Below are 55903 nucleotides of genomic sequence, written 5' to 3'. Positions count from 1 at the left end.
AGCGGTTCAACCGACAGGAAGCGAATCGATGCTTTAACGCTCCGCAGATAGTCGATTCGCGGCAGCCCATATTCGCGATCCTCCACAGAGACGCCAAGCCAGGCGTTTCTTGGCACCTTGCGTGTCTTGAAGAAGGACGCCATCCGCGCAGCCCGCTTTGTCAGAATCTGGTAAGTGTGGTGCGGTGTCTTGGTGACCACCTCGAACACCCCCTCGATATACTCGTCTGGCACAGCTTCGTGGAAAAGATCCGACATCGAATTGACGAAGTAAACGGTCGGTTTCTTGCGATTGATCGGGTCTTCCAGCCGCTCCGGAAGCAGGGTGAGCGCAAACTCGTTCTCATAGCCCGGCGTCCCCATGGCCTTGAGTCGTCGCGCCATCGTCTCCGCGTAACAATGCTTGCAACCTGGCGATATCTTTGTGCAACCGACCGTTGGGTTCCACGTCCGCTCAGTCCATTCAATACGGCTGATAGTGGTCATATCCTCTCTCCTCGCACTCGGGCATCCACCCGCCCACCGCTCGATCGATAGCGCCGAATGATGCCCCTTACGACGCCGATGATGCTCAAGTCCGACTCCGGCCGGATGGGCTCATAGCATTCATTGTGTGGTACGAGCACCGGCCTGTTCTGCTCGTACCGCAACTCCTTCATGGTGTATTGGCCGTCCACCAAGGCGATAACAAAATCCCCTGGGTTCGCCATCGGCGTCAGCTCCACGACTGCCGTGTCACCGTCGAGCACACCTGCGTCGCACATAGAGTCACCCCGAATCGGGACTAAAAACGTCCGTGATGGGACATCAACGAGCAGGCGGTCGATCTCCTTGAACTCGACACCGCCGGAGAATTCCGCTGGGTCTCCTGGACCTGCAGGTACGCGAGCATCGATGCAAGGCAGTTCGAAGAATCGAGGCCCCGGCACTAAACGCCCGCCAGGGCCGGACTCCAAATAGTTCGCGCTCATCAGCCGGCCCGCCAGCTTAAAGGCAGCATTCTTGGCTCGGAATCCCAACACTTTGCTCAGCTCTGCATAGGAAGGCAACGCCCGATTCTGCGCGAAGTAGTCACGCAAGCACCCCAAGTACTCAGCATCTTTGTTCGGCCGCCCCATGCCATCATTTTGGTGGACGATCGTACAATTTGCAACCCAGGAGAGAGTCGTGGATGCTGACGCCCCTGCGAGGACGCCTTCTTAAAAGCCGAGAGCGAGATTTGGGCCCCTGGCAATGTCGCCCCAAATCTTGTCAGGAAACGCGTGCCGGCTAAAGAACACGAGTCGGTACAGCGCGCGACCTTGTCCGTCTGTGACGAGCGGCATTTCATGGCTGACGGAAAAACCAAGCTCCGAGATGCGCTGATGCCACTCCTGAAAGAACCAAGGAGCGAGGCCCTTCTTGGAGATTGTGCCGGACACGCGATCACGCCATCCCGGCAACGCCTCACTAAAGCGATCACGCGCCGGATCGAGTTCCATATCGACATTGCGCGTCAAATCCATCAGGCTAAAATGGACGGCAAAATCGATATGCGGGAGCCGTGCCAACCTCTTGATAATCGAGAACGACAAGTACTCGAGGTTGTATGGATCGATGTATGCGAGGCAGAGGGCGCCGCGGGGTACCGCTTCGGCCATGCGGGGCGCCGTTTCTGCGGCGGGGCCATCGAACCGTTGCACCGGCGCCCCAATCGCTGCCAATCGGGCGTCACAGGCAACAGCCCGCGCCATATCGAGATCGCCGACCATCACGCTGGTAAATGGACAGTCCGAGCTCACCGATTGCCGCCACGCGACCATTGCGCCGCCATCGCGCGTGAAGCTCTCACCACGTACCTGAATGCGACCCGGACCACAGAAGGGGTCGATCAACACTCGCTTGGGAAACTTCGCCTGAGCCTTGCGGGTGGCGCCGATGTACTTGGCTAGGCAAGTGTGCTTGACTTGTGGCACCCACCACCCCACACCCTGTCCTGACGGCCCGCGTTCGACGGGCAAATAGGGACAAGGATCCGGATGGATGGCTAGCTCGAAGGTTCGGCGTGATTTCATGTCGCAATTATGCCAAAGTTCTTATTGCCAAATAACCTAGTTCGCCGAACACCGCTACTTCGCGTGTAGCCATGGCCTCGCAGCGCTTCGCGCCGGACCCGCTTTCTGCAAGTAGCTCCAGCTGACATGCGTGGCCGAAGATCCGCTCTTGCAACCTATCGGTCACTCGATGCAGAAAATCGCAGGCCGTATGCGCCCAGTGCCCCCGTCTTGACCGAGTTGTTTAGCAGAGGCCGAGCGGCGTTCAGTGATGTGGGGCAGATGCTCGCCGATCTGGCTGCATGGCTGGGCAGGCAAGCGAGCACGCCCTTCAGATAGGCAAATGGGTCGTCACCGGTAGGTCGTGCGGACTGAATCAAGCTCATGATGCTGGCGGCTAGTGCGGTGCGTCCGCTAGGTGGCGACATTTGCGGTAGAGCGCATACACTGACTACAGGCGCAAGGCGCGAGAAAGACGCCTACGAGAGACGATTCAGAGCCATCTCGGCGTGTTGTTGTTCATTACAGCAGCATGAGATAGTTGTTACACTGCGCGCAAAACTCTTTCGATGCGCGATAATCAAATGAACAAGAACGAACTGGCATTCGAGCAGGCAAAACTGGCAGCACGGAAGTTTGAGCTGAGCATTGGTTTTGCCAGTCACCTTGCCATCATTTTCGGGATATTAGGTTGCGTGTGGTTGGTTTTTGAGGGGCTTCGCCCGTTGGTACAAGGGCAATCAGCCGAGTCGATCACCGCACTGGCAAGCGTTGTTCAGGCGTTGGAGCTTGGCTCTGTTGCCGGCTATGCATGGGGAGCTGTCGCAACGGGCGCATGGTGGCTGGAACGCAAGGGGAAGTTGCGCGCGATATCGCAGAAGAGCAGATATCAAAAGGAAGTCGAGGCAAGCGATCCAGATCGCACGTCGAGCGGACTTACCGAAACCGGCGCTACGCCGAGGGGAGTGAGAACATGAGCCAGGTAACCCTGCTTGGAATTGGACTGCTGCTGTTGCTGGCAACGTGGAAGTTCATGCTGCGACCGTCCATGCTAGACGCGACCCGTGATCGTCTGTTCGATTTGCGCGAGTCCGTGCGCACACACTTCATCGAGAGCGGCCGGGGGCTCACCGATCCGGCGTACCGCGCGGTGCGCGACCTTCTGAACAGTCACCTGCGTTACACCGAAGAGATCACCTTTTTCGGGGTGATGTATCAGATGACCTGGTTCAAGTTCAACGAAGAGTCAGCAAAACATATGCGTAAGGTTTTGGACAGCCATATGGCCGCGCACGATCCGCGCCTTGATGACTTCATCAAAGAGGTGCGCGTGAAGTCTGCCGTGGTTGTGCTCGACTATGCGGTGAAGTCATCCCTTGTCGGCCTGCTGCTAGCCCTGGCTGGGTTTGTGGTGATTTATGCGCAGAAGGTGATCGTGGCTATTCACCAAGCTATGAAAGCTACTGGACGTGCGCCTGCAACGGCGTTTGTACAGGCCGCTGCTTGGTCTGGCGCCCTGCTCGCGCTGTCGGCCCAGGTCGGTGGTGTGGGCCGTGACCAAGCCTTGGCCGCAATGGAAGAAGGCGCGCTTCATGCATCGGAACCCTGCCACACTTAGTCATGCTGGAGCCAATCCATACCTGCATCGCGAGAAGCTCACAGCACCTCCCATCTCATGAATTTTACCTACCATGTACATCTGCGCTGAGAACGCAGCCAGACACAGAATTCATACTTGGATGTAAATCTAAAGATTTACACCGACCTTAGTGAGAGCGCTTTTCAAGGCAGCCTCACACGGCATTTCCTCAGTCTTGGCAGGAAGATGCCTGAAGGTTTCGGCAGGCCCAGGACACTTTCGGAGAAGCTTTCCAACGACGCCCTTGACCCCTCGAACCTCAGTCAACAGAAAGTCCGCCCACGCGTCGATGTTCACATGGTTCGTTACCTCAAACACTAGCCCTTGAAACGACTCTTCGGCCTCCTGAGTATTACCCTGGCTATCCTTCCTCTTTTGGGGTCTACGCTGAATCTCCATGATGTGGATCTGCCTCCCGTCTATCGTCATTCTTGCCACTAGAACGCCCCGGACGTCCGGCGATGAGCCCAGACGTATGTATGGCCAGTTACGAACATCGGGTTTCACGTCGTCTTTCTCGGCGAACGGTGCAAAGGGAATCAGCGTAGGTTCAGGCGTTTCCTTGTAGCCGTCGTTGACAGTGAAAAAGGCTACAGAAGTAACTCGTTTGGGGTAAGCCCTTTTCATGAAAAGCATCGCATTCCACATATCCCGCAGCATACCCTCCGACTCCATGACCGGACGTGCGTGAATGGATGCGTATCCAACCCCTTGGCCTCTGCCGTACGGTTCCCCGCTGGAGAACTGCGACGCATCGGTTCCTTTCACCTTCTGACCTGAAGAGCTATGAGCTCGGTTTTTCTTCATTTCGACAACAACACGCGGCTGGCCTAAAACCTCGAACTCCGGGTCTTCAATCTCCATCGAAATAGCGGACGGATCGGGCTCCACTTCATCGGTTAGATCAACGATTTCAGGGAGCTTGGCGAGCACTCGAGTTGGCATTCCAGCCCATGCTGACCCAGGCTCGTCATTCTCGGTGCGCTCCTTGGCATTGTTCGAGTTTTCCCTACCACGCAAAATAGGCACACCACTTGGGTCACTGCAGCCGACAACCTGCAAAGCGAGAAAGGATTTGCCGTCATCAAACCAAATACCTTTCGCCTTGATACTTGCAGGACCGCGAAACCAGGGGGCAACCTTTATGAACGCAGGTTTCGGGCTGGCCGATTCATAGTGGGCTTCGATTTGCGCGTAGATCGCCTTAACAGCCCTCTCGGTGTAGAGCTCGTACTTCGCGTGAGCGAGAAGGACGACATCACCGTTGACAAGCCGCTTTCTCAATTTAACCTTCCACCTATCGGGCTCTTCCGGCTCATCTAGAGGAGCGTAAAGGCGTTTCTCCTTGCACTCGCTCCAAGGATAGGTCGCGAGCACACGCCTCAGTTCTGCCGAGCGCCCGTAGCACCTAGTGAAAAACTCGAGGCAAGGGACAATCAACCGGCCGCCGGTAGCGAGCGCGAACTCAAGGAGCCAGTTCTGGTCCTTCTGATACTTAAGCGGATAGATGCCATGTGGAAACGGCGGTAGTTCGCCGTTTTCAGCCGCCAGCCAGAACGACGTTAGTTTCCACTCACCCTTCGTAAAATCGACGGCGAATTCTTTGGTATCCAGTATCACTTCCGCTTGGCATAGCCCCTCCTTCCAGACAGTGCCTACTCTGACTTGACCAAGTGCCGTGAGCGGCACCCGCCGATGGTACACGTCATCCGACAAATGCCCGGAACTCAACAATTCACGGAAGGCCACCAGCGCGCTCGGCTGGGATTCTGCTTGGTGGTTCTTGTTGATGCCGCAGTACCACCAGACCACCCACTGGCGGCCGGCGTCGGGCAAGCCGCTTGCGAGCCGGATCACCTTGCGAATCTTCTTGAGCCCTTGTATTAGCTGTATCGCCATCGTTATCTCAAAAGAAAACGCCACCCCTGACCGAAGCAGGGGTGGCGTTCTGAGTGTTTGATCCACTGTTTGTCGCAGCTTATTCTATACTGTCGCAGGAATTTCCATATTTGACAGCCTCCGCCCACCAGTGCCGCAGCCGATGCCGAGTGGTGCGGAGCGCGAAAGGTGCGCCGCCCCCAGTTGGCGGCGTCGAACCGGCCGGTGAGTGAATGCACGGCTGCACTCTCGAGTGCCTCGGCTTCGGTCAGTGGCGGCATCAACCCGGGCAGGCGCTGTGCCAGCATCGACTTGCCGGTGCCGGGCGAACCATACATGAGCAGCGAATGCCCACCAGCCGCAGCGACTTCCAGCACCCTGCGAGCCTGGAACTGCCCCCTGACATCGGCCAGATCGGGCGCAAGGGCGAAACCGTCGCCCACGGCAGGGGGCGGATGCGCAGGCAAGGACTCGAGCCCGTTCAGATGCGCGCACACGGCAAGCAGGGAGTTGGCAGGCAGCACGCTGACACCGCGCGCCAGCGCCGCCTCGTCGGCATTCTCGCGCGGCAGCACCAGCGCACGCTGGTGGCGTCCTGCAGCCAGCGCGGCGGCAAGCGCCCCGCGAATCCCGCGCAGGCTTCCATCGAGTGATAGCTCGCCACAGAACTCGTGCGCGTCCAGCCCGGCGCCCCTGACCTGCCCCGACGCCACCAGGATGCCGAGCGCGATCGGCAGGTCGAAACGTCCGCCCTCCTTGGGAAGGTCAGCCGGCGCGAGGTTTACTGTGATCCGTCGCTGTGGGAACTCGAACTGGGAGGTGATGATGGCCGCACGCACCCTGTCGCGGGCCTCGCGCACTTCAGTGTCGGCCAGGCCGACCAGCGTGAACGCGGGCAATCCATTCGAAAGGTGCACCTCGACCGTGACTTCGGGTGCATTGAGCCCGTCAACGGCGCGGGTGCGCACAAGCGCGATCGACATCCGGACCTCCAAAACTGACCGGGCGTCAGTCTAGCGGAGATCCGGATAATGACAATAGAATTTATTGAGCAGGTTCCGTTTCCGGAAATCAGTCTGCGGCGCTGTCACGCTCGACTGCGTCCGCCTCGAGCACGGCAACCCGTGCCTCGAGTTCTGCCAGACGCTGGCGCGCGTGGGCAAGCATTTCGCGCTGGACCTCGAACTCCTCACGCGTCACGAGATCAAGTTTGCCGAATGCACCGGAGAGCACCGCCTTCAGGTTCTTCTCGATATCGCGCGCCGGACTGTTTGCCGCGAGTTCGGAGAGTTTGGACCCAATTTCGTCGAGGATGCGTGGAGTTGTCATGGAGATCATCGCCTTGAATACGAACAGACTGTCAGTCTAGCACGCACGTCGGACGGTGCTTTTACAGCCAATGCGCGAATGTAGGGCACGAATATTTGCCACAATGCACCACCTTGGTGCATAAAGTGATTCCATGCCTCATTTGTGCCCATCCATCCACTAAGTCGTGAAGGATGCAATCTGTAAAAACAATCCAAAGCCCAACAGCAGAAAGGGATTCAGCAAACTGGCACGGTGTGTGCATTGGTTGGCTCACCAAAACACAACCCTACTCCTTCAGGAGCGAACCATGCGCAAGAGCCTCATCGCAACCGCCGTTCTGGCTTCCCTCACCTTCGTCGGTGCGGTGCACGCCGAAGAAGAAAGCCCGTTCAGCGGCAACATCTCGCTGACGACGGACTACGTCTTCCGCGGTATCAGTCAAACCCAGGGCAACCCGGCCCTGCAGGGCGGTTTCGACTACGCGCACTCCAGTGGCTTCTATGTCGGCACCTGGGCGTCGAACGTCGGTTGGGTCGACGATGTCGCCAAGTCGCAGAACAGCATGGAATGGGACCTGTATTTCGGTTTCGCCAATGAAGTCGGCCAGCTCTCCTACGACGTAGGTGCTGTGCGCTACTTCTACCCCGGCAGCGGGATCAGCGGCGTGTCCTCGCCGGACACGACCGAAGTCTATCTGTCACTGGGCTGGAATATCCTTGAGCTCAAGTACTCGCACGGCGTATCGAAGACGCTGTTCGGCTGGAATGGCACCAACACCACCAGCACCCGCAACAGCAACTACCTCGAGCTGAACGCAGAGTACGAATTCGCCGAAGGCTGGGCCGCATCGGCTCACGTCGGTCGCCAGATCATCAAGAACAACGGCGCCGCCTCCTACATGGACTGGGGCGTCGGTGTAAGCAAGAACGTTGGCTTCGGCACGTTCGCGGTTAACTACGCCGGTTCCGACGCGGATGGCAGCTGCTCCAAGGGCGAGGCCTACTGTTTCGGTTCGAACGGCAAGAACGCAGCGGGTGACCGTTTCTACGCATCGTTCAGCAAGGAATTCTGAGCGCGATTCGGGTGTTCGGGCCCCAAGAGACCGGGGCCCGGATGAATAAGATCTCAGCAATAAAGGTGGAGAAATCATGAAATTCATCAGTGCCATCATCAAGCCGTTCAAGCTCGACGAAGTGCGTGAAGCACTGTCGGCGATCGGCGTTCAGGGCATCACGGTCACCGAAGTCAAAGGCTTCGGTCGTCAGAAGGGCCACACCGAGCTTTACCGTGGCGCGGAATACGTCGTCGACTTTCTGCCCAAGGTAAAGATCGAAGCGGCCATCCGTGCTGACATCCTTGATCAGGCCATCGAGGCCATCGAGAAGTCTGCGTCCACCGGCAAGATCGGTGACGGCAAGATCTTCGTCTTCGAACTTGAACAGGCTATCCGCATTCGCACCGGTGAAACCGGATCCGATGCCCTGTAAGGGAGGTTGAGAAATGAAAAAACTATTTGCGATCCTGCTGGCGGCTGTCACCGTCGGCTTTGCTGGCGGCGTTTACGCCCAGGAATCGACGGCACCTGTCGTTGAAGCAGTTGTTGAAGCAGCCGCAGCTGTGGCTGAAGCACCAGCCGAAATGGCTGCAGAACCCACGGTCAACAAGGGCGATGTGGCCTGGATCATGACCGCCACCCTGCTTGTTCTGTTCATGGCCCTGCCCGGCCTGGCGCTGTTCTACGGCGGCCTCGTCCGCTCCAAGAACATGCTGTCGGTGCTGATGCAGGTGATGGTGGTGTTCTCGCTGATCTCCGTGCTGTGGGCCTTCTACGGCTACAGCCTGGCGTTCACCGAGGCCAGCCCCTTCATCGGCTCGCTCGACAAGCTGTTCCTGTCCGGCGTGAGCATCGATACCCTCGCAGACACCTTCACCGACGAAGCCAAGCTGCCTGAATACGCGTTCATCGCCTTCCAGGCCACCTTCGCCGGCATCACCTGCGCACTCATCGTCGGCGCCTTCGCCGAGCGCATGAAGTTCTCCGCAGTACTGCTGTTCTCGGTGATCTGGTTCACCTTCTGCTACCTGCCGATCTGCCACATGGTCTGGGGCCCGGGCGGCTACCTGCTGGGCGACGGCGCACTCGACTTCGCCGGCGGTACCGTTGTGCACATCAACGCCGGTGTGGCCGGTCTGGTTGGTGCCTACATGGTTGGCAAGCGTATCGGCTACGGCCGTGAATCCATGGCTCCGCACTCGCTGACGCTGACCATGGTCGGTGCCTCGATGCTGTGGGTGGGCTGGTTCGGCTTCAACGCCGGCTCCAACCTGGAAGCCACTTCGGGTGCCGCGCTGGCCTTCATCAACACCCTGTTCGCAACTGCCGCTGCAGTGCTGGCCTGGTGCATCGGTGAAGCCATGTTCAAGGGCAAGCCCTCCATGCTGGGCGCTGCATCCGGTGCGGTTGCCGGTCTCGTGGCCATCACCCCGGCTTGCGGCTCGGTTGGCCCGATGGGCGCCATCGTCATCGGCCTGCTCGCCGGCTTCATCTGCCTGTGGGGCGTGAATGGCCTCAAGCGCATGCTCGGTGCTGACGACTCGCTCGACGTGTTCGGCGTGCATGGTCTGGGCGGCATCATCGGTGCCATCCTGACCGGTGTATTCACCGCTCCGTCGCTGGGCGGCACGGGCGGCGAGGACTTCTCGATCGCCAGCCAGGTGTGGATCCAGACCTACTCGGTGATCATCACCATCGTATGGTCGGCAGTGGTTGCTTTCGTCGCCTTCAAGATCGCCGACATGTTCGTCGGTCTGCGGGTCCCGGAAGAAGAAGAGCGCGAAGGCCTGGACATCACGTCCCACGGCGAAACCGCTTACCACTACTAAGCATCAAAAAGGTCGAACCGCCCTCCTCCGGTTCTTCCTATCCTGGGCGCCCTGCGGGGCGCCCTTTTTTGTCCACGCGCAGACGACGGACATTAAAAAGGCGCCCCGAAAGGCGCCTTGATCACGGCAGCACCGCGGCTTTCCGGCCTAGCGGAACACCACCGTCTTGTTTCCATGCACCAGCACCCGGTCTTCAAGGTGGTAACGCAGGCCACGCGCCAGCACGGTTTTCTCGATGTCCTTGCCGTAACGCACCATGTCTTCGGCGGCATCGGAGTGATCGATACGAATCACGTCCTGCTCGATGATCGGGCCCTGATCCAGGTCGGCGGTCACGTAGTGGCAGGTCGCGCCGATCAGCTTCACGCCCTTGGCGTAAGCCTGGTGATAGGGACGCGCACCGACGAAACTGGGCAGGAAGCTGTGGTGGATGTTGATGATGCGCCCCGGGTAGGTGGCGCACAGCGTCGGTGACAGGATCTGCATGTAGCGTGCGAGCACCATGGTGTCGCCGCGCACTTCCTCGAACAGACGTCCCACCTCGGCATATGCACCCGATTTGTTGTCGGGCGTCACCGGCACGTGGTGGAAGGGGATGCCGTGCCATTCGACGAAGCCCCGCAGCGTATCGTGATTGGAGATCACGCACGGGATCTCGATGTCGAGTTCCTTCGACTTCCATCGCGCCAGCAGGTCGTACAGGCAGTGCTCCTGCTTGCTCACCAGCATCACGACCCGCTTCTTCACTGCGGAATCGGAGATCTTCCACTCCATCTCCAGCTCTTCGGCCAGCGGCCGGAAGCGCTCGCGCAACTCGCTCAGGTGAAACGGCAGCGAGTCGGCACGGATCTCGATGCGCATGAAATAGCGCCCGATGTCCTCGCCATCACGCGGCGGCTCCGCATGCAGCGAGGTTTCGAGAATCCATCCCTTGTGCTCGGCGATGAAGCCCGAGACACGGGCGACGATGCCAACACGGTCGGGGCAGGAGGCTGACAGGGTGAAAAAGCGTTCGCGATGCATGGCGGCTCGAGTCAGGGGGTTCAGGCGGTACGGGCAAAGGCCTTGTCGATTTCGGCACGCAGGCCGGCGTAATCGCGCACAACCGGATATTGCGGGAATTCGCGGATGACGTTTTCCGGCGGGTGGAACAGGATGCCGCCGTGGGCCTCGCCCAGCATGGCGGTGTCGTTGTACGAGTCGCCCGCGGCCACCACCTTGAAGTTGAGCTCCTTGAAACGCTGCACCGCCTCGCGCTTCTGGTCGGGCATGCGCAGATGGTAGTTGACCAGAATGCCTTCAGCATTGGCTTCGAGACTGTGGCAGAACAGCGTCGGCAGACCGAGTTGCTGCATCAGCGGCTTGGCGAACTCGTAGAAGGTGTCGGACAGGATGATGACCTGATAGGTCTCGCGCAGTTCGTCCAGGAACTCACGCGCCCCGGCCATCGGCCCCATGCTGGCGATCACCGCCTGAATATCGGGCAGACCGAGATTGTGCCTGGCCAGGATGTCCAGGCGGTACTTCATCAGGGTGTCGTAATTCGGCTCGTCGCGCGTCGTGCGGCGCAACTCGGGGATGCCGGTACGCTCGGCGAATTCGATCCAGATTTCCGGAACCAGCACACCTTCTAGGTCGAGACAGACGATTCGCACCGGGCGCTCCTGTAAGCAGAATTTGACGGAAGGCGGATTCTATCATCGACACGTTCCCGACTTCTCTGGACCGCGACGAGGAGAAATGCGCACCGGCGCGATTATTCCACTGGAAGCGAACGAGTGCTCGGGACATACTATGCGGAAAAGTTCATATGCCAGCCCAATGATCAAACTCATCCCGGTCGAAAAGCTCCAACCCGGCATGTTCATCCACGACCTCAACTGCGGCTGGATGGAACATAACTTCGTACGCAACCGCTTCGCGGTCGATGACGAGAAGACGGTGGAGAAGGTGCTGGCACTGGGCACGCACGAAATCTATATCGATACCGGCCGCGGGCTGGATGTCATCGATGCCCCCACGCTGGAAGAAGCTGCACACAAGGTTGATGAGCAGATCGAGGCCATCGCCACCAGCACCGCGAAGCCCATCGAACCGGTCTCGCTTGCCGACGAAGTGCAGCGCGCGAAGACGCTTCATCGCGAAGCCAACGTCATCGTGCGCAACATGATGGGCGACATCCGCCTGGGCAAGCAGATCGAACTCGAAAAGATCGAACCCCTGGTGAGTCAGATCGTGGACTCGATCTTCCGCCAGCAGGACGCCCTGCTGCCGCTGTCCCTGCTCAAGAATCACGACGAATACACCTTCCAGCACTCGGTATCGGTGTGCACCCTGATGACATCCTTCGCCCGCGCGCTCGAACTGCCGCGCGAGATCATCCACGAGATCGCGATCGGCGCCCTCCTGCATGACGTGGGCAAGGCCAAGGTGCCGGATGAAATTCTCAACAAACCTGCCAAGCTGACCGACGCCGAGTTCGACAAGATGAAGTCCCACGTGGTGCAGAGCAAGCTCATCCTCATGGGCACGCCCGGCATCAGCGACATCGCCCTCGATGTCGCGGCCCAGCACCATGAGCGCTTCGACGGCACCGGCTATCCGAACAAGCTCAAGGGCGACAAGATCAGCCTTTACGGCCAGATGGGCGCGATCGTCGACGTCTATGACGCACTGACCTCCAACCGCTGCTACCACAAGGGCAGACCGCCAACCGAGGCCCTGCGCAAGCTGCTTGAATGGAGCAAGTTCCACTTCAAACCCGAGCTCGTGCAGGCCTTCATCCGCACCATCGGCATTTACCCCTCGGGCTCGCTGGTAAGGCTCGAGAGCGGTCGCCTCGCGGTGGTACAGGAACAGCACACCGACAAGCTGATGCAGCCGTCAGTGAAGGTGATGTTCCATACCAAGGGCCACTACCTGACACCGGAACTCGTCGACCTGCGCCACTCCCAGGATCGCATCGTCGCACACGAGTCCTTCGAAGACTGGAAGATCGACCCCGCACAATGGCAGCCTGCCTGAGGGCACAGTCACGAATGGAAACGCGCCAACGAGGATAAAGGCGCTATCCTACGCATCCCGTCACGCGACCCCGTTCTCGCATGCCCATCAGCCAGACTTTCCGCATTGCCGCCAGCACCCTGCTGCTGTGCCTCCTCACCCCGCTTGCCCAGGCAGCCGACCCAGCCGCGGCAGAGGCAGACGCCGAGCGCGCCAGCCGCCTGAAGGACGAGGCAGCACAACTGCGCGACCAGGCCGAAGCCACCTACCAGGCCACCGAGCCGCAGTGTTATGAGCGCTTCCTGGTCAATCGCTGCATCGACGCAGCCAAGCAGGCACGGCTCGATGACATCCGCCGCGCCCGGGCGCTCGAATCCGAAGCACGCAAGCTGGAGCTTGCCGCACGTCAGCGCGCAGCCGACGAAGCCATGCGCAACAATCCTGGCGCACCGCAGCAGGCACCGGCCACCTCGCCCGCGGTCGAACCGACGATCCGTGCAACGCCCGAAGCCGAACGCGTGCGCAGCGAACGCAACAAGGCGGCAACTGAGGCTGAGCGCGAAGCACTGAAGGCGCGTGCGGCACAGGACGCCGAACGTGAAGCCGAGCGCAGCAAGGCGCAGGAGGCTGCCGCGCAGCGTGCGGAACAGGCTGCCCGCGAACGTGCGCGCTACGACGAACGCATTCGCGAATACGAAGAGAAGAAGGCGCGCGACGCAGCCGGGCGCTGAACCCCGGCCACCTGGCAGCTTCAGGCTGCCCGTGCCGGGCGGTTGGCGATCCAGATTCCGAGCGCAACCATCCCCAGTGCCATGAACACTGCGGGCGTCAGCGTTTCGCCAAGCAGCACGCTGCCCGCCACCACACCCATCACGGGCGTGAGGAAGGAAAACGAGGACAGGCGGGTGATCGGGTAGTTGCGAATGAGCCAGAACCAACCGATATAGCTTGCGGTTGCGACCACCAGGATCTGAAAGGCGAGACTCGCCCAAACCATCGGCGACGGCGCAAAGACGCCTGCTTCGCCAAAAGCGAGCGCCAGAATCGGCAGCACGACGGCCGAGACCGCCAACTGGTAGAGCAACATCTTTTCCGGCGCTGCACGCGCCAGCGTCGACACCTTGATCGTCAACGTCGTCCCGGCCCAGAACACGGCGGCGGCGAACATCATCAGATCGCCCACCCAGGTGCTGCTCGCCGGTAGCAGCAGGCTTTCGCCGAACAGGGCCAGCACACCGACGAAGGCCAGCATCATGCCGACCCACTGCGCAGGGCGCATGTGCTCCTGCGGCAGGAGCCAGACGGCGCCCATCGCCACCATGAAGGGCGCGGTATACAGAAAGATCACGCCACGCGATGCCGTCGTGTACTCCAGCGCCCAGTAGAGCAGGCCGAACTCAAGCGAGAACAACAGTCCGGCGAGCAGGCCAGGCAACAGGGTGCGATCACGCTCAAACAGGCGCACCCCGCGCAGCACAGACCACAGCATCACCAGCACAACGGCCCCCATCGAACGCAGTCCCGCCTGCCACACCGGCGTGATACCGGCATTGGCATACTTGATCACCACTTGCTGACTGCCCCATACGGTGCAGAAAATCACCATCAATACAATGGCGAAACGGTCTAGCTGGAGTTTGGGTTGCATGCCTTGTCCGCGAATCTTTGCGCTTGTCGGGGCCGGCCAGTATAGGTGTTGCGGACATGACAAACCCAGCACCCGAAAAAAAATGCACCAGATTGGGGCTGCGCCTGCGACTCACTTGCCCGCCATCTGCTTCATGGGCCGCATGAACGCAGGCACGCGTTAGCGCCCCGCCCCCGATGCCGTCCGCAACGGCGTATCGGTGCAGGCAAGCTGCTCGAACTGTGCCGCCCAGCCCGCGATCTCGTTGAACAGATGCGTGCGCTGCGCCGGGCTCGCCATGTTGAAGGTTTCAGCCAGCAGATCGAGGGTCAGTTTGCGGTTGCGGGCGACATCCGCCCGGTAGGCTGCCGCCCACATCGATTCCGGCTCGAGCAGCAACGCGCCCACGCGGGATTCGAAACCCGGCTGCTGACGCTGCGCCAGCACGTCGATCAAGGCACCCTGCCAGCGCACACGGTGTTGCAGCCAGGCCTCGGTCGCAGGCGCCAGCCCGGCACTCCAGGCCGCGACCCGGCTGCGCTGTGCTGCACTGAGGGGGCCGAACCAGGTGCGCAGACGCTTTTCCATGCGCTCGATCTGGCGCGCACGCAAGGCTTCCGGCGTTCCCTCAAGGAACTCCTCGCGGGTCTCGTCGTTACGTCGCGCAAAAGCCTCGCCGAGTTCTTTCACCTGGGCATCGCTCAAGGCGGCAAGCAGGACACCGGCGTCCGGGGTGATCTCCTTCATCAGGACCCGCCAGAAGGCTTCGCCCCGCTGCAGATAGGTGTCCAGCATCGGGGCGGCAACGACCTCAGTGCTGCGCAGGTCGCGCTCGACATCGCGCAGCAGGCCCGAATAGGCGGTCAACTGACTGCCGCAGTGCCAGGCCAGGCGCTCCCCAAGCCGGGCGTCGAGGAGCCGCTTCTGCGTCTGGTCCAAGCTGACGTAGTCGCCCAGATACCAGGGCAGCAGCCAGTCGAGTTGCGAATAGGCGAAGCGCAGCCCGCAACCGCCAAGCAGCAAGACACAAAAGGACAGGACGAGGAGTCGCAGGCGAACGGACATGAATCCTGAGAGCACACAGAACGCTCAAGGTTCGCGACAACAGGTCTCTTACCGAGGCGAGCCTAGTCGACCACCACGGCATCCACCGGTGCCGGAAACTGCAGCCGTGCGCGCAAGGCGCGGGTGACCTCGACCTTGCCCGCCGCGTCTACCCGCAAGGCATGGTCGATGCCGAAATGACGCGTCTGCTCGCGCCAGCCCTCGTTTGCCAGATAGGCCGGCTTGCTTGCCGCATCCGACAGCGTGCCGGCCGCCGCGCGCGGCGTGATCAGCACAGTGAGCGACTGCGTGCCATGGGCAGGCTGTCCGGTGCGCGGATCAAGGAGGTGCGCATAGCGCTCGCCGTCGAGTTCGAAATAGCGCTGGTAGTCGCCCGACGTGCCAACCGCCTCGCCGTCGTACAGCGGCATGGTTGCGAGCGGCGCCGGGGCGCGCGGATGCTGGATGCCGATACGCCAGGGCTGATCGCCCTTCTTGCCGAGCGCCATCACATTGCCACCGATGTTGATCAGCGCGTTCGTGATGCCCTGTTCGCGCAGCAGTGTCGCCGCACGATCCAGCGCATAGCCCTTGGCATAGCCACCGAGGTCAAGCTGCACCGCAGGATTGCGGCTGCTGACGCGGCGACCGTCGATGTCGAGGTCGCTCATCCGCGGCCGTGCGGCGACCAGTGCGGCGAGCTTCTCCGGGTCGGGACGCACAGGCACGAAGGTGTCCGTGTGAAAGCCCCACAGTGCGATCAGGCTGCCAAGCGCCGGATCGAAGAGTTCGTCACCCGCTGCGGCCATGCGCTGCGCGTCGCGCAGCATCGTTGCCAGCTCTTCCGACACCTCCAGTGACTCGCCACGCGCAATCGCCTCGTTCAGCGCGGTCAGTTCTGAGGGCTCCCACGCATGGTAGGCGCGGTGGAGGCGGTCGAACTCGCGCAGCACCAGCGCGCTTGCGGCGTCGGCCTGGGCCTTGTCATCCCCGTACACCGCGACATCGACGCGGGTACCGAAGACGTAGGATTCCTGATGAAAGACCTGCGGCCGCGCGCAGCCGCCCAGCACCAGCGCGCACGCGAGCACGAACAGGGCCGCCCGCAGGCGGCCGAAACCTGCGGCAAGACTCATCCGGCGCAGGCCTCTTCCAACGTGTCGATCACCAGCCCTGCCACATCAAAGCCCTGCTGATCTGCGATCTCGACCATGCAGGTCGGGCTGGTGACGTTGATCTCGGTCAGGTGACCGCCGATCACGTCGAGCCCCACAATCAGAAGTCCGCGTGCCCACAGGATGGGCGCCAGGTACTCGGCGATCTCGCGCTCGCGCGCGGTCAGTTCCATGGCCACGCCACGGCCACCCGCAGCGAGATTGCCGCGTGTCTCGCCCTGCTTGGGAATGCGCGCCAGCGAATAGGGCACGACCTTGCCGCCGATGATCAGCACGCGCTTGTCGCCTTCGGCAATCTCGGCCAGGTAGCGCTGCGCCATGATCGTGCGGCTGCCTTCATGTGTCAGGGTTTCGACGATCACGTTGCGGTTGGGATCGTCGGCACGCACACGGAAGATCTGGCTGCCGCCCATGCCGTCGAGCGGCTTGAGGATGACGTCACCGAGTTCGTCGATGAAGGCATGCACATCGGCCGGATCGCGCGCCACCATCGTGGTGGCGGTGAATTGTGCGAACTCGGTGATCGCGATCTTCTCGGAGTGGTCGCGAATTGAGCGCGGGTCGTTGAATACCCGCACGCCGGCCTGCGCGGCGCGCTCGAGCAGCCAGGTGGCAGTCACGTATTCGAAGTCGAAGGGCGGGTCCTGGCGCATCAGCACGGCGTCGAACGCGGCCAGCGGCATCGCCAGCGGCTCGCCGGCGGTGTACCAGTCGTAGTTGTCGGTGCGCACCATGAGCGGCACGCTGTTCGCCACCACCACGCCCTCACGCCAGGTCAGGGCTTCACGCCGGATCGCCCACACCTCGTGCCCGCGCGCGGTCGCTGCGCGCATCATCGCCACGCTGGAGTCCTTGTACGGCTTGAGCCCTTCGATCGGATCCAGGATGAAGGCAAGCTTGAGCGGACGGGTCATTATCAGGGTTCCTAAAGCGGGCGGTTTGCATCACGGGGATTCATCGATGATATCCGCCCCACCGGGCGCACACTGCGCTCGCCGCCAACATGGACACGGAACATCACCCCATCCGGACAGCGCCCCGAGGCGGCCGGACGGGCCAGCCGGAATGTTACACCAAGGGCCAGCCCCTACCCGCCCTGCGCCGCGCTCGTAACAGGCCCGGACGGACCATCGCCCCCACCCTCAGGCATCCACCCGGGTCAATGGCAGACAGCGCTCATCCTTCACCACCTCCATCACCACATAGGTATGGGTCTGCTTGACACAGGGCAGTTCGGAAATGCGCTCCCCCATCACCTTGCGGTACTCAGCGATATCGCGCGTCCTGACCTTCAGCAGGTAGTCGAAGTCACCCGCGATCATGTGACAGGACTCGATCTCGGGAATGGTCTTCACACCCTCGTTGAAGCGCTTCAGATCATGCGCCGTGGTGCTCGAGAGCAGCACCTGCACCACGACGATGTGTGCCGCGCCCACGGCCTCGGCGTCGAGCGCCGCGTGATAGCCACGGATCACCCCCTGCTTCTCAAGCCGCCGCAGACGTTCTGCGCAAGGCGTCTTGCTCAGGCCCACACGCCGGGAGAGTTCCACCATCGAGATGCGGGCGTCGGCCTGCAATTCACCCAGAATCTTCAAATCGATTCGATCCATTGCACCGCAGCAGACTTTTCGACTGCCGACCCAATAAAAGGAAGTCATTTTGCCCGTATTAATTCCATCTTTGGAGCCATTAACTATTCTTAATCAAGAACAATTCGACCTCGGACATGCATACGCAAATGTCCCTTCGTAGCAGCGACAACCTTGAATCGTGATACCAGGAGTACGCGTCGTGACCCAGCCCGAGTTCCAGCCTGAAACCGCAGCCCTGCCAATCGAGCCGCGCTCCGCCCTGCGCAAGCGCATCGACACCGCATGGCGCACGCCGGAGCCCGAGTGCGTGCCGGAGCGGGTCTCCGAGGCACGGATGGAAGCCGGCCTGCAGACACGCACCCACGACATGGCACATCAACTCGTGGCCGGCCTGCGCAACAAGCGCAGCCGCTCGAGCGGCGTCGACGCGCTGATGAAGGAGTTCTCGCTGTCGAGCCAGGAAGGCGTGGCATTGATGTGTCTCGCCGAAGCCTTGCTGCGAGTGCCGGACAAGGCCACCGCCGACCGCCTGATCCGCGACAAGCTGGCGAAAGGCAACTGGCGCGCCCACCTCGGCAACAGTCCGTCGCTGTTCGTCAATGCGGCGACCTGGGGCCTGCTCATCACCGGCCGACTGGTATCGACCAACAGTGAGAAGAGCCTGTCGACTGCGCTCAACCGCATGCTCAGCCGCGGCGGCGAACCGCTGATCCGCAAGGGCATGGACCTGGCGATGCGCATGCTGGGCGAGCAGTTCGTCACCGGACGCGATATCGACGAAGCGCTGGAACGCGGCCGTGCGACCGAAAAGCGCGGCTACCGCTACTCCTTCGACATGCTCGGTGAAGCGGCCATGACAGCCGACGACGCGCAGCGTTACCTCAGCGCATACGAGACCGCCATCCACGCCATCGGCAAGGCCGCTGCGGGCCGCGGGGTGGTCGACGGCAACGGCATCTCGGTCAAGCTCTCCGCACTGCATCCGCGCTACGTCTGGTCACAGCGCGAGCGCACGCTGGCCGAACTGCTGCCGCGGCTGAAATCGCTGTGCATGCTCGCCAGTCAATACGACATCGGTCTCAACATCGATGCGGAGGAAGCCGACCGCCTCGACCTGTCGCTCGACCTGCTCGAAGCAATGGCCCTCGACCCCGAACTGGGCAAGTGGCAGGGCCTGGGGTTTGTGGTGCAGGGCTACCAGAAGCGGGCGCCCTTCGTGCTCGACTGGATCATCGAACTTGCCCGTCGCAGTGGCCGCCGCATGATGGTGCGCCTGGTCAAGGGCGCCTACTGGGATGCGGAGATCAAGCGCGCCCAGATCGACGGCATGGATGGCTATCCGGTCTACACCCGCAAGGTCTACACCGACGTTGCCTACCTCGCCTGCGCGCGTCGCCTGCTCGCCGCCCGCGACGTGATCTACCCGCAGTTCGCCACCCACAACGCACACACGCTGGCGGCGATCTTCAACCTTGCCGGGCCCGACTACCAGACCGGCAACTATGAGTTTCAGTGCCTGCACGGCATGGGTGAGCCCTTGTACGATCAGATCGTCGGCAGCCCGGACCACCGTCGTCTGGTGCGCATTTACGCCCCGGTCGGCAGCCATGAAACCCTGCTCGCCTACCTCGTCCGCAGGTTGCTCGAGAACGGCGCCAATACCAGCTTCGTCAATCGCATCGTGGACGAGAACGTGCCGATCGAGGAACTGATCGCAGATCCGGTCGAAGAGGCAGAGCGCCTTGGCGGCGCCCCTCACCCCCGCATTCCGCTGCCGGCCGAGCTTTACGGCGCCTGCAGGCTCAACGCCGCCGGCGTCGACCTGGCGAGCGAACCCGTGCGCGAACGGATCGCTGCCGCACTGGTGGCAAGCCGCAGCCTGAACCACACCGCCGCCCCGATGGTGGCAGGCGCCCCCACCGCAACCGCGACCGGCGCAGCAGTGCGAAATCCGGCGGATCACGCCGATGTCGTCGGCCATGTCACCGAAGCCGGCAAGGACGATACCGAAGCCGCACTCGCCGCCGCAGCCGAGGGCGCCACGGCCTGGGCGACGCAGGCCCCCGGCGAACGTGCAGACTGCCTGGTACGCGCCGCGGCACTGATGGAACGCGATGCCAGCACGCTGCTGGCCCTGACCGTGCGCGAAGCAGGCAAGTCCTGGTCAAACGCGGTGGCAGAGCTGCGCGAAGCGGTCGATTTCTGCCGCTACTACGCCGAAGAAGCACGCAAGTTCGACAACGGCACCCATACCGCACTCGGCCCGGTGCTGTGCATCAGCCCATGGAACTTCCCGCTGGCCATCTTCAGTGGCCAGGTTTCGGCTGCGCTGGCTGCCGGCAACCCGGTGCTGGCCAAGCCCGCCGAGCAGACGCCGCTGATCGCGGCCGCCGCCGTCCGCCTCTTCCACGAAGCCGGCATCCCCGCTTCGGCGCTGCAACTGCTGCCAGGCCGGGGCGAAACCGTTGGTGCCGCACTGGTATCGGATCCGCGCGTGCGCGCCGTGATGTTCACCGGCTCGACCGAGGTGGCACGCCTGATCAAGCGCAACCTTGCCGCACGGGGCGGCAACATCCCGCTGATCGCGGAAACCGGCGGGCAGAACGCGATGATCGTGGACTCCACAGCGCTGGCGGAGCAGGTGGTGGTCGATATCCTTGCATCCAGCTTCGATTCGGCCGGTCAGCGCTGCTCTGCCCTGCGCGTGCTGTGTGTGCAGGAGGACGTGGCGGACGGCATTCTCAACATGCTGCAGGGCGCGCTGCGCGAACTGTGCATCGGCGATCCGGCCGACGTCCGCACCGACATCGGCCCGGTGATCGATGCCGAGGCCCGCGAAGGGCTCGAACGCCACGTCAGCGCGATGCAGCTCGCAGGCGCACGCATCACCCGCCTTGCGCTGCCGGACACCTGCGACAAAGGCAGCTTCGTCGCACCGACCATCGTCGAGATCGGCAGCATGAGCGAGCTCGGACGCGAGCAGTTCGGCCCCATCCTGCATGTGCTGCGTTACCGCGCCGCCGACTTCGACCGCCTCATCGACGACATCAACGCCAGCGGCTACGGCCTCACCATGGGCGTACATTCGCGCATCGACGAGACCATCGCGCGCGTCGCGGAGCGCGCCCATGTCGGCAACCTCTACGTGAACCGCAACATCATCGGCGCCGTGGTCGGCGTGCAGCCTTTTGGTGGCGAAGGTCTGTCGGGCACCGGCCCGAAGGCCGGCGGCCCGCTGTATCTGCACCGCCTGTTGCGCCGCAGCCCCGGTCCGGTGCTGGAGCAGGCCGCACAGGTGGCGGACAGCGACGCATTCCGCAGCTTTGTGGACTGGCTCGAAGGCGATGCCCGCGCACTGATCGAAGGCGACGACATTGCCGTGCTGCGCGACCGTGCGGATGCCTACCGCGAGCGGCGACTGGCCGGCCTGCGTCTCGTTTTTCAGGGGCCGACCGGAGAAGACAACAGCCTGAGCTTCGTGCCTCGTGGGCTGCTCGCGGGCGCAGCCGACAACTGCGTCGGCCACCTGCACCAGATCCTTGCTGCGGTATCCACCGGCAACCGCATCGTGTTCGCCGATACGCCCATGCTCAAGCGTCTGCAGCAAAGTCTGCCCCCGGCTGTCGCCAGCCAGGTAGGCATGGATGCGAAGTGGATTGAGGCCCCCTTTGGCGCACTGCTGTTCGATGGCACGGAGCCGGAAGCCGACACCTGGCGCAAACGCCTGGCAGAGCGCGACGGTCCGCTGGTGGCGCTGGTGCAGCCAGAACCGGAATACGACCCGAGCGTGCTCGTGCATGAACGCACGCTCAGCATCAACACGGCGGCCGCAGGCGGCAATGCCAGTCTCATGGCAATGGGCGCCTGACAAGCCTGAAAAACTAGGGCAGACACGGATTGTTTTAATCCGCGCCTGACTTAACTTACAGGTCCTGCGCGGGCGATGGTGCCCGCGCAAGTCCTGTAACCACGCAGTACCAGTCGAACCACTGCACAAGAGGAGATCACCCATGAAAAAAACATTGCTCGCCACTGCCTGCATCGCCTTCGGCGCCCTGTCCACCCCGGCGCTGGCCGATCTGACCGTGGCCATCGCCGGCCCGATGACGGGCCAGTACGCATCGGCCGGTGACCAGATCCGCAAGGGTGCGGAAATGGCCATTGCCGACATCAACGCCCGTGGCGGTGTGCTGGGCGAGAAGCTGAAGCTGGAAATCGGCGACGATGCCTGCGACCCGAAGCAGGCCGTGTCGGTCGCCAACACCATGGTCAACCGCAACATCGTGTTCATGCACGGCCACTGGTGCTCGAGCTCGACGATTCCTGCGTCCGATGTCTACAACGAATCCGACATCCTGATGGCGACGGTGTCGACCAACCCGCAGGTGACCGAGCGCGGCCTCAAGAACGTGTTCCGCATCATGGGTCGTGACGACCAGCAGGGTCTGGTTGCCGGTGATTACCTGGCGACCAAGTTCAAGGGCAAAAAGATTGCCGTGCTCGACGACAAGAGCGCCTACGGCAAGGGTCTGGCCGACGAGATCGCCAAGGCCATGACAGCCAAGGGTGCCAAGCCCGTGATGCGTGAATCCATCACCGCTGGCGAAAAGGACTACTCCGGCATCGTCACCAAGCTCAAGCAGGCAGGCGTCGAAGTGCTGGCCTACGGCGGCTATCACACCGAAGTGGCACTGATCCTGCGCCAGGCCCAGCAAGTCGGCCTGCAGCTCACGGTGATGGGCGGCGACACCATGACCAACTCCGAGCTGGTCACCGCTGCCGGCCCCGCGGCTGACAACGTGATGTTCACGTTCTCGCCCGACCCGCGCAAGAACCCGAGCGCCGCACCGATCGTGGAGAAGTTCCGCGCCGCGAAGATCGAGCCTGAAGGCTACGTGATGTACGCCTACGCCGCGATGCAACTGTTCGAGCAGACCGCAACCCAGGCCAAGAGCACCAAGTACTCGGCACTGGAGAAGACCATGCGCGGCGGCACCTTCAAGACCGTGATCGGCGACCTGTCCTTCGACGCCAAGGGTGACCAGAAGGCACCGGGCTTTGTGGTCTATCAGTGGAAAGACGGCAAGTACGACTACGCGAAGTAATCCCGACCCCGCCCACCGGGCGGTGCGTGACGCCGGTCTTCGGGCCGGTGTCTCCGCCCTGTGACTGAAGCGCGGCAGCACGCATGTGCTGCCGCGTCGCAGACAGGGCGAACAAAATCACAAGCTGCGCACGGCAGCCGCATTCGAACCGCGGCAAGCCCTCGCGCAACGACACTCCCGGAGATACCGTGGCCTACGCACTGCAACAACTTATCAACGGCCTCACGCTCGGCTCGATGTACGGGCTGATCGCGATCGGCTACACGATGGTGTACGGCATCATCGGCATGATCAATTTCGCCCACGGCGACATTTTCATGGTCAGCGCCTTCATCGCCGTCACCGCGTTCACGCTGCTCGCAGCAGCCGACGTCACCTCGATTCCGCTCGCGCTGACCTTCGTCCTCATCGTGTCGATCTTCTTCACCTCGGCCTACGGCTGGGCGGTGGAGCGCATCGCCTATCGCCCGCTGCGCGGCTCGACCCGGCTGGCCCCGCTGATCTCGGCCATTGGCATGTCGATTTTCCTGCAGAACACCGTGCAGCTGACTCAGGGCGCGCGCGTCAAGCCGATCCCCCCGGTCATCGAAGGCGGCTTCGAGGTCTGGTCCACCCCCGACTTCACCGTGCAGATCGGCTGGAGCCAGCTCATGATCATCGCGGTGACGGTGGTGATGATGGTCGCCTTCACCTGGCTCATCACCCAGACACCCTTCGGCCGCCAGCAACGCTCGTGCGAACAGGACCGCACCATGGCCTCGCTGCTCGGCATCAACGTCGATCGCACCATCTCCTTCACCTTCATGCTCGGCGCCTCGCTGGCAGCCGTGGCCGGGGTGATGGTGACGGTGTATTACGGCGTGATCGACTTCTACATCGGGTTTCTGGCAGGCATCAAGGCTTTCACCGCAGCGGTGCTCGGCGGCATCGGCTCGCTGCCGGGGGCGATGCTCGGCGGCTTGCTGATCGGTCTCATCGAATCCTTCTGGTCGGCATATCTGTGGGCCGAGTACAAGGACGTGGCAACTTTCGCCATCCTCTGTCTGGTGCTGATGCTGCGCCCATCCGGCCTGCTCGGCCGGCCTGAAGTGGAGAAGGTGTGATGAGTACAGTCGTCTTCGCCCGTCATCAGATCACCGCCGCCGAGCGTTTTCGCGACGCCGGCTGGGTGGCCTTCGTTGCCCTCATCCTGGGCATCCCGCTCATCGGCCTGACCACAGTGGATGGCGGCGGTGCGCTTGAGGTGAGTACCCGCTTCGGCACCCTGGCCATCTTCGTCGTCGTCGCCTTTGCCGGTCGCCTGGGCCTGCGCTGGATGATCGACACCATGGGCGCACGCAAGCTCGAGCGCCAACGCGCAACTTCGGGCAAGTCCGCGGGTATCAGCCCGGTGAAGGTCGTCAATATCCTCGGCTGGATCGCCCTCGGGGCCTCAATAGCCCTGCCGATCATGTATTCGGACAACCGCTACGTGGTCGACACCGCCACCACGGTGCTGATCTACGTGATGCTGGGCTGGGGCCTGAACGTCGTGGTCGGGCTTGCCGGCCTGCTCGACCTCGGCTATGTCGCCTTCTACGCCGTCGGCGCCTATTCGTATGCGCTGCTGTCCACCCAGTACGGCTGGGGTTTCTGGGAAGCACTGCCGGTGTCGGGCGGCCTCGCGGCCACCTTTGGCATCCTGCTCGGCTACCCGATCCTGCGCCTGCGCGGCGACTACCTGGCCATCGTCACCCTGGGTTTCGGCGAGATCATCCGCATCATCCTGGTGAACTGGACCGAGTTTTCCAACGGCCCCAACGGCATCAGCTCGATTCCACGCCCCAGCCTGTTCGGCCTCGATTTCACCCGCAGCCCGGCCGAGGGCGAACAGACCTTTGCCAGCTTTTTCGGCATCGAGTACTCGCCGATGCACCGCCTGATCTTTCTGTACTACCTGATCCTGGTGCTGGCCCTGCTCACCCACGCCTTCGTGTCGCGCCTGCGCAAGCTGCCGATCGGCCGCGCCTGGGAAGCGCTGCGCGAAGACGAGATCGCGTGCCAGGCCATGGGCATGAACACCACCAACATCAAGCTGTCGGCCTTTGCCATCGGCGCCATGCTGGGTGGTTTTGCCGGGATGTTCTTCGCCGCGCGCCAAGGCTTCATCTCGCCGGAGAGTTTCACCTTCACCGAGTCGGCCATCATTCTGGCCATCGTCGTGCTCGGCGGCATGGGCTCGCAGATGGGCGTGGTGCTGGCCGCCACCCTGCTGGTGCTCATCCCCGAGTTCGGTCGCAACTTCTCCGAGTACCGGATGCTACTGTTCGGTGCCGCGATGGTGCTGATCATGGTGTGGAAACCGAGCGGGCTGCTGTCGCACCGCGAACCGACGCTGCGCCTGTCCACCGGCAGCGCAGCCAGCAAAGACGCTGTAAAGGAGACCGCACAATGAGCACGCTGCTATCAGTGCGCGAACTGACGATGCGCTTCGGCGGCCTGACCGCAATCGACCAGCTGTCGCTGGAAGTGCCTGCGAGCAAGATCACCGGCATCATCGGCCCCAACGGCGCCGGCAAGACAACCCTGTTCAACTGCCTGACCGGCTTCTACAAACCGACCACCGGCACCCTGCGCCTGAACCATCCGGACCGTGGCGAGATCCGCCTGGAGTCTCTGCCCAGTCACCGCGTGGCGCGTGACGCCCAGGTAGTACGCACCTTCCAGAACATTCGACTGTTCCCGAAGATGACGGTGCTGGAAAACCTGATCGTGGCGCAGCACAACGTGCTGCAGCGCGCATCGAAGTTTTCGATCGCGGGCATCTTCGCCCTGCCCGGCTATCGCAAGGCCGAAGGCGAAGCGATGGCGCGCGCCGGAACCTGGCTGCATCGGCTCAATCTCGAACAATTCGCCGACCACGCGGCCGGCGACCTGCCCTACGGCATCCAGCGCCGGATCGAGATTGCGCGTGCGCTGTGCGTCAACCCCGTGCTGCTGTGCCTGGACGAACCCGCAGCCGGCCTCAACCCGCGCGAATCGGCCGAGCTCAACGAGTTGCTGCTCTACCTGAGCGGCGAACTGCGGATTGCGATCCTGCTGATCGAACACGACATGAGCGTGGTCATGAACGTTTCCGACCATATCTGCGTGATCAACTATGGCCGCAAGATCGCCGAGGGTTCACCCGAAAAGGTGCAGAACGACCCGCATGTGATCAAGGCCTACCTTGGCGAAGACGACGAGGACGAAGCGTCCGGAGGGATCGCAGCATGATGCTGACAATGGAAGGGGTTCACGCCCACTACGGCCACATTCACGCCCTGCACGGCATCGATGTGGAAGTTCAGGTAGGCGAGATCGTCACCCTGATCGGCGCCAACGGTGCCGGCAAATCGACGCTGATGATGAGTCTGTTCGGTCGCCCCCAGGCCTCGGCCGGACGCATCGTGTTCGACGGCGAGGACATCACTCACCTGAGCACGCACGACATCGCCCGCCGCGGGATTGCGCTGGTGCCGGAGGGCCGGCGCATCTTTCCGCGCATGACGGTGCTGGAGAACCTGCAGATTGGCGCCGCGCAGGCCGACCCGGCCAACTACGAGGCCGACATCGCCCGCGTGTACTCGATGTTCCCCATCCTCCAGGAGCGTCTGTCGCAGCGTGCAGGTACACTGTCGGGCGGTGAGCAGCAGATGCTCGCCATCGGCCGCGCGCTGATGAGCCGCCCCAAGCTGCTGCTGCTCGACGAACCCTCACTCGGCCTCGCGCCGATCTACATTCGCCGCATCTTCCAGATCGTGCGCGAACTCAACCAGGATCACGGCATGACCATCCTGCTGGTGGAACAGAACGCCAACCAGGCGCTGAAAGTCGCGCATCGCGCCTATGTGCTGCAGCATGGCGAGATCACGCTGTCCGGCACCGGGGCCGAGCTTCTCGCCAGCCCGGAAGTGCGTGCGGCCTATCTCGAAGGCGGAGGTCACGCTTGAGCGACGGCAATACGGCAGCGCCCGCACGGTGGCTGCCCTTCGTGGTACTCGGTATCGGCCTGACGGCAATTTCCTTCGGTGCGGTGTTGGCGCGCCTGGCGCAGGCCGAGGGCGTAAGCTCGCTGGCTGTTGCCACCTGGCGCCTGGGTCTGGCGGCCATCATCGTGACCCCGATCGCGCTGATTCAGTCGCGCCGCGACCTGGCGCGACTGAGCGGGCGCCAGATGCTGATGGCCCTTGCCGCCGGCTTCTTTCTGGCACTGCACTTCGCCACCTGGATCAGCTCGCTGGAGTACACCTCGGTAGCCTCGAGCACGGCGCTGGTGACGACCAACCCGCTGTGGATCGGCATCGCCTCCTTCGTGCTGTTTCGCGAGCGGCCGGGCCTGATGATGGTCGGCGGCATTGCGTTGTCGCTAGCGGGCAGCCTGTTCATTTTCTGGAGTGACAGCCAGACCGCTGGCGTGGGCAGCGACCCGATGCTGGGCAACATGCTGGCGCTGGCCGGCAGCTGGTGCTTTTCCGCCTATCTGCTGATCGGGCGCAGGCTGCGTGCGGGGCTCGGCCTGTCGGCCTACATCTGGCTTGCTTACGGGGCGGCGGGGCTGTTTCTGTTTGCTGCCAGCAGCGTCGGGGGCGTCAGCCTGTTTGCGCACTCGAACATGGCCTGGCTGGTGCTGCTGGGCATGGCGCTCGGCCCTCAGTTGCTGGGGCACACGTCCTACAACTGGTCGCTGCGTTACGTGTCGGCAACCTTCATCGCCGTGGTGACGCTGGGCGAGCCGGTGGGAAGCGCAATTCTCGCCTTCATCGTTTTCGGCGAAGGCTTTGCACCGCTGCAGTTCGTCGGCTTCAGCCTGCTGCTGCTTGGAATCTACCTCGCGGCGCGGGGCGAGCAGCGCTGATCAGGCGAAGGACTGGTTGAGGTAGCTCACTTCTTCCTGCGACAGACGGAGACCGACACGCTCGAGGCGGGCGAGCGTGTCCTCCAGCTCCCAGGGGGCGGCGATGCAGTACTTGCGCCCGTCCGTGGTCTGCATGTGCAGCCAGAAGGCGTTCGCGTCGGACACACGCCGGAGGTAGAGGCGTGCGACACGGGCAGGCTCGGCTTCGGCAAGGGCGAGACCGTCGACCTTCTTGCGCATGCCGCGAAAATACGACGCTGCAAGGCCTGCAACCACGAGAACGACAACACCCGTCACTTCCACCATCCCGACACTCCTTGTCCGTCTTGCCGCTGTTGCGGTGGCCCCGACGCATCTGCGCGAGGCCATCTGCGTTCAGTCACAATGTAGGACGAAGCGTAACGCAGAGCTTAGAACCAGCACCCGCAGTCCGATCGATATCCTTAGATCGAATACCTATAAAGACGCCGTCGGGGCACGGACGCTCAGGGCAGGAAAGTGGAGAAGCTCGCCGGCAGAGGCGCATGCTCGAGGCTGCGCTGGGTGAACAGGAAGCGACCATCGCAGACAAAGCCGAGATCGGCCCACTCCACCGCGTTCAGTGCATCGCGGAAGGCCTCGAGGTCTGCATCGGCCCGGCGCGGAAAGATCGCCAGCACCGCGCCGTCGTAATCCTTGCACGGATGAAGGAAGAAGGGATTCGCCACCCGGGTGCGTCCGTTCACATACACGCGCGGAAGCGTGCTGCGGTAGTGCAGGCGGCCCCACATCCACCAGTTGGACTCATCGAAACGTGCCACCTTGCGCTGCAGCAGGCGCGTCTTGTGAGCATCGAGCACCGGCGGTGGCGGCTCGCCGGGCTCGCTCCAGATCATGCGCCGGGTCTCGCCGGTACTGACGGTGGATGAACAGACGAAGTCGCGGCTGCCATGCTGTGCATCGGCAAACAGTTCGTCGGCGCCCGACACCGCCCCGACCTTGACGAAAGCCACATCGGCCAGACGCAGCGGATAGTCCCCGCGCGCGAACATCAGGTGCCCGCCCGCCTCGACGAAATGCCGGGTTTCCCACGCCGGTGCGCGCAAGGCCGAACCGATGTCATCGCCCGTGCCGAGCTCAAGGTAGCGCATGCTGCGTTCGCAACAGCCCTTCTCGAAGCGCCAGATCAGGCAGTTGGGCACCGCATCGTCGAACACCCGCGCATCACCGAGTTCGATGGCGTCGGTAATCGAGCCGGTTTCGAACAGCAGGCGGTTCAGATGCACCGCGGACGTCGCCTTGAGGAAGTCGCGCGGCGTAATGAAGATCAGCTCGCCACCGGGCCCCAGATGGCGCACACACTTTTCGATGAAGAACAGATAGAGATTGGAGCGCCCGTCGAAGCGCGCGTCCGGGCGGGTCGCAGTCAGGCGCTTGCGCGTGGCTTCGGGCACATCCTGGAAGCGCACGTAGGGCGGGTTGCCGATGATGGTGTCGAACTGCTCGCTGTCCGGATAGGCGAAGAAGTCGATATTGAGCGCGCCCGCGGGGCAATAGTCGGCGTCGAACTCGATGCCGACGGCCCCGGGCAGGTGCTGCAGAAATGCACCGTCACCGCAGGAGGGCTCGAGTACTCTGCCACTGTTGCGCCTGAGCGCCAGCATGGCCTGCACCACCGGCTGCGGGGTAAAGATCTGCCCCATCGCGGCCACATCGCGCAGACCGAGTCCGAGTTGGGCGCTCATGCGCAGTCCCGCCGTAATGGCGACACGGGGCGCTTGCAGCCCGGCCGGGCGGAACGGTGAAGGACACTCATCATCGAAGCAGTCGAAACGCAGAAGGGATGCGACGATAACCCCGGCCGCCGGCACATGCAAACCCTGTGTTCGCCCGCGCCTGCCCAGCGTCGCCGCCACCGCCACAAGCCTCGGCAGCAAGCACGCGTCGGGCGCATGAAAGGTGCATCGAGCCGGGGCGTCGGTTAAAGTCTCGCCACCTCGAAGGCCCCCAACGCTCACACCGAACAGACCATGCAACTTGTCGACTGCAGCCCCGAACGCCACGCCGGCGCCATCCTCGATCTGCTCAATGATGCGATCCTGCATTCGACCGCACTGTACGAGTACACGCCGCGTCCGCCGCAGAGCATGGAAGCGTGGTTTGCTGGCAAGCACCAGGGCGGCTTTCCGGTGATCGGGCTGGAAGACGACGACGGCCGGCTCGCAGGCTTTGCCAGCTATGGCAGCTTTCGCGCCTATCCGGCGTTCAAGTACTCGGTTGAGCATTCGGTCTATGTACACGCCGATCATCGCGGTCGCGGTGTTGGCCGGACGCTGCTGCAGGCGCTGATTGAACGCGCGCGCCAGCAGCAGCGCCACCTGCTGGTCGGCGCCATCGATGCCGGCAACGCCGCGAGCATCGCCCTTCACACCGGGCTCGGATTCGTCCACGCCGGCACCCTGCCGCAGGCCGGCTTCAAGTTCGGGCGCTGGCTCGATCTTGCCTTCTACCAGCTCACGCTCGATACGCCTGAGGCCCCCGTAGACGGCTGAGTGCTTCAGGCACCGACACCGGCCACCTGAAGCACACATCCACATCGTTTTTTCAGGCTGCGCGGTTCTGCCTGGCGGTCAGCTCCGGATCATCATCCCGGTAGGTGCGCTTGATGATGTCCCAGGCTTCTTCGGCCGTTTCCGCGTAGTGGATCAGACCGAGGTCGGCGTGGCTGATCACGCCCTCGTCCGCCAAGGCCTCGAAATTGACCACGCGATCCCAGAACGCACGGCCGAACAGCACGATCGGGCGGCGGCGGATCTTGCGCGTCTGCGCCAGCGTCAGCACCTCGAACAATTCGTCCATGGTGCCAAAACCGCCCGGAAAACTGACCAGCGCCACCGCCCGCATCAGGAAGTGCATCTTGCGAATGGCGAAGTAGTGGAACTGGAAGCACAGCTCGGGCGTGATGTAGGGGTTGGGATCTTCCTCGAACGGCAGGTGGATGCTCATGCCCATGCTGCGGCCGCCTGCATCGAACGCGCCGCGGTTGCCCGCCTCCATGATGCCGGGGCCGCCGCCGGTGGTGATGATCACCGGTTCGCCCAGCGCATCTGCGTCACGGGTGACGAGTTCGGCAAAGCGGCGCGCCTCCTCGTAGTAGCGCACGTTGGCCACCATGCGTTCGGCGTGGCGGATCGCATCGGGGTGACCGGCATCCTGCGCGGACGCCAGCATGGCCTCGGCCTCTTCACGCGCCTTGAAACGTGCGCTGCCGAAGATGACGATGGTGGACTCCACGCCCTGATCCTGCTGGATCAGTTCGGGCTTCATCAGTTCAAGCTGCATGCGCACCGGGCGCAATTCTTCGCGCAGCAGGAACTCGGTGTCCGCGTAGGCCATTCCATAGGAACTGCCAGGTCCTGCATAACGGGATGGCAGGCGCACGGTGGCCGCCTCGTCCTGAGCCGAGGGGAAATTGCGCGCCTTCAGGGGATTCTTCTTGTCCATGATGATTCTCCGATGCACGAGGATCTCGCGCGGTTATTGTTGCACTGCAACATTTCCAATTGCAAGCAGATTCGTTTTGCGCTGCCCCTGCAGGAAACTGCTCCCGCGCGGGCAAATCCGGTTAATGTTCAATGACAGAGACAAGCGGGAACTCTTTTGTTGGCGACCGATCCACTAAATCGCCGTCCATGATTCAGCCGTCTTTCAGTTACCACGCTGCCCCAAATTCAACAGGAGATGCGCATGCCCCGAGACACGAATGCCAAGACCGCCGAGTTCGACAGCCTGCTGCCTTCGGCACAGCTCGATCGCCGGGCCTTCATCACCACGCTGACTGCTGCGGGCTTTGCGCTCGCGGTACAGCCGGTTCAGGCCAGCACCGTGATCAACACCGATAGCGCAGGGCTGGATACCGGCAATGCGACGGTCAACACGGCCTCGGGCGAACTCCCGCTGTATTTTGCACGACCGGCAGGCGGAAAGAATCTGCCGACGGTGCTGGTGGTGCAGGAAATTTTCGGTGTGCATGAACACATCCGCGACGTCTGCCGGCGCCTCGCCAAGCTGGGCTACCTCGCCATCGCACCCGAACTGTATTTCCGCCAGGGCGACCCCACCAAGCTGGACAACGTCGGCGCCATCCTCGAAGGCATCGTTTCCAAGGTCCCCGACGCACAAGTCATGAGCGATCTCGACGCCTGCGCAGCCTGGGCGCCCGATCACGGTGGCGACGCTGCACGTCTGGCGATCACCGGATTCTGCTGGGGTGGCCGCATCACCTGGCTGTACGCCGCGCACAACCCGAAACTGCGCGCAGCCGTGGCCTGGTACGGACGCATCGACGGCGCGCCCTCCGATCTCATGCCCAAGCATCCGATCGACATTGCCGGCAGCCTGCACGCACCGGTGCTGGGCCTGTACGGCGGCAAGGACCAGGGCATCCCCGTGGCCGATGTCGACGCGATGCGCGACGCGCTGAAGAAGGCAGGCAAGGCGGGGGAGCTGGTTGTCTATCCCGACGCTCCGCATGCATTCAATGCGGACTACCGCCCGAGCTATCGCCCGACCGAGGCGGCAGACGGCTGGAAGCGGATGCAGGACTGGTTCAAGCGCTACATGATGTAGTGCCGGTCGACGGCGTTCTCCATGTACCCGCGCATTGCAGGCGGGGGTACATGGCGCTGGTGCACAACGTTGGCGGCCTGCGGGGTGTTCTGCCCCGCGCGCACCAGTTCAACACCCGCAAAGAGACCGAACGCCAGGCCGCAGACAACTGCCACCAATGCGGCCAACCAGCGCCAGAATCCCTTGTGCATCTCGTCTCTCCCGCGCCCATTCGGAACATAGTCAGGATGCGGGTTGGACGACTCAATCGGGCTCGCGTTCCGTAGCGGCATCTGCCGCGTCGAGTTCCTGCAGCAGTCGCCCGGCCACGAGTCCGTTGACCGTTCCGAAGATCACCGCGGCAGCCGCGAACACTGGCACCAGGTAGAACACACCGTCGTGCGGCACCAGCCATATCCGGGCGACCACGAGCTGTGCGCCGATATGGGCGAAGGCGGCCAGGATGCTGTGACTGACCGGCCCGAACCAGCGCCGCGGCAAATGCATCGCCACGCCGAGCGCGAGCAGGCTGGCCAACGCACCCGACAGGCTGAGAAAGAAGCCCGGCGCCAGAAACTGCCCCAGCAGCAGGCTGCCGGCCAGCACCCGCAGCAGCGCCACCCACACGGCTTCACGCCAGCCCCAGCGCGCCAGCACGACCAGCGTGACGATATTCGCCAGGCCCGGCTTCACGCCGGGCAAAGGCAGCGGGATCACCGCCTCCGCCACGGTAAGCACGATCGCGGCCGCTGCATGGCGGGCGATGCGGCGATCCTTGACCGTGGGGACGAGTTCAATAGTTGAGGGAGTCATAGTCGCTGCCGCGCCCGGTGAGGGTCAGGCTGACCTGGTTGGGGGCGCAGATGGCCACTGCGCCGGCGCGGCTCAGCCAGCCCTGGCGCACGCAGTACTGGCGCGGACCGGGGTCGGATGCGACCCGCGCACGCCCGGGCTCGATCTCGATCAAGGTGGTGCCGAGCGGCCCTGCGACTTCGATCTTGCGCGCACGCGACAGGTCGGCCTCGGCCACCACCTTGCCGGCCGCCCTGACGATGATGCCGTCAGGCGCGCCGCCGGTCCAGAAGCCCAGCGCCGAGTACACACACAGTGCAAACCCAGCGCATACGACCAGCCAGTCTCCCGGCCGCAGCAGGGCACGCCAGTCTGCATCCAGGCGGATCACTTGCCTGCTGCAGCGCGATCGGCATCGCGCCGCGCAGCGGAACGATGCCGCACCAGCACCTGAGCACTGTCCTTGAAGCGCCGTGCCAGCCACTCGGCGATATAGACCGAACGATGCTGTCCCCCGGTACAGCCGACTGCGACGGTGAGATAGCTGCGGTTGTCACGCAGGTAGCTCGGCAGCCAGTTGGCGACAAAGCGCCGGATGTCCTCAGCCATGCGCCCGACCTCGGGGACTTTTTCGAGGAAGTCGATCACCGGCTTGTCGCGCCCGGTGAGCGGCCTCAGCATCGGGTCGTAGTGCGGGTTGGGCAGGCAGCGCACGTCGAACACGAGATCGGCATCCATCGGGATTCCATACTTGAAGCCGAAGGACTGGAACATCAGCGTCATGCCCGATTCTGCTTCGACGTCGATGAAATCCTTGATCCACGTACGCAGCGTATTGGCGTGCATGTCGCTGGTGTCGATGCGGTGTCCCAGCTCCGCGATCTGGGCGAGCGCATCGCGCTCCTGGTGGATGGCCTCGCCGAGCGATACCCCGCCCTCGGCAAGGGGGTGACGACGCCGCGTTTCCGAAAAACGTGCGATCAGGGTGTCGTCGCGCGCTTCCAGAAAGATGAAGCGCACGTCACGCACAATGCCACGCACCATCTGAAGCTGCTGCGGCAGTGCTGCGATGCTGCCACCCGAGCGCACATCCACCGCCACCGCCACGCGCTGGTAGCCGCTGCCGCGCAGGGTCGCCACCAACTGCGGCAACAGCGTTGCCGGAAGGTTATCGACGACGAAATAGCCTGCGTCTTCGAGCACATTGAGCGCAATGCTCTTGCCCGAGCCTGAAAGGCCACTGATCAGCACAATCTGCATGACAGGAATCTGAGTTGAGGATGAATCACTATAGCGGATGCTCGCTGCGAAAACTTTAAGCCCGGCTGGCCATTATTGAGACAGCAAGACCACGTTTTCTATCCGTGAGCGGGCGCGCGCCGACATTGTATGCCCGCGCGCAGCCGCCGCAAGAATGCGGCGGGGGGTGGTCTCAGCTGGCCACCAGGTCTTTCCCTTCGCGGTGCGCCACGCCGGCACGCTCGAGCTCGGAGATCAGCCAGGCGGCAAGCGCGTCCGCGCCGAGGCCGAGGAATCGCGCATTGGCCTCGCGGTACAGGGGGGTTTCGGCAAGATACTGCGGCAGCTCGTCGAGGGACATGCGCCGCGCATCAAGCAGGGCAAAGGTCACGCAGGCCCGGATCGCGTTGCGCGCCATGCGCGCGCCATCGTCCTCGAACGCACGCAGCCGAGCGAAAGCGCGCTCGAGCGCCTCGTCGAAATCCGAAAAGGGTGCGCCGTGACCGGGAATCACCGCATCCACGGCGAGGCGGCCAATGGACTCCAGCGTACGCCGCGCTTCGCCGAGGCCGTCACCGCTTCCCAGCACTTCGGCAAACAGAATGCCGAAGCCGTCGCGCCACAGCGCATCCCCCGAAATCAGGATGCGGCGCTCGGCGTTGTAGTAGGCGAGCGCATCCATGTCGTGACCCGGTACGGCGATTGCCTGCCATTCGAGCTCGCCGGCGACAAAGCGGTCGCCAGCTTCCAGCAACCCGGTGGCGGCAAAACGCTCGCCTTTCTGTGCGGCCGTGCGCAGCAGCAGCGCATCTTCGTCCCAGTTGGCAACCGCATCGGCCATGCCCGCCGGAATCGTGATCGAGCAGCCAAAGCTGCGCTGTACCGCGGCATTGCCACCGATGTGATCGGAGTGCGAATGGGTGTTGATCAGACGACGCAGTTTCCGCCCGTCCAGCCCTTGGCGCACGAGCTCGACGGTCTGTCCCGCATGGCTGAAGTAGCCCGAGTCGATCAGCGTCGCCTCGTCGCCATCGGCAAGGAGGATGTTGTTGGCAGACAGCCAGCCGCGCTCGAAAACCTGCAGGCTGGCCGGAAAATGCAGTGCTGCGCTCAATCGCTGCCCTCGCCCACCTGTGCGGCGACATTGGCCGGCAGGGGCGCGGGTTCGGCGGGTTTCAGATCCGCCGGCGGGGGCGGGATGGGCACACCGTTGATCTCATCGACCGTGCGCCCGCAGCCAATGCAGATGCCTTCATCGTAATCGATCATGCACACGCCGACGCACTCGTCATCGTTCGTCATGCCCCTGCTCCTTCGGACTGCACCAGGGGCGCGAGGCCGAGCAGTTCCCGCCGGTCAGCCACGGCGACCAGGATCTGGCGCCGCTCGGCATCCATTGCGCGGCTCCAACGCGTGATCTCGTCGATGCTGCGCTGACAGCCCTCGCACCATCCGGTGTCCGGGCTCATGTGGCAGATATTGATGCAGGGTGACGCAACGCTCATGAAAGTTCCGATTCAGTTTGCCTGTGCCGCCTGCGCACGCTTCGCCAGCACCGCGCGGGCGACCCGCGAGGCTGGCGCACGTCCGAGTTCGGCGCTGATCCAGGCAGCGGTATCGACCAGCGCATCAAAGTCGATGCCGGTATCGATCCCCATGCCCTTCAGCAACCAGACCACGTCTTCCGTGGCAACGTTCCCCGACGCGCCTGCCGCATACGGACATCCCCCCAGACCACCGACCGACGCGTCGAACACTGCCACCCCCATCTGCAGGGAGGCAAAGATGTTGGCCACGGCCATGCCGAAGGTGTCGTGATAATGCCCTGCAAGCTGCGTCACCGGGACCCGCCGCATCACTGCGTCGAGCATGCGCTGCACCGTGACCGGATTGCCACTGCCGATGGTATCGCCGAGCGAGACTTCATAACACCCCATGGCGATCAGGGTCTCTGCGACCTCGGCCACCTTTTCCGGTGCGATGTCGCCTTCGTAGGGGCAGCCGACCACGCAGGACACGTAACCGCGCACCTTCACGCCTGCAGCCTGCGCCGCCTCGGTCACCGGACGGAAGCGCGCCAGCGATTCGGCAATCGAGCAATTGATGTTCTTCTGGCTGAATGACTCTGACGCCGCGCCGAACACGGCCACCTCCTTCGCCCCGGCAGCCAGCGCCGCCTCGAAGCCCTTCAGGTTGGGCGTCAGCACCGGATAATCGACGCCCGGCGCCGGCGCAGCCAGCACCCGCGTCAGCACCTCGGTGTTGTCGCCCATCTGCGGTACCCACTTGGGGGAGACGAAGGATGTCGTCTCGATGGCCTTCAGTCCGGCCGCAGCGAGGCGGCGGATGAGTTCGAGCTTGGTATCGGCAGGCACGACCTGCTTCTCGTTCTGCAATCCGTCGCGCGGACCGACTTCAACGATACGGACGTGCTGCGGCAGGGAAATCGACATTGATGTTGCTCCGTAGAGTGGGCGGTGGCGCGTGACTCAGGCCGTGCGGGCCTCTTCCAGACCAAGCTCGGTTTTCATCTGCTGCCGGATCAGAAACTTCTGGATCTTGCCGGTCACGGTCATCGGGAAGCTGTCGACGAAACGGATGTAGCGCGGCACCTTGTAGTGGGCAATCTGCCCCTGACAGAAGGCGCGCACATCGGCCTCGCTGAGCGAACCCTCTTCACGCAGGATGATCCAGGCACACAGTTCCTCGCCGTACTTTTCGTCCGGCACGCCCACCACCTGCACGTCAAGCACCTTGGGGTGGCGGTAGAGGAACTCCTCGATCTCGCGCGGATAGATGTTCTCGCCGCCACGAATCACCATGTCCTTGATGCGGCCGACAATCTTGCAATAGCCCTCTTCGTCGAGGGTGGCGAGGTCGCCGGTGTGCATCCAGCCTGCAGCATCGATGGCCTCGGCCGTCTTCTTCTCGTCGCCCCAGTAACCGAGCATCACCGAATAGCCCCGGGTGCACAGCTCACCCGGCGTACCACGCGGCACGATACGGCCTTCGTTGTCGACGATCTTGACCTCGCAATGCGGCTGGATACGGCCCACGGTGGAGACGCGGCGGTCGAGCGGATCGTCAGTACCGCTCTGAAAGCTCACCGGCGAGGTTTCGGTCATGCCGTAAGCGATGGTGACCTCACGCATGTTCATCTTGTCGACCACGCGCTTCATGACCTCGGTCGGGCACGGACTGCCCGCCATGATGCCGGTGCGCAGCGCCGACACGTCGAACTCGGCAAAGCGCGGGTGGTCGAGCATGGCGATGAACATCGTCGGCACGCCGTACAGGCCGGTGCAGTGCTCGGTCGACACGGCCTCGAGAACGGCCAGCGGCTCGAAGGCCTCGGCCGGATACACCATCGTTGCGCCATGCGTGAGGCAGCCGAGGTTGCCCATCACCATGCCGAAGCAGTGGTAGAGCGGCACCGGGATGCACAGCCGGTCGCCGGCGGCGAGCCCGATTGCCTCGCCCACGAAATAGCCGTTGTTGAGGATGTTGTGGTGCGACAGCGTCGCGCCCTTGGGGTGACCGGTCGTACCCGAGGTGAACTGGATATTGATCGGATCGTCGAACTGCAGCTGCTCGCTCAGCAGGGCCAGCGCGGTCAGCTCCTCGCGCGACGGCGGCTTCAGCAGGTCGTCGAAATTGAGCATGCCCGGACTGCGCTCGCCGCCCATGCGGATCACGAACTCGAGCGTCGGCAGCACATGGCTGCGCAGCAGGCCGGGTTCGCAATGTCCCAGCTCAGGCGCCAGCTCCGCCAGCATGCCCAGGTAGTTGCTGCTCTTGAACGCCGGCGACACCACCAGGGCCCGACAGTCGACCTTGTTGAGCGCGTACTCGAGTTCCGACAGCCTGTAGGCCGGATTGATGTTGACCAGCACCAGTCCCGCCTTGGCGCTGGCAAACTGGATCAGCGCCCACTCGAGATTGTTCTGCGACCAGATGCCAATACGCTCGCCCGGCTGCAAGCCCAGACGCATCAGGCCGCAGGCCAGCGCATCCACCTTCTGCTTCAGTCCGGCATAGCTCAGCCGCACGCCCTGGTGGCACACCACCAGCGCATCGCGCTCGGCGTGACGCGCGCAGGCCTCGTCAAAAAAACGACCGATGGTCTGGCCGATCAGTGCCTTCTCCGAGGCTCCATGTACATAGCTGGCATTGCTCATTTCGGAACTGTCTCCTCTCACCCGGTAATCTTCACGACGGGCAGCGAGCCCGTCGTTGTGCAGATCAGGCCGCCGCAGCGACTTCGAACTCGACCAGTTCGGCACCGTCACCAACCTGATCACCCACCGCAAAGCGGAAGGCTTTTACCGTGCCGGCGGCCGGAGCGTTGATGGTGTGCTCCATCTTCATCGCTTCCAGAATCAGCAGCGGCGCCCCCTTCTCCACCTTGCTGCCTTCGGCGGCGACCAGTGCGATCACCTTGCCCGGCATCGGCGCCAGCAGACCACCCTCGGAGCCGCCACCTTCGCCACTGTGATGCAGCGGATCGACGGCCGCCAGTTGCCAGGCGCGGCCCTGAACGAAGACGTGCCGACGGCCGGCGGCCGCGATCACGGTGGCGTCCATGCGCATGCCGTCGAGCTCGACTCGCAGCAGGCCACGCGGATTGAGCTCACCACGCGCAACCACGCTGCGACCATTGCACTCCAGACGGTAGGCGCCACGCAGATACGACACGTTGACGCTGTGCTCGGCCTCGCCGTGGCGGAACATCAGCGCGCGCTGGGCGGTGGCGTTGACGCGCCAGCCATCGCGTGCATGCCAGGGCGAGCGCGGGTCGGGGTCGCGCACCGCAGCCTTGGCCGCACGCTCGGTTTCGCGCAGCAACTCGGCCAGCGCGGCGACCTGGAATACCTCGTCCGGCACCGCTTCGCCTTCGGGGAAGAGGTAGGCCTTTTCGCGTTCGATCAGACCGGTATCCAGATCGGCGGTTGAGAACGCCGGGCAGGCGGTGAGGCGTGACAGGAACTCGATGTTGTTCGACACCCCGACCACGCGGTAGTCGGCGAGTGCCTGCAGCATGCGTGCCAGCGCGCGATCGCGGTTGACGTCCCACACGATGAGCTTGGCGATCATCGGATCGTAGTGCGGGCTGATCTCGTCGCCCTCTTCCACCCCGGTATCGACCCGCACATGCAGGCCCTCGGCCGGCGGCGCCAGATGCACCAGCTTGCCGGTCGACGGCAGGAAGCCCTTGTCCGGGTCTTCGGCGTAGATGCGCGCTTCGAGCGCATGACCGCGGATCTGCAACTGCTCCTGCGCCAGCGGCAGTTTCTCGCCAGAGGCCACGCGCAGCTGCCACTCAACCAGATCGAGGCCGGTGATCATCTCGGTCACCGGATGCTCGACCTGCAGCCGGGTGTTCATTTCCATGAAGTAGAAGCTGCCGTCCTGATTGGCAATGAACTCCACCGTACCGGCACCGACATAGCCCACCGCCTTGGCAGCATCCACTGCCGCCTTGCCCATCGCAGCCCGACGCTCGGCCGTCATGCCCGGCGCCGGCGCTTCCTCGAGCACTTTCTGGTGACGACGCTGCACCGAGCAGTCGCGCTCGAACAGGTACACGCAGTTGCCGTGGCTGTCGCCAAACACCTGGATTTCGATATGGCGCGGACGGGTGATGTATTTCTCGACCAGCACATGGTCGTCACCGAAGCTGGAGATGGCTTCACGCTTGCACGAGGCCAGCAGATCGATGAAGTCTTCCGAGCGCTCGACGAGGCGCATGCCCTTGCCGCCGCCGCCGGCCGCCGCCTTGATCAGAACCGGATAGCCGATGTCGTTGGCCTGCTGGTGCAGGTGGGCCGGGTCCTGCTCGTCGCCGTGGTAGCCCGGGGTCAGCGGCACGCCGGCTGCGCCCATGATCTTCTTGGCTTCGGACTTCGAGCCCATGGCGTGAATCGCCTCGACCGGCGGTCCGATGAAGACGATGCCGGCCTCGTCACAGGCGTGGCAGAAGGCCTCGTTCTCGGACAGGAAACCGTAGCCGGGGTGGATGGCCTGGGCGCCGGTCTGCTTCGCGGCGGCGATGATCTTGTCGATCACCAGATAGCTTTCCTTGACGGCCGGCGGGCCAATCAGCACCGCCTCGTCAGCCATGCGTACATGGCGGGCGTTGGCGTCGGCCTCGGAATACACGGCCACCGTCCTGATGCCCATGCGACGTGCGGTCTTGATCACGCGGCAAGCAATCTCTCCGCGGTTTGCGATCAGAATCTTTTCAAACATGGTCTCGCTCCCTTATGCCTTCGGTACCCAGCTCGCCAGACGCTTGGAAAGGAAGGCATCCAGCCCTTCCTTTGCCTCGGGCGTGGCACGCAGACTGGAGATGCGACGGGCGGTGTCTTCCACCACCTCGTCGCTGACGGGCCGGTTGGCCACTGCACGGATCAGGTCCTTTGCCGCTGCCTGCGCCCTGGGGCCGCCTTGCAGCAGCGCGGCGACGATCTCGCCCACCCGGGCGTCGAGCGCTTCGCTGGCAACCACTTCGTGGGCCAGACCGAGCTCACCAGCGCGCTCCGCGCTGATGCGCTCGGCGGTCTGAAAGTAGCGGTAAGCCTGGCGTTCGCCGATGGCGCGGAGCACATAGGGGCTAATCGCCGACGGGATGATCCCGAACTTGACCTCGGAGGTGGCGAACACCGCCTTTTCAGCTGCCACGCAGATGTCGCAGGCCGACGCCAGCCCCATGCCGCCACCCAGCGCGGCGCCATGCACGCGGGCGATGGTCGGCTTGTTCATTTCCGCCAGCGTACGCAGCATGCCGGCCAGACGACGTCCGTCGGCGAGGTTCTCCTCCACGCTGGCGTTGGCCGCAGCCTTCATCCAGTTGAGGTCGGCACCGGCGGAAAAGCTCTTGCCGCGGCCGCCCAGCACCACCACGCGCACGCTGTCGTCGGCGTCGAGCTGACGGCAGGCGGCGGTGATGTCGGCGATCAATTGCGCGTTGAAGGCGTTGTGCACATCGGGGCGGTTCATCCACACCGTCGCCACGCCATTGTTCAATTCGATTTCAAGTGTTTCGTACATCGTGTCTCCTCGCCTCGGGGGGCGCTGCAATCAGGATCCGCTGCCGGATTACATCCGGAACACGCCGAACTTGGTCGGCATGATCGGCGCGTTGAGCGCGGCGGACAGCGACAGGCCAAGCGTGCGCCGGGTCTGGGCCGGATCGATCACGCCGTCGTCCCACATGCGCGCGGTGGCGAAGTAGGGATGGCCCTGGGCTTCGTACTGATCGCGGATCGGCGACTTGAAAGCCTCTTCCTCTTCCTTGCTCCAAGCCCCGCCCTTGCCTTCGATACCGTCGCGACGCACGGTGGCGAGCACGCTGGCCGCCTGTTCGCCGCCCATCACCGAAATGCGGCTGTTGGGCCACATCCACAGGAAACGGGGCGAATAGGCACGGCCGCACATGCCGTAGTTGCCGGCACCGAAGGAGCCGCCGATCAGCGTGGTGATCTTGGGTACCTGCACGGTGGCGACCGCAGTCACCATCTTGGCGCCGTCCTTGGCGATACCGCCGTTCTCGTACTTGCGCCCGACCATGAAGCCGGTGATGTTCTGCAGGAAAAGCAGCGGAATGCCGCGCTGGCCGCACAACTCGATGAAGTGCGCGCCCTTCTGCGCCGATTCGCCGAACAGGATGCCGTTGTTGGCAACGATGCCCACCGGGTAGCCGTAGAGCTGGGCGAAGCCGCACACCAGCGTGGTGCCATAGCGCGCCTTGAACTCGTCGAAACGCGAACCGTCGACCACGCGGGCGATGATCTCGCGCACATCGAAAGGCTTGCGCGTGTCGCTGGGGATGATGCCGTAGATCTCCGACGGGTCGTAGGCGGGCTCTTCGCCACCGCCGAGCGCCATGCCCATCGGCTTGACCCGGTTCAGGTTGGAGACGATGCGGCGCGCCAGATAGAGCGCATGGGCGTCGTTCTCGGCGAGGTGGTCGGCCACGCCCGACAGACGGGTGTGCACATCGCCGCCGCCGAGGTCTTCCGCCGTCACCACTTCACCGGTGGCTGCCTTCACCAGCGGCGGGCCGCCGAGGAAGATGGTGCCCTGGTTCTTGACGATGATGGTCTCGTCCGACATCGCCGGCACATAGGCGCCACCGGCAGTACATGAGCCCATCACCACCGCGATCTGCGGAATGCCCTTGGCCGACATGTTGGCCTGGTTGTAGAAGATGCGGCCGAAGTGGTCACGATCGGGAAACACCTCATCCTGCTTGGGCAGGAAGGCGCCGCCGGAATCGACCAGATAGACGCAGGGCAGATTGTTCTGCTCGGCGATCTCCTGCGCCCGCAGGTGCTTCTTGACCGTCATCGGGTAGTAGGTGCCGCCCTTCACCGTGGCGTCGTTGGCCACGATCATGCATTCCACACCCTGCACGCGGCCAATGCCGGTAATGACACCGGCCGAAGGCGCATCATTGTCGTACATGCCGAAGGCCGCCATCTGGCCGACTTCGAGGAAAGGCGTGCCGGGATCGAGCAGATGCCCGACCCGGTCGCGCGGCAGCAACTTGCCACGCGCGGTGTGCTTGGCGCGCGCTGACTCGCCGCCGCCGAGGCTGACCTCGGCCGCTTTCGCGCGCAAGTCGTCCACCATGCCGCGCAGCGACTTGGCGTTAGCCTGAAACTCTTCGCTGCGGGTGTTGATTGCAGATTTGATGATGCTCATGTCTCCTCGTCCTCGTTTATTGTCCAGCGCAGCACGTATGCAGAAAATGCTGTCGGCGCCGTGACTTTGAGTTTGTCGCACACGTCATGCTCTCACCCTTCGGTCCCGCCAGCGGGCTCATTGCGAAAGCCTAAAGCCTGAAGCTGAGCCACGAGTGCCAACATGGTCGCATTTCGTGCCATCCTGAAACAGGTTCTGCGGGCATGACTGCCGACCACCGAGCTCCCGCCAGTGCGCCCAAAGCCAGGCTGCATGCAGGAATACGCCAGTTCGCCCGAGCCGGCCCAGACTGTGTCATGGGAATGGATTGTGCAGCACAGGGCGAAATTTTCCCGCTTCTGGCGACACTCCCCGACACGCGGCACCAGTACGCGCCCCGAACAGGACTCAGCCGCCGCTCAGTGCCTGCACGATTGCGAGCTCGTCGGTGTCCGCGAGCGCCACGCCGAGGTCGTGCACCGCGCGGCCATTGACGAAGAAGCGCATGTGAGCGCGCATCCTGCCCTGCTCGTCAATCATCCGAAAGCGGATACCGGGAAAACGGAGGTCAAGCTCGGCCACCACGTCGCGCAAGGTCGCCCCGTGCGCCACAACCTGACGCTCCCCGGTGTAGTCTCGCAGCGGCGTGGGAATGAGTACATTCATCGCCCGGCGCCCCCAACGCCGGGGGTGGCCACCTCGAGCGCGTAGATCTCGGGCAGATGACGGGCGATGCAGCGCCACGCATGACCTTCGTCGGCACTCATCCACAACTCGCCGCTGGTCGTGCCGAAATACAACCCGACCGGATCGCACCCATCTGCCGTCATGGCCTGACGCTTCACCGTCCACCACGCCTGTTCGCCGGGCAAGCCGTCATCAAGGCGCTGCCAGCTGTCACCACCATCGCGGGTGCCGTAGACGGCGGGCTGTCCGTTCGGACTGGTGCGGGGCCACACCGTACCGCCATCCATTGGAAACACCCATGCACAGTCCGGGTCACGAGGATGCACCACCATTGGAAAGCCGATATCGCCGACTTCTGGCGGCATGGCGCGGCCAATACGCACCCAGGTGTCACCCGGACGATCCAGGCGGTAGATGCCGCAGTGGTTCTGCTGGTACAGGCGGTCCGGATTCGCAGGAGAGAGGCGCACACAGTGCGGATCATGAAAGGTGGGATCAGCGACATCGAAGCCTTCGACCACCTCCAACCCCCCGAGCAGCGGAGTGAAGCTGCTGCCACCATCGCACGATTCATGTACGCCGCCGCCTGACATGGCAAAGTAAAGATGGCGTGGATCGCGCGGGTCGACAATGATCGAGTGCAACTTCGGACCGTCAGGGGTGCCGTCCTGCACAGTGCCCATCCACCGCAGATAGTCAGGGTTGTCGTTGACGATCGAAAACGGCGCCCAAGTATCGCCTCCATCCTCGGAGCGGAACAGCCCTTGCGGCGAGGTACCGGCATACCAGCACGCGGGTTCGGACGGGTGGGCAGGACTGAGCCAGAAGGTGTGCCCAACGGCACGGCCCTTGCCATCCGGGCTGCTGGCGAAGGCCGGCGGGCGCGTCGCCTCGGTCCAGTTTGCGCCAAGATCGGTGGAGCGGAAGAGGGTCGGCCCCAGATGGCCCGTCGCAGTGGCGGCAAGCAGCGTTCGCCCATCTCGCGGATCGAGCACCAGGTGACTGACGATGTGACCGAGGAAATGCGGTCCGTCCACACGCCATCTGCTGCGCCCGGCGTCCCCATGAAGGAGCCATGCACCCTTGCGCGTCGCAACAAGAATGACCAGAGGCAAATCTTCAGACTGAGCAGACTGGGCTGACATGATGCACTCCTATTCGGCGAGCCCCCCGCGAGGATCTGACACGGGGGCAAGCATGGCGGACGACTTGATTCAGAATAGTCGACACCATGAGGAAGCAGGAGGCCGGCACGGCAATGGCCGGGAGCGGATTGCTGAAGGACCAGACGCTGGAAGCGTCACCCCTCCACCGTCCGCCCCCCGTTGCAATCGGGCACGCCTCAGCGTGTTTCGCTGAACAGTTCGCGACCGATCAGCATGCGGCGGATCTCGCTGGTGCCAGCACCGATCTCGTACAGCTTGGCGTCGCGCCACAGGCGGCCAACGGGATATTCGTTGGTGTAGCCCACGCCACCCAGGGTCTGGATCGCCTCGCCCGCCATCCACGTGGCTTTCTCGGCGGTGTAGAGGATGACGCCGGCGGCGTCCTTGCGCAGGGTGCGTGCATGGTCGGTGCGGTCGCAGGCCTGGCCCACGGCATAGGCGTAGGCGCGGCAGGCACTCCAGGTGGAGTAGAGATCGGCGACCTTGCCCTGCATGAGCTGGAATTCGCCGATCGGGGTATCAAACTGCTTGCGCTCGTGCAGATAGGGCACGACCGCATCCATGCACGCCGCCATGATGCCGAGCGGGCCGCCCGACAGCACGGCGCGCTCGTAGTCGAGGCCGGACATCAGCACATTGACGCCGCGGCCGATGTTGGCCTCACCGCCGAGCACGTTCTCGAGCGGAACTTCGACATCGTCGAAGAACAGCGGAAAGGTGTTGGAGCCGCGCATGCCGAGCTTGTCGAGGTGGGTGCCGTGGGAAAAGCCCTTCATGCCCTTCTCGATGATGAAGGCGGTAATGCCTTTCGGGCCGGCGTTGATATCGGTCTTGGCATACACCACCAGGGTGTCGGCATCGCCGCCGTTGGTGATCCACATCTTGCTGCCATTGAGCACGAAATGATCGCCCTTGCGATCGGCACGCAGCTTCATGCTCACCACGTCGGAGCCGGCATTGGGCTCGGACATCGCCAGTGCGCCGACGTGATCGCCCGAGATCAGCTTGGGCAGGTACTTCTGCCGCTGCGCCTCGGTGCCGTTGCGGCGGATCTGGTTGATGCACAGGTTGGAGTGCGCGCCGTAGGACAGGCCGACCGAAGCCGACGCGCGGGAGATCTCTTCCATGGCGATGATGTGGGCCAGGTAGCCCATGTCGGTGCCGCCGTACTCCTCGCTGACCGTCATGCCATGCACGCCGAGATCGCCCAGCTTCTTCCACAGATCGGCGGGGAACTCGTTCGCACGGTCGATCTCGGCCGCACGCGGCGCAATCTCGGCCGCACAGAAATCGCGCAAGGTGTCGCGCAGGGCTTCGATGGTTTCGCCGAGGTTGAAGTCGAGGCTCGGAATATGCATGGTTTGTCTCCTTCTCCGTTTATTCGCAGTCTGATGGCAGCTCGCGCCCGACGATGATCGGCGCCTCTGCCCGGTGATGAAATAAGGGTAGACCGAAGCGCTGCGCGACAACTGCCATCAAGGTTGCAAATCCTGCCAATAAGATTACGATTTTGAGCCATGAAGATCATCACGCCATCCTCTGCCGAGCTGACGCTCGGCCGCGCAGCAACGCCAATTGCTTTCATTCGTGCGATCGTGCTCGGATATCGCGCGAGAGGCATGGATCCGGCCAGGGCCTTGCAGCAGGCACAGATTCCGCCACAGGCCCTCGACGACCCGCAGGCGCGCGTGACGGCAGCACAGATGGAAGTGATGTCGGGCATCGCCATGCAGGAGCTCGACGACGAAGCCCTGGGCTGGTTTTCGCGCCGCCTGCCCTGGGGCAGCTACGGCATGCTGTGTCGCGCCTCGCTGACCTCGCCGACGCTCGAGGTGGCGCTCAAGCGCTGGTGCCGCCACCACCGCCTGCTGACCGACGACCTCACCCTCGAATTCAGCCAGCAGCGCAACATGGCCACCATCCGCATCGCCGAGGCGCGTGATTTCGGCGACATGCGCGAGTTCTGCCTCGTCAGCATCCTGCGCTACCTGCTCGGTTACGTCAGCTGGCTGATCGACTCGCGCATCGCGCTGAGCGAAACCAGCCTGCCCTTCGCCGCGCCGCCCCACGCCGACGCCTACCCTTACCTGTTCCCCGGCCCCCTGCGCTTCGACGCCGACGCCGCGAGCTTCGCCTTCGACGCCCGCTACCTGTCGCTGCCGCTGCGTCGCGACGAGCGCGCCCTGCAGACCATGCTGCAACGCGCGCTGCCACTCACGGTGCTGCAATACCGGCGTGACCGCCTGCTGGTGCATAGCGTCAGCCAGATTCTCAACACGAGCCCGGGCTTCGCGCACACGGCGGAAGACGTCGCCGCACAGCTCAACCTGTCGGTCCGGACCCTGCACCGGCAACTGAAGGAGGAAGGCATCTCGCTGCAACGCCTGAAGAACGAAGCCCGCCGCGAACGTGCGATCAAGCTGCTGCTGCAGACACGCAAGCCGGTGAAGCAGGTGGCGGCGGCCGTGGGCTTCGACAGCGAGAAGAGCTTCTCGCGCGCGTTTCGCGAGTGGACGGGCGTTCCGCCGGGGCAGTTCAGGGAAGGTGCCAGCGGGGTCTGAGGCCCGGCCGACGCCGCTTCAGCCTGCGTCGATCTCCGTCGTCGGCGCCGTCGCAAACGACACCCCGAGCCCGAGCAGGGTCGCTTTGCCGCGCACGGTGAGATCGGTCACGAAACGGAACTGCTGCCGCGCATCGACCGGATAGGCCTTGAGGCGATACCAGGTTCCCCACGGCTTCTCGCGCACAACCACGGCGATGGGCTGACCGAAATGCAGAAAGGCGCTGGAGAGCGCGACATCGGACAAGGCCTGCTGCACGGCAGCGGCATCGTGCTCGGGATTGAGATAGAAATCGGCAATGCACTGCAGTCGCGGGGCGCCGTCATTGGAATTGAAGATGGGCGTATTCCACAGCCGCGAATGCGGAATCGAGACCACGTCGTCGCTCGGCGTCACCACCTGAACCGTTCGCATGCCGACGTGCCGCACTTCGCCGTATATGCCATCGACCTTGATCCAGTCGCCGTTGCGGTAGGGCATTTCCCCCACCGCGACGACGCCGGCAATCAGGCTGCTGACGAGATCCTTCAGCGCAAAACCAATCGCCAGACCAACGGTACCGAGCAGCGCGACCATGTTCTGCACCGACGGACTGATCACCATGGGGACAATCATGATGAAGGCCGCGACGATGATCAGCAGGCGCAACACCGGCACCAGGGCCAGCACGAACAATCGCCGCCTGCCGTGCAGGCGGTTGCCGAGCCATGGCAGCGCGCGCTGCGAGCCGGCAATCAGCAGTGCTGCGATCAGGAGCACGGCGCCAACCTCGAGCGCCATCGTCCAGTCGGGCGGTCGGAAAATCTGTGCGATCGAGCTTTCGTCAGTCATGGAGGGTCAGAAGTCGTCAATCAGAAAACCCCGTCCGCGCAGCCAGCCACGCACGAGTTCGTAGCCCAGCGCGCTCACCCGCCAGCGGCCCTCACACTGTTCGACCAGGGTCAGTCGCTGCAGGCGCAGGACGATGGCAATGCAGTGGTGGCGCGGCAAGGGCAGCACGGCGGGCAGCACGGCATCGCTCAGCCCGTTGTGCAGCAGCAGCGCATGCAGGACGAGGGCCACGTCTTCGTTTGCTTCGAGCGGCAGCGCAAGCTCGGGCTGTGCAGCCGACACCCAGACCACTTCGGCTTCCGGATCGCCCTTCTTCTCCAACTCCTTCGAGTTGGCATCGCCCAGCTCTGCTGCCGGATCGGGCACCGCACGCAAGCGCTGTCGCCAATAGCGGCGTGCCGTGCCGACATTTCCCCGACAGTGCGCGGCAAGCTGCGCCACCTCATCACTGGCGGTATTGTCGTCCTCGCAGGGGACGGTCAGCATGTCGCGGCCACTGCGGGCGTTGCGAAACCGCAGGCGGCGCTCCCCCTCTGCGTCCACCAGTTGCGCAAACAGTCGTGACAAACGGGGGCCGTCGAAAGCCTGAAGCGTCAGCGCCATCGGCAAGGGAAGCGACGAAACCCGCTGCAGAAAAGTCCATGCCCAGCTGTCGCATCCCGCCAGCCCCGGCCCGGCGCGTCCGCTGACCATGTCCTCGAGCAGGCTGCGCGCCAGCGCAAGTCCGTTTGCGGTTCGCAGGAAGAAGCGCTCAAGACCGGTCAGCACCCATGGCTGGCCATCCGCAGGCCACGCCACCTGCCAGCGACCATCGTTCGCCAGCAGCGCTTCGCGTGACGGTGGTTCGATGATCTGCGCGTGATGGCGGGCTGCCCAGTCGGCAACGATCTCGGCATGGCCGCAGTGGGGCTGACCAACCAGGACCTGCACGCCGGAAATCGCGGCCCCAGCCTCCCCGCTCAGTGTCGCATCGAGCGCGTTCGACGCCTTGCGCCAGTCGATCTGGCCCACGAGGTGCTCGAGCTGCATCTCGGGCAGGGAGCGCAGTTCGTCCTCCTTCTTCACCGGCGCGGTGTCGTCGTGGTGGGCGCTGTGAAACAGGCGCAGGAACGATGACCAGGCAGCGGCCGCTGCGCTGCCGGCAGCCTGTTCGGGCTGCGCGTAGGCAGACAGCGGCACGAACTGCCACAGCTCGGGGGCTTGTTTTTCCGCTTCGGAGGAGACGCCTTCGCTCATGACGCTATTCTGGCGGAGAAGCCCGCGGATGTCGCATGTAAATCTCCGCTCCCGAAACGTTGCTCAGGCAGCGCTTTCGGGATCCAGCTTGTCCTGGGTCCGGAGCTCGAAATCGGATGCGTCGTGGCGCTCGTGCAGCTGATCCGACGGCTTGCCCCAGGTCCGGTTGACCTTGCGTCCGCGCTGGACAGCGGGACGCCCGAGGATTTCTTCGGCCCAGCGCCGCAGGTTCATGTAGCTTTCGACCTGCAGAAACTCGCCCGCGCCATAGGCTTCACCCAGCACCAGATTGCCGTACCAGGGCCATGTGGCAATGTCGGCGATGGAGTATTCGTCTCCGCCCAGATAGCGATGCGCGGCCAGCTCACGGTCGAGCACATCCATCTGGCGCTTCACCTCCATGGTGAAGCGGTTGATCGGGTATTCGAACTTCTCGGGCGCATAGGCGTAGAAATGCCCGAAGCCGCCGCCAAGGTAAGGCGCAGAACCCTGCAGCCAGAACAGCCAGTTCAGCACCTCTGTGCGCGCAGCCACATCCTTGGGCAGGAAATGGCCGAACTTCTCGGCCAGATAAAGGAGAATCGCACCGCTTTCAAACACACGACTGCCGGTATCGGCATCGAAGAGAGCCGGGATCTTCGAATTTGGATTGACCTCGACGAATCCGGTCGAAAACTGTTCGCCCTGCTCAATCCGGATCAGATGAGCATCATATTCCGCGCCGCGCTCACCCAGCGCCAGCAACTCCTCGAGCAGGATCGTGACCTTCTGCCCATTGGGCGTGCCCATCGAATACAGCTGCAGGGGATGCTTGCCGCGCGGCAGCGCGGCCTCGTGCGTAGCCCCGGCAATCGGTCGATTGATCTTGGCCCACTCCCCGCCATTCGCGGCATCCCAGGTCCAGACCGCTGGCGGTACGTATGTGGTCGCTTCAGACATGATTCAGAACCCCTTGTTGATCGTTGAAAACGCGCTCAATCCGGCATCCCGGCCAGCTGCGCCAGAATGCGCGTGTAGTTGTCGACGCCTTGCGCACCGGTCACAAGGTGGCGACGATTGAAGATCATTGCCGGCACGCCTCGAATGCCCTGGTTCAGCCAGCCACTTTCGGCCTCGCGCACATCGACGGCAAAGCGTTGATCGGCAAGAACCGCCAGCGCTTCGTCCCGCTCCAGCCCGACTTCCGCCGCCACATCCGCCAGCACGCCGTCATCAGACAGATTCCGCCGATCCCTGAAGTGTGCCGCAAAAAGCCCCAGTTTCAGCTCATGCATGCGCCCCTGCAGCCCGGCCCAATGCAGCAGTTGGTGCACGTTGAAGGTGTTGTGCATGCGCATGTCGTCGGAAAAGCGAAACTCGAAGCCAAGGCCTGCGCCAATTTCCGTCATCCGGACCCGGCTCTCCTCGGATTGTTCCGTGGTGGATCCGTACTTCTCGGCGACGTGTTCGCGCAGGTTCTGGCCCTCGGGCGGCATGGACGGGTTCAGTTCGAATGGATGCCAGTGAATCTCGTGCGCCGTTCCGGTCACCTCCAGCGCATTGGCCAGTTGCCGGTAACCGATGATGCACCAGGGGCAGACCACATCTGACACGATGTCGATCCGCAGCTTCTGAGTCGGAGTGGTCATGATTGGGTCTCTCACTTTCGCGCGGCCAGCGCCGCGCATCGTATTGGTCAGAAGCCTGCGGGCTCAGGCCGCCTTGCGCCACTCGAAGCGCTGAAACATGGCATCCACCGGCGTCTTCGCCAGGTGGTTGGTGTAGTTCGACATCACCTTCTGCGAGACGCCGAGCACCACCTCAAGAATCTGGCGCCGGGTGAAGCCTGCGTCCAGGAAGTCCTGCACCGCGCGCTCATCCACGTTGCCACGGTTGCGCACCACACTCAATGTGAAGGTCCGCAGCGCCTCCAGATGGGCATTGGGCAAGGGCGTTTCGTTGCGCAGCGCAGCGGTGATCGCATCGTCCACCTTCATGCCTTTGGCGATGCCGGTGTGGGCGGGCACGCAGTAGTGGCAGGCATGCTCCACGTTGATCGACTGCCACACCACGGTCAGCTCGTCGCTGTCAAAGCTGGAGTTCACGAAGAGTTCATGAACCGTCTGATAGGCCTCCAGCATCCCCGGCGCCTCCGCCATGACCGCGTGCAGACCCGGAATCATGCCGAAAGCCTTCTTCGATTTGGCGAGCAGCGGCTTGCTGGCTTCAGGTGCGGTGGCTTCGTCGTGAAGTTGAAAATCAGGCATGTGTAGCTCCTTGGTCAGCTCTTCGGGCAATCGCCCGTGACCGGTTGAGAACAGTGGATGTGTTGCAACGCGCCCCGCAAGGTCGGCGGCTGCACTTCGGTATCGATAGCGACTGTTTAGATCGATTGGTTTAAATTTAAGCCGTTTAAACCGATCGGTCAATACAATTTTTCAGCGCAAGCGTGGAGCGGTGGAAGGTGTCAGCGCAACAAGCGCTGAGCCTGATCGGCAATCGTCCTGAGCGAGGACTCGTCACACATGCCACGGCCAAGCACCCGGATGGCGACGATCATTCCCATTAGCCCTTTGGCCGTCGCCGCGGGATCGAGAGTTTCAGGGATTTTCTTGCGCGCCTGCGCGACTTCGATGCTACGTCGGAAGAAGGCTTCCATTTCTCGCAGCCCGTTGCGGACGATGCGGTTGACCTCTTCGCCTTGCGCGCCAAGATCGGAAGCCGTGTTGATCAGAAAGCAGCCCTTCTTCTCGGTGTCCGCAATGGTATCGGCGACGATGCCATCGAACAGCGCTGCGATGGCCTGCACCGGATCATCCATGGATTCGAGTTCGGCCAGCAGTGCCCTGCGGTTTTCCTTGTCGTACTTCTGCAGCGCCCTGATGAACAACTGCTCCTTGCCGCCAAAGGCGTTGTACAGGCTGCCGCGGGTAATGCCCGTCCCGGCGATGAGGTCGGCCATGGACGCGGGCTCAAAGCCCTTCTGCCAGAACACCTTCATCGCCTTGCCGACGGCTTCGTCTTCGTCGAACGACTTTTCCCAGGGCATCGCGTGCCACCTTGATCTGCTTTAACGACGCCCGATACTAGCATTTCTAAACCGAAAGGTTCAGACCATTGATCAAGGATTGCTGGCCATCGGAGGCGCCCGGACTCATGCCTTCCGGATTGTCAGACCTCGTGCGCTCGCGCCCCGCATCAAGCCCCAACACTGGCCCACCCGCAGCGACGAGCGCATAATGATTCGCTTATTTAAACAACCCGGAAGGAGCTCTCCATGCGACATCCACTGCTACGCGCCCTTGCTCCCGTGGTGCTGACCCTTTCTGCATCCCACGCCCTGGCGGACGAGTCTGCGTTGCTCGACGAGGCTCGCGGGGTGGCAAGCAGCATTCCACCAAAACTGATCGCCGTGCTGCAGGATGAGATTGCGAAGGGTGGCCCCGAGGGTGCAATCGGAGTCTGCCGCGACAAGGCGCCGCAGATGGCGAAGGCCGCATCGGAGAAAACCGGCTGGAATATCCGCCGTGTGAGTCTCAAGAACCGCAACCCGAAGGCGGTTCCCGACGCCTGGGAGCGCACGGCGCTGGAGGCCTTCGACCGCCGCGCTGCGGCCGGCGAAGCGCCGGCGACGCTGGAGAAGGGCGAAGTCGTCGTCGAGGGTGGGGTAAAGTCCTACCGCTACATGAAGGCCTTGCCTACGCAGGCGCTCTGCCTGTCCTGCCACGGCAGCGACACCGACATCGCCCCGGCGGTCAGGACGAAGCTGCAGGCGCTGTACCCCGACGACAAGGCCACCGGCTACACGGTGGGCGAGATTCGTGGCGCCATGACCATCCGCCGCCCGCTCTGAGCCTGACAGCCTGCACTAGCGCAGCAGTTCTGACGCCAGACTGCGGACCATGCGCTCGGTCTGCCCGAGGTAGGCGCGACCGAAGAGGTTGAGGTGGTTCAGCACGTGATAGAGGTTGTAGAGCGTTTTGCGCAGCGCGTAGCCTTCAGCCGGCGGCAAGGCTGCGCGGTAGGTGGCGTAGAAGGCGGTGGGAAAGCCGCCAAACAGTTCGCTCATCGCCAGGTCCGCGTCGCGGTCGCCGCGATAGACGGCGGGGTCGAAGATCACCGGCCGGCCGGCCGCATCCATGGCGGCATTGCCATTCCACAGGTCGCCATGGAGCAGGCTTGGGCGCGGGCAATAGTCCAGGAAGATGGCAGGCACACGCTCCAGCAACTGTTCAAGCGCCGGCCCGAGAGCCGCACCGTGCCCCGCCAAACGCGCCCGCTCCACTTGCGGCGCCAGCCGGCATCTGACGAAGAATTGTGCCCAGGTGTGGTGCGGAGTGTTCGCCTGAGGACTTGCGCCGATGAAATTGTCGTGCGACCAGCCGAAGTCCTCACCGATATCGAGATGCAGCTTCACCAGCGCCTCGGCAAAGCGGCGCCCGTCCTCCGCGTTCGAGAGCGGATGCAATTCGATGTATTCGAGCAGCAGGAAAGCCTCATCCGCCGTCGCACCGCACGCCAGGACCTGCGGCACCCGAAAGGCAGCATTACCGGCCAGCGCCGCCAGGCCATCGACCTCTGCATCGAACATCGGCAGTGCGCCCGCTTCGTTCAGCTTGAGACAGTAGTGCCGGTCATGCGCGCGCACCTCGAGCACACGATTGATGCAGCCGCCGCCCAGCGCCCGCGTCTCCGCGCCAGAAAAATCCAGCCCGCTCAGGACCTTGAGGGCCTGCGCCGTTTCGGCGTTCAGTTTCTGCACGTTTGACACCGGGAAGCCCCTCTCTCGAACAGCCGGCCGGAACCACGCCCTGTCGGCAGCATCATTGCGCACCCCGCTTCACGAACACGTAGTGCTTGCTGACCGCCTCCAGCACCTCGAACACGCCCTTGAACCCGGCCGGAATCACGCAGGCCTCGCCAGGACCGAACTCACGCGCCACCCCGCCCTCATCGGTGATGCGAATGCGCCCGCTCAGCACGTGGAAGAACTCGTCCGTGTCGTCGGCAAAGGCGATGCGCCAGGCACCGGGTTCGCAGGACCAGGCGCCGGCAGACACGCCGTCCTGTTCGTAATGATTCCAGGTCGTGCGCAAGGGATTGCCCTCGAGCAGACGCGCTGGACGCGGATGATCGAATTCGGCCGGCGCGGACGAGCCGGTGAAGGACGTCAGTGTCTTGTGCATGGTGGGTGGCGTGAAGTGGACGCCGCGCATTTTACCCGGCGTCCACGCCTCCGTCGCCCGCCCCGGCTTCCGGCTTGCCGGGGCTCCACGCCGAATCGGGCCGCCAGCTGTCCACCCATGCAGGAATCGCCTCCGGTGGCATCGGATGCGCGATGCCATAGCCTTGGGCAAGCACACAGCCCAGCTCAAGCAGTTTCGTTCCATGCGCCACGGTTTCGACCCCTTCGGCGATCACGTCGCGCTGGAAGGCCGCTGCCAGACCGACGACGCCCTCGACGATCGCCAGATCGTCGGCATCGTCAAGCATGTCCCGCACGAAGCTCTGGTCGATTTTCAGCAGGCCTGCAGGCAGGCGTCTCAGGTAGGTGAGCGAGGAATACCCGGTACCGAAGTCGTCCAGCGAAAACCTGACGCCCATCGCAAGGCAGGCGTGCATCAGCTCGCAGACCTGCTCCATGTCTTCGAGCGCATTGGTCTCTACGATCTCAAGCTCGAGCAGCTGCGGATCCACCTCCGGGTGGGCCGCAAGCAGCGCAGCAAGACGCACGACGAAATCGCCTTGCTGCAGCTGGCGCGCGCCGACGTTCACGCTGACCGGCAGGATCAGTCCGGTGGCACGCCATGCGTCCAGCTGGCTGAGCACTGTATCGATCACCCACTCGCCGACCTCGACGCTGATGACATGATCCTCGATCTGGGGCAGAAAACCGTCGGGCACCAGCAAGCCGCGAACCGGATGCTGCCACCGGATCAAGGCCTCCAGGCCAACCACCACCCCGGTCTTAAGGT

General features: G+C 63.4%; 57 protein-coding genes and 2 pseudogenes (2 of these 59 running past the window's edge). 18 read left to right on the top strand and 41 right to left on the bottom strand.

Going from position 1 to position 55903, the window contains the following annotated elements; translation table 11 throughout:
* From CEW87_RS08815 to CEW87_RS22730, 4 genes and pseudogenes are all read right to left on the bottom strand, one after another.
* Positions 1–485: the 5' portion of a DUF5131 family protein gene (locus CEW87_RS08815; protein ID WP_108972348.1), read on the bottom strand. Its footprint begins 274 nt before the window's first position; the window shows 485 of its 759 coding nt (coding positions 1–485); its start codon is at positions 483–485; the stop codon falls past the left edge of the window.
* Complete coding sequence (locus CEW87_RS08810; RefSeq protein WP_234421707.1) at positions 482–1078, bottom strand: LexA family protein; 597 nt, start codon at positions 1076–1078, stop codon at positions 482–484. The genes CEW87_RS08815 and CEW87_RS08810 overlap by 4 nt, the downstream gene beginning before the upstream one ends.
* 120 nt (positions 1079–1198) lie before the next feature.
* Positions 1199–2053 (bottom strand): three-Cys-motif partner protein TcmP, encoded by an 855-nt coding sequence (gene tcmP / locus CEW87_RS08805; RefSeq protein ID WP_108972346.1) that lies wholly within the window; start codon positions 2051–2053, stop codon positions 1199–1201.
* Between the two features lie 275 nt (positions 2054–2328).
* Positions 2329–2430: pseudogene (locus tag CEW87_RS22730) on the bottom strand (transposase domain-containing protein); the annotation flags it as partial.
* A gap of 186 nt (positions 2431–2616) precedes the next feature.
* Between CEW87_RS22730 and CEW87_RS08795 the strand changes: the two are divergent.
* The gene (locus CEW87_RS08795; RefSeq protein ID WP_159098116.1) at positions 2617–3009 is read left to right on the top strand and encodes a hypothetical protein; all 393 of its coding nucleotides are present in this window, start codon (positions 2617–2619) and stop codon (positions 3007–3009) included.
* Positions 3006–3650: a hypothetical protein gene (locus CEW87_RS08790; RefSeq protein WP_108972343.1), complete on the top strand. Its 645-nt coding sequence runs from the start codon at positions 3006–3008 to the stop codon at positions 3648–3650. Before CEW87_RS08795 ends, CEW87_RS08790 begins: the two co-directional genes overlap by 4 nt.
* Positions 3651–3779: 129 nt before the next feature.
* Here the strand turns inward: CEW87_RS08790 and CEW87_RS08785 are convergent, their stop codons facing one another.
* The 3 genes and pseudogenes from CEW87_RS08785 to CEW87_RS08775 all read right to left on the bottom strand — a co-directional run bounded on the left by CEW87_RS08785 (position 3780) and on the right by CEW87_RS08775 (position 6878).
* Positions 3780–5570: a hypothetical protein gene (locus CEW87_RS08785; protein ID WP_108972342.1), complete on the bottom strand. Its 1791-nt coding sequence runs from the start codon at positions 5568–5570 to the stop codon at positions 3780–3782.
* Between the two features lie 116 nt (positions 5571–5686).
* A pseudogene (locus tag CEW87_RS08780) lies at positions 5687–6532 on the bottom strand (magnesium chelatase domain-containing protein); the annotation flags it as partial.
* Positions 6533–6620: 88 nt separating this feature from the next.
* Positions 6621–6878, bottom strand: a complete 258-nt coding sequence (locus CEW87_RS08775; RefSeq protein ID WP_108977063.1) for an accessory factor UbiK family protein — start codon at positions 6876–6878, stop codon at positions 6621–6623.
* 289 nt (positions 6879–7167) lie between these two features.
* Here CEW87_RS08775 and CEW87_RS08770 point away from each other — a divergent pair, with 289 nt between their 5' ends.
* From CEW87_RS08770 to CEW87_RS08760, 3 genes are all read left to right on the top strand, one after another.
* Positions 7168–7932 carry a TorF family putative porin gene (locus tag CEW87_RS08770; protein ID WP_108972340.1) on the top strand — a complete coding sequence of 255 codons (765 nt, stop codon included), beginning with the start codon at positions 7168–7170 and terminating at the stop codon, positions 7930–7932.
* A gap of 76 nt (positions 7933–8008) precedes the next feature.
* On the top strand, positions 8009–8347 hold the full coding sequence (gene glnK / locus CEW87_RS08765; protein WP_108950432.1) for a P-II family nitrogen regulator: 339 nt from the start codon (positions 8009–8011) through the stop codon (positions 8345–8347).
* 13 nt (positions 8348–8360) lie between these two features.
* Positions 8361–9743: an ammonium transporter gene (locus CEW87_RS08760; protein ID WP_199917151.1), complete on the top strand. Its 1383-nt coding sequence runs from the start codon at positions 8361–8363 to the stop codon at positions 9741–9743.
* Positions 9744–9890: 147 nt separating this feature from the next.
* Here CEW87_RS08760 and purU read toward each other — a convergent pair whose 3' ends face one another.
* Both purU and thrH read right to left on the bottom strand, forming a co-directional pair.
* Positions 9891–10766, bottom strand: a complete 876-nt coding sequence (purU, locus tag CEW87_RS08755) for a formyltetrahydrofolate deformylase (RefSeq protein ID WP_108972339.1) — start codon at positions 10764–10766, stop codon at positions 9891–9893.
* 20 nt (positions 10767–10786) lie between these two features.
* Positions 10787–11398: a bifunctional phosphoserine phosphatase/homoserine phosphotransferase ThrH gene (thrH, locus tag CEW87_RS08750; protein ID WP_108972338.1), complete on the bottom strand. Its 612-nt coding sequence runs from the start codon at positions 11396–11398 to the stop codon at positions 10787–10789.
* Between the two features lie 166 nt (positions 11399–11564).
* Between thrH and CEW87_RS08745 the strand changes: the two genes are divergently transcribed.
* Positions 11565–12767, top strand: coding sequence for an HD-GYP domain-containing protein (locus tag CEW87_RS08745; RefSeq protein ID WP_108972337.1), 1203 nt, complete (start codon positions 11565–11567; stop codon positions 12765–12767).
* Positions 12768–12847: 80 nt separating this feature from the next.
* On the top strand, positions 12848–13477 hold the full coding sequence (locus CEW87_RS08740) for a hypothetical protein (RefSeq protein WP_108972336.1): 630 nt from the start codon (positions 12848–12850) through the stop codon (positions 13475–13477).
* A gap of 20 nt (positions 13478–13497) precedes the next feature.
* Here CEW87_RS08740 and CEW87_RS08735 read toward each other — a convergent pair whose 3' ends face one another.
* From CEW87_RS08735 to CEW87_RS08715, 5 genes are all read right to left on the bottom strand, one after another.
* A complete protein-coding gene (locus CEW87_RS08735) occupies positions 13498–14394 on the bottom strand; it encodes a DMT family transporter (protein ID WP_108972335.1) in 897 nt (298 codons plus the stop codon).
* 159 nt (positions 14395–14553) lie between these two features.
* On the bottom strand, positions 14554–15438 hold the full coding sequence (locus tag CEW87_RS08730) for a DUF6279 family lipoprotein (protein ID WP_108972334.1): 885 nt from the start codon (positions 15436–15438) through the stop codon (positions 14554–14556).
* 62 nt (positions 15439–15500) lie between these two features.
* Entirely contained in the window at positions 15501–16553 is a 1053-nt protein-coding gene (locus CEW87_RS08725) for an FAD:protein FMN transferase (RefSeq protein ID WP_108972333.1), read from the bottom strand.
* Complete coding sequence (gene gshB, locus CEW87_RS08720; protein ID WP_108972332.1) at positions 16550–17506, bottom strand: glutathione synthase; 957 nt, start codon at positions 17504–17506, stop codon at positions 16550–16552. The genes CEW87_RS08725 and gshB overlap by 4 nt, the downstream gene beginning before the upstream one ends.
* 228 nt (positions 17507–17734) lie before the next feature.
* Entirely contained in the window at positions 17735–18202 is a 468-nt protein-coding gene (locus CEW87_RS08715; RefSeq protein ID WP_108972331.1) for an Lrp/AsnC ligand binding domain-containing protein, read from the bottom strand.
* A 181-nt stretch (positions 18203–18383) separates the two neighbouring features.
* Between CEW87_RS08715 and putA the strand changes: the two genes are divergently transcribed.
* From putA to CEW87_RS08680, 7 genes are all read left to right on the top strand, one after another.
* Positions 18384–22052, top strand: coding sequence for a trifunctional transcriptional regulator/proline dehydrogenase/L-glutamate gamma-semialdehyde dehydrogenase (gene putA / locus CEW87_RS08710; RefSeq protein WP_108972330.1), 3669 nt, complete (start codon positions 18384–18386; stop codon positions 22050–22052).
* Positions 22053–22194: 142 nt separating this feature from the next.
* Positions 22195–23289, top strand: coding sequence for a branched-chain amino acid ABC transporter substrate-binding protein (locus CEW87_RS08705; protein ID WP_108972329.1), 1095 nt, complete (start codon positions 22195–22197; stop codon positions 23287–23289).
* Between the two features lie 188 nt (positions 23290–23477).
* A complete protein-coding gene (locus tag CEW87_RS08700; RefSeq protein WP_108977059.1) occupies positions 23478–24392 on the top strand; it encodes an ABC transporter permease subunit in 915 nt (304 codons plus the stop codon).
* Positions 24392–25723 carry a high-affinity branched-chain amino acid ABC transporter permease LivM gene (livM, locus tag CEW87_RS08695; protein WP_108972328.1) on the top strand — a complete coding sequence of 444 codons (1332 nt, stop codon included), beginning with the start codon at positions 24392–24394 and terminating at the stop codon, positions 25721–25723. Before CEW87_RS08700 ends, livM begins: the two co-directional genes overlap by 1 nt.
* Positions 25720–26544: an ABC transporter ATP-binding protein gene (locus CEW87_RS08690; protein WP_108972327.1), complete on the top strand. Its 825-nt coding sequence runs from the start codon at positions 25720–25722 to the stop codon at positions 26542–26544. The genes livM and CEW87_RS08690 overlap by 4 nt, the downstream gene beginning before the upstream one ends.
* Positions 26544–27260, top strand: a complete 717-nt coding sequence (locus tag CEW87_RS08685; RefSeq protein ID WP_108977057.1) for an ABC transporter ATP-binding protein — start codon at positions 26544–26546, stop codon at positions 27258–27260. Before CEW87_RS08690 ends, CEW87_RS08685 begins: the two co-directional genes overlap by 1 nt.
* On the top strand, positions 27257–28165 hold the full coding sequence (locus CEW87_RS08680; RefSeq protein WP_108972326.1) for a DMT family transporter: 909 nt from the start codon (positions 27257–27259) through the stop codon (positions 28163–28165). The genes CEW87_RS08685 and CEW87_RS08680 overlap by 4 nt, the downstream gene beginning before the upstream one ends.
* Here the strand turns inward: CEW87_RS08680 and CEW87_RS08675 are convergent, their stop codons facing one another.
* Together CEW87_RS08675 and CEW87_RS08670 are read right to left on the bottom strand one after the other, a co-directional pair.
* On the bottom strand, positions 28166–28471 hold the full coding sequence (locus CEW87_RS08675; RefSeq protein ID WP_108972325.1) for a hypothetical protein: 306 nt from the start codon (positions 28469–28471) through the stop codon (positions 28166–28168). It abuts the gene before it with no gap.
* Between the two features lie 179 nt (positions 28472–28650).
* The gene (locus CEW87_RS08670) at positions 28651–29889 is read right to left on the bottom strand and encodes an Eco57I restriction-modification methylase domain-containing protein (protein ID WP_108977055.1); all 1239 of its coding nucleotides are present in this window, start codon (positions 29887–29889) and stop codon (positions 28651–28653) included.
* A 285-nt stretch (positions 29890–30174) separates the two neighbouring features.
* Here CEW87_RS08670 and CEW87_RS08665 point away from each other — a divergent pair, with 285 nt between their 5' ends.
* The gene (locus tag CEW87_RS08665) at positions 30175–30696 is read left to right on the top strand and encodes a GNAT family N-acetyltransferase (RefSeq protein ID WP_108972324.1); all 522 of its coding nucleotides are present in this window, start codon (positions 30175–30177) and stop codon (positions 30694–30696) included.
* A 52-nt stretch (positions 30697–30748) separates the two neighbouring features.
* Here CEW87_RS08665 and CEW87_RS08660 read toward each other — a convergent pair whose 3' ends face one another.
* On the bottom strand, positions 30749–31648 hold the full coding sequence (locus CEW87_RS08660) for an LOG family protein (RefSeq protein ID WP_108972323.1): 900 nt from the start codon (positions 31646–31648) through the stop codon (positions 30749–30751).
* 243 nt (positions 31649–31891) lie between these two features.
* On the opposite strand from CEW87_RS08660, the gene CEW87_RS08655 reads away from it, so the two are divergent.
* Complete coding sequence (locus CEW87_RS08655; protein ID WP_108972322.1) at positions 31892–32773, top strand: dienelactone hydrolase family protein; 882 nt, start codon at positions 31892–31894, stop codon at positions 32771–32773.
* Here CEW87_RS08655 and CEW87_RS08650 read toward each other — a convergent pair.
* From CEW87_RS08650 to CEW87_RS08580, 15 genes are all read right to left on the bottom strand, one after another.
* Complete coding sequence (locus tag CEW87_RS08650) at positions 32761–32964, bottom strand: hypothetical protein (RefSeq protein ID WP_108972321.1); 204 nt, start codon at positions 32962–32964, stop codon at positions 32761–32763. The two genes, CEW87_RS08655 and CEW87_RS08650, sit on opposite strands and share 13 nt — an antisense overlap.
* Before the next feature lie 52 nt (positions 32965–33016).
* Positions 33017–33565, bottom strand: a complete 549-nt coding sequence (locus CEW87_RS08645) for a Gx transporter family protein (RefSeq protein WP_199917150.1) — start codon at positions 33563–33565, stop codon at positions 33017–33019.
* Entirely contained in the window at positions 33546–33932 is a 387-nt protein-coding gene (locus CEW87_RS08640) for a NusG domain II-containing protein (RefSeq protein ID WP_108977053.1), read from the bottom strand. Before CEW87_RS08640 ends, CEW87_RS08645 begins: the two co-directional genes overlap by 20 nt.
* Complete coding sequence (rapZ, locus tag CEW87_RS08635) at positions 33932–34804, bottom strand: RNase adapter RapZ (RefSeq protein WP_108972320.1); 873 nt, start codon at positions 34802–34804, stop codon at positions 33932–33934. The genes CEW87_RS08640 and rapZ overlap by 1 nt, the downstream gene beginning before the upstream one ends.
* Before the next feature lie 172 nt (positions 34805–34976).
* The gene (locus CEW87_RS08630; RefSeq protein ID WP_108972319.1) at positions 34977–35897 is read right to left on the bottom strand and encodes an MBL fold metallo-hydrolase; all 921 of its coding nucleotides are present in this window, start codon (positions 35895–35897) and stop codon (positions 34977–34979) included.
* Positions 35894–36085 (bottom strand): DUF1289 domain-containing protein, encoded by a 192-nt coding sequence (locus CEW87_RS08625; protein ID WP_108972318.1) that lies wholly within the window; start codon positions 36083–36085, stop codon positions 35894–35896. The genes CEW87_RS08630 and CEW87_RS08625 overlap by 4 nt, the downstream gene beginning before the upstream one ends.
* Positions 36082–36288 carry a DUF1289 domain-containing protein gene (locus tag CEW87_RS08620; RefSeq protein ID WP_108972317.1) on the bottom strand — a complete coding sequence of 69 codons (207 nt, stop codon included), beginning with the start codon at positions 36286–36288 and terminating at the stop codon, positions 36082–36084. Before CEW87_RS08620 ends, CEW87_RS08625 begins: the two co-directional genes overlap by 4 nt.
* 12 nt (positions 36289–36300) lie before the next feature.
* Positions 36301–37236, bottom strand: a complete 936-nt coding sequence (locus CEW87_RS08615; protein WP_108972316.1) for a hydroxymethylglutaryl-CoA lyase — start codon at positions 37234–37236, stop codon at positions 36301–36303.
* A gap of 36 nt (positions 37237–37272) precedes the next feature.
* Complete coding sequence (locus CEW87_RS08610) at positions 37273–38961, bottom strand: AMP-binding protein (protein WP_108972315.1); 1689 nt, start codon at positions 38959–38961, stop codon at positions 37273–37275.
* A 64-nt stretch (positions 38962–39025) separates the two neighbouring features.
* Positions 39026–41032 carry an acetyl/propionyl/methylcrotonyl-CoA carboxylase subunit alpha gene (locus tag CEW87_RS08605; protein ID WP_108972314.1) on the bottom strand — a complete coding sequence of 669 codons (2007 nt, stop codon included), beginning with the start codon at positions 41030–41032 and terminating at the stop codon, positions 39026–39028.
* 12 nt (positions 41033–41044) lie between these two features.
* Positions 41045–41833: an enoyl-CoA hydratase/isomerase family protein gene (locus CEW87_RS08600; protein ID WP_108972313.1), complete on the bottom strand. Its 789-nt coding sequence runs from the start codon at positions 41831–41833 to the stop codon at positions 41045–41047.
* A gap of 48 nt (positions 41834–41881) precedes the next feature.
* Positions 41882–43489 (bottom strand): carboxyl transferase domain-containing protein, encoded by a 1608-nt coding sequence (locus CEW87_RS08595; protein WP_108972312.1) that lies wholly within the window; start codon positions 43487–43489, stop codon positions 41882–41884.
* 387 nt (positions 43490–43876) lie between these two features.
* A complete protein-coding gene (locus CEW87_RS08590) occupies positions 43877–44134 on the bottom strand; it encodes a MoaD/ThiS family protein (protein ID WP_108972311.1) in 258 nt (85 codons plus the stop codon).
* Positions 44131–45300, bottom strand: a complete 1170-nt coding sequence (locus CEW87_RS08585; protein WP_108972310.1) for a WD40/YVTN/BNR-like repeat-containing protein — start codon at positions 45298–45300, stop codon at positions 44131–44133. The genes CEW87_RS08590 and CEW87_RS08585 overlap by 4 nt, the downstream gene beginning before the upstream one ends.
* A gap of 197 nt (positions 45301–45497) precedes the next feature.
* Positions 45498–46679 carry an isovaleryl-CoA dehydrogenase gene (locus CEW87_RS08580; protein WP_108972309.1) on the bottom strand — a complete coding sequence of 394 codons (1182 nt, stop codon included), beginning with the start codon at positions 46677–46679 and terminating at the stop codon, positions 45498–45500.
* 159 nt (positions 46680–46838) lie between these two features.
* On the opposite strand from CEW87_RS08580, the gene CEW87_RS08575 reads away from it, so the two are divergent.
* Complete coding sequence (locus CEW87_RS08575) at positions 46839–47882, top strand: AraC family transcriptional regulator (protein ID WP_108972308.1); 1044 nt, start codon at positions 46839–46841, stop codon at positions 47880–47882.
* Positions 47883–47900: 18 nt separating this feature from the next.
* Here the strand turns inward: CEW87_RS08575 and CEW87_RS08570 are convergent, their stop codons facing one another.
* The 6 genes from CEW87_RS08570 to CEW87_RS08545 form a co-directional block, all read right to left on the bottom strand.
* Positions 47901–48713, bottom strand: coding sequence for a mechanosensitive ion channel family protein (locus CEW87_RS08570; protein ID WP_108972307.1), 813 nt, complete (start codon positions 48711–48713; stop codon positions 47901–47903).
* 6 nt (positions 48714–48719) lie between these two features.
* Positions 48720–49949 carry a hypothetical protein gene (locus CEW87_RS08565; protein WP_108972306.1) on the bottom strand — a complete coding sequence of 410 codons (1230 nt, stop codon included), beginning with the start codon at positions 49947–49949 and terminating at the stop codon, positions 48720–48722.
* A 63-nt stretch (positions 49950–50012) separates the two neighbouring features.
* Entirely contained in the window at positions 50013–50888 is an 876-nt protein-coding gene (gene yghU, locus CEW87_RS08560) for a glutathione-dependent disulfide-bond oxidoreductase (RefSeq protein ID WP_108972305.1), read from the bottom strand.
* 35 nt (positions 50889–50923) lie between these two features.
* On the bottom strand, positions 50924–51577 hold the full coding sequence (locus CEW87_RS08555) for a DsbA family oxidoreductase (protein ID WP_108972304.1): 654 nt from the start codon (positions 51575–51577) through the stop codon (positions 50924–50926).
* Positions 51578–51640: 63 nt separating this feature from the next.
* Positions 51641–52195: a carboxymuconolactone decarboxylase family protein gene (locus tag CEW87_RS08550; protein ID WP_108972303.1), complete on the bottom strand. Its 555-nt coding sequence runs from the start codon at positions 52193–52195 to the stop codon at positions 51641–51643.
* 200 nt (positions 52196–52395) lie between these two features.
* Complete coding sequence (locus CEW87_RS08545; protein WP_108972302.1) at positions 52396–52977, bottom strand: TetR/AcrR family transcriptional regulator; 582 nt, start codon at positions 52975–52977, stop codon at positions 52396–52398.
* A 228-nt stretch (positions 52978–53205) separates the two neighbouring features.
* On the opposite strand from CEW87_RS08545, the gene CEW87_RS08540 reads away from it, so the two are divergent.
* On the top strand, positions 53206–53781 hold the full coding sequence (locus CEW87_RS08540) for a Tll0287-like domain-containing protein (protein WP_108972301.1): 576 nt from the start codon (positions 53206–53208) through the stop codon (positions 53779–53781).
* A gap of 15 nt (positions 53782–53796) precedes the next feature.
* Here the strand turns inward: CEW87_RS08540 and CEW87_RS08535 are convergent, their stop codons facing one another.
* The 3 genes in view from CEW87_RS08535 to CEW87_RS08525 are tightly spaced (at most 52 nt apart) and all read right to left on the bottom strand, a layout consistent with a single transcriptional unit that may run on beyond the window.
* Entirely contained in the window at positions 53797–54699 is a 903-nt protein-coding gene (locus CEW87_RS08535; protein WP_108977048.1) for a fructosamine kinase family protein, read from the bottom strand.
* A gap of 52 nt (positions 54700–54751) precedes the next feature.
* Positions 54752–55144, bottom strand: a complete 393-nt coding sequence (locus CEW87_RS08530; protein WP_234421705.1) for a cupin domain-containing protein — start codon at positions 55142–55144, stop codon at positions 54752–54754.
* 1 nt (position 55145) lies between these two features.
* A protein-coding gene (locus CEW87_RS08525) for an EAL domain-containing protein (RefSeq protein ID WP_108972300.1) crosses the window boundary here: on the bottom strand, positions 55146–55903 show its end. It continues 2428 nt past the right edge of the window; only the last 758 of its 3186 coding nucleotides appear in the window; its start codon lies beyond the right edge, outside the window; the stop codon is at positions 55146–55148.

It is taken from the genome of Parazoarcus communis, assembly GCF_003111665.1.
Lineage (GTDB): Bacteria > Pseudomonadota > Gammaproteobacteria > Burkholderiales > Rhodocyclaceae > Parazoarcus > Parazoarcus communis_B.
The sequence above is the reverse complement of the archived record's forward strand: the minus strand, read 5'-3'. Positions and strand labels throughout refer to the sequence as shown.

Excerpts from the sequence above, each read along its gene's own strand:
- CEW87_RS08540 (WP_108972301.1), top strand. The coding sequence starts at position 53,206 with ATGCGACATCCACTGCTACGCGCCCTTGCTCCCGTGGTGCTGACCCTT.
- CEW87_RS08595 (WP_108972312.1), bottom strand. The coding sequence starts at position 43,489 with ATGAGCATCATCAAATCTGCAATCAACACCCGCAGCGAAGAGTTTCAG.
- CEW87_RS08760 (WP_199917151.1), top strand. The coding sequence starts at position 8,361 with ATGAAAAAACTATTTGCGATCCTGCTGGCGGCTGTCACCGTCGGCTTT.
- CEW87_RS08550 (WP_108972303.1), bottom strand. The coding sequence starts at position 52,195 with ATGCCTGATTTTCAACTTCACGACGAAGCCACCGCACCTGAAGCCAGC.
- CEW87_RS08605 (WP_108972314.1), bottom strand. The coding sequence starts at position 41,032 with ATGTTTGAAAAGATTCTGATCGCAAACCGCGGAGAGATTGCTTGCCGC.
- CEW87_RS08610 (WP_108972315.1), bottom strand. The coding sequence starts at position 38,961 with ATGAGCAATGCCAGCTATGTACATGGAGCCTCGGAGAAGGCACTGATC.
- CEW87_RS08770 (WP_108972340.1), top strand. The coding sequence starts at position 7,168 with ATGCGCAAGAGCCTCATCGCAACCGCCGTTCTGGCTTCCCTCACCTTC.
- CEW87_RS08785 (WP_108972342.1), bottom strand. The coding sequence starts at position 5,570 with ATGGCGATACAGCTAATACAAGGGCTCAAGAAGATTCGCAAGGTGATC.
- CEW87_RS08795 (WP_159098116.1), top strand. The coding sequence starts at position 2,617 with ATGAACAAGAACGAACTGGCATTCGAGCAGGCAAAACTGGCAGCACGG.
- gshB (WP_108972332.1), bottom strand. The coding sequence starts at position 17,506 with ATGACCCGTCCGCTCAAGCTTGCCTTCATCCTGGATCCGATCGAAGGG.
- CEW87_RS08670 (WP_108977055.1), bottom strand. The coding sequence starts at position 29,889 with ATGAGCGCCCAACTCGGACTCGGTCTGCGCGATGTGGCCGCGATGGGG.
- CEW87_RS08735 (WP_108972335.1), bottom strand. The coding sequence starts at position 14,394 with ATGCAACCCAAACTCCAGCTAGACCGTTTCGCCATTGTATTGATGGTG.
- CEW87_RS08740 (WP_108972336.1), top strand. The coding sequence starts at position 12,848 with ATGCCCATCAGCCAGACTTTCCGCATTGCCGCCAGCACCCTGCTGCTG.
- CEW87_RS08660 (WP_108972323.1), bottom strand. The coding sequence starts at position 31,648 with ATGGACAAGAAGAATCCCCTGAAGGCGCGCAATTTCCCCTCGGCTCAG.
- yghU (WP_108972305.1), bottom strand. The coding sequence starts at position 50,888 with ATGTCTGAAGCGACCACATACGTACCGCCAGCGGTCTGGACCTGGGAT.
- rapZ (WP_108972320.1), bottom strand. The coding sequence starts at position 34,804 with ATGCAGATTGTGCTGATCAGTGGCCTTTCAGGCTCGGGCAAGAGCATT.
- tcmP (WP_108972346.1), bottom strand. The coding sequence starts at position 2,053 with ATGAAATCACGCCGAACCTTCGAGCTAGCCATCCATCCGGATCCTTGT.
- CEW87_RS08565 (WP_108972306.1), bottom strand. The coding sequence starts at position 49,949 with ATGAGCGAAGGCGTCTCCTCCGAAGCGGAAAAACAAGCCCCCGAGCTG.
- CEW87_RS08715 (WP_108972331.1), bottom strand. The coding sequence starts at position 18,202 with ATGGATCGAATCGATTTGAAGATTCTGGGTGAATTGCAGGCCGACGCC.
- CEW87_RS08600 (WP_108972313.1), bottom strand. The coding sequence starts at position 41,833 with ATGTACGAAACACTTGAAATCGAATTGAACAATGGCGTGGCGACGGTG.
- CEW87_RS08570 (WP_108972307.1), bottom strand. The coding sequence starts at position 48,713 with ATGACTGACGAAAGCTCGATCGCACAGATTTTCCGACCGCCCGACTGG.
- glnK (WP_108950432.1), top strand. The coding sequence starts at position 8,009 with ATGAAATTCATCAGTGCCATCATCAAGCCGTTCAAGCTCGACGAAGTG.
- CEW87_RS08620 (WP_108972317.1), bottom strand. The coding sequence starts at position 36,288 with ATGAGCGTTGCGTCACCCTGCATCAATATCTGCCACATGAGCCCGGAC.
- CEW87_RS08590 (WP_108972311.1), bottom strand. The coding sequence starts at position 44,134 with ATGAATGTACTCATTCCCACGCCGCTGCGAGACTACACCGGGGAGCGT.
- CEW87_RS08775 (WP_108977063.1), bottom strand. The coding sequence starts at position 6,878 with ATGACAACTCCACGCATCCTCGACGAAATTGGGTCCAAACTCTCCGAA.
- CEW87_RS08625 (WP_108972318.1), bottom strand. The coding sequence starts at position 36,085 with ATGACGAACGATGACGAGTGCGTCGGCGTGTGCATGATCGATTACGAT.
- CEW87_RS08690 (WP_108972327.1), top strand. The coding sequence starts at position 25,720 with ATGAGCACGCTGCTATCAGTGCGCGAACTGACGATGCGCTTCGGCGGC.
- CEW87_RS08745 (WP_108972337.1), top strand. The coding sequence starts at position 11,565 with ATGATCAAACTCATCCCGGTCGAAAAGCTCCAACCCGGCATGTTCATC.
- CEW87_RS08665 (WP_108972324.1), top strand. The coding sequence starts at position 30,175 with ATGCAACTTGTCGACTGCAGCCCCGAACGCCACGCCGGCGCCATCCTC.
- CEW87_RS08650 (WP_108972321.1), bottom strand. The coding sequence starts at position 32,964 with ATGCACAAGGGATTCTGGCGCTGGTTGGCCGCATTGGTGGCAGTTGTC.
- CEW87_RS08655 (WP_108972322.1), top strand. The coding sequence starts at position 31,892 with ATGCCCCGAGACACGAATGCCAAGACCGCCGAGTTCGACAGCCTGCTG.
- CEW87_RS08730 (WP_108972334.1), bottom strand. The coding sequence starts at position 15,438 with ATGTCCGTTCGCCTGCGACTCCTCGTCCTGTCCTTTTGTGTCTTGCTG.
- CEW87_RS08790 (WP_108972343.1), top strand. The coding sequence starts at position 3,006 with ATGAGCCAGGTAACCCTGCTTGGAATTGGACTGCTGCTGTTGCTGGCA.
- CEW87_RS08615 (WP_108972316.1), bottom strand. The coding sequence starts at position 37,236 with ATGTCGATTTCCCTGCCGCAGCACGTCCGTATCGTTGAAGTCGGTCCG.
- CEW87_RS08580 (WP_108972309.1), bottom strand. The coding sequence starts at position 46,679 with ATGCATATTCCGAGCCTCGACTTCAACCTCGGCGAAACCATCGAAGCC.
- livM (WP_108972328.1), top strand. The coding sequence starts at position 24,392 with ATGAGTACAGTCGTCTTCGCCCGTCATCAGATCACCGCCGCCGAGCGT.
- CEW87_RS08645 (WP_199917150.1), bottom strand. The coding sequence starts at position 33,565 with ATGACTCCCTCAACTATTGAACTCGTCCCCACGGTCAAGGATCGCCGC.
- CEW87_RS08705 (WP_108972329.1), top strand. The coding sequence starts at position 22,195 with ATGAAAAAAACATTGCTCGCCACTGCCTGCATCGCCTTCGGCGCCCTG.
- CEW87_RS08575 (WP_108972308.1), top strand. The coding sequence starts at position 46,839 with ATGAAGATCATCACGCCATCCTCTGCCGAGCTGACGCTCGGCCGCGCA.
- CEW87_RS08675 (WP_108972325.1), bottom strand. The coding sequence starts at position 28,471 with ATGGTGGAAGTGACGGGTGTTGTCGTTCTCGTGGTTGCAGGCCTTGCA.
- CEW87_RS08725 (WP_108972333.1), bottom strand. The coding sequence starts at position 16,553 with ATGAGTCTTGCCGCAGGTTTCGGCCGCCTGCGGGCGGCCCTGTTCGTG.
- CEW87_RS08530 (WP_234421705.1), bottom strand. The coding sequence starts at position 55,144 with ATGCGCGGCGTCCACTTCACGCCACCCACCATGCACAAGACACTGACG.
- CEW87_RS08545 (WP_108972302.1), bottom strand. The coding sequence starts at position 52,977 with ATGCCCTGGGAAAAGTCGTTCGACGAAGACGAAGCCGTCGGCAAGGCG.
- CEW87_RS08585 (WP_108972310.1), bottom strand. The coding sequence starts at position 45,300 with ATGTCAGCCCAGTCTGCTCAGTCTGAAGATTTGCCTCTGGTCATTCTT.
- CEW87_RS08555 (WP_108972304.1), bottom strand. The coding sequence starts at position 51,577 with ATGACCACTCCGACTCAGAAGCTGCGGATCGACATCGTGTCAGATGTG.
- CEW87_RS08685 (WP_108977057.1), top strand. The coding sequence starts at position 26,544 with ATGCTGACAATGGAAGGGGTTCACGCCCACTACGGCCACATTCACGCC.
- purU (WP_108972339.1), bottom strand. The coding sequence starts at position 10,766 with ATGCATCGCGAACGCTTTTTCACCCTGTCAGCCTCCTGCCCCGACCGT.